This window comes from Streptomyces sp. NBC_00483 (assembly GCF_036013745.1).
Taxonomy (GTDB): domain Bacteria; phylum Actinomycetota; class Actinomycetes; order Streptomycetales; family Streptomycetaceae; genus Streptomyces.
Genome location: NZ_CP107880.1, coordinates 2,395,578 through 2,450,836 on the forward strand (window position 1 = coordinate 2,395,578; position 55,259 = coordinate 2,450,836).

56 protein-coding genes and 6 tRNA genes (2 of these 62 cut by a window edge) are annotated in these 55,259 nt (G+C 70.5%); 22 read left to right on the forward strand and 40 right to left on the reverse strand.

The genetic code is table 11. The features are described from left to right. From OHA73_RS10380 to OHA73_RS10415, 8 genes are all read right to left on the reverse strand, one after another. A protein-coding gene (locus tag OHA73_RS10380) for an SRPBCC family protein (protein WP_266721720.1) crosses the window boundary here: on the reverse strand, nt 1-22 show its beginning. Its footprint begins 449 nt before the window's first position; only the first 22 of its 471 coding nucleotides appear in the window; the start codon lies at nt 20-22; its stop codon lies beyond the left edge, outside the window. A gap of 18 nt (nt 23-40) precedes the next feature. After that, the gene (locus OHA73_RS10385; protein ID WP_327654908.1) at nt 41-2,785 is read right to left on the reverse strand and encodes an exo-rhamnogalacturonan lyase family protein; all 2,745 of its coding nucleotides are present in this window, start codon (nt 2,783-2,785) and stop codon (nt 41-43) included. A gap of 118 nt (nt 2,786-2,903) precedes the next feature. Beyond that, a complete protein-coding gene (locus OHA73_RS10390) occupies nt 2,904-3,509 on the reverse strand; it encodes a hypothetical protein (protein WP_327654909.1) in 606 nt (201 codons plus the stop codon). Further along, nucleotides 3,506-4,378 carry a carbohydrate ABC transporter permease gene (locus OHA73_RS10395; protein WP_267071104.1) on the reverse strand — a complete coding sequence of 291 codons (873 nt, stop codon included), beginning with the start codon at nt 4,376-4,378 and terminating at the stop codon, nt 3,506-3,508. Before OHA73_RS10395 ends, OHA73_RS10390 begins: the two co-directional genes overlap by 4 nt. Then, on the reverse strand, nt 4,375-5,331 hold the full coding sequence (locus OHA73_RS10400; RefSeq protein WP_266721713.1) for a carbohydrate ABC transporter permease: 957 nt from the start codon (nt 5,329-5,331) through the stop codon (nt 4,375-4,377). The genes OHA73_RS10395 and OHA73_RS10400 overlap by 4 nt, the downstream gene beginning before the upstream one ends. 32 nt (nt 5,332-5,363) lie before the next feature. After that, nucleotides 5,364-6,653, reverse strand: coding sequence for an ABC transporter substrate-binding protein (locus tag OHA73_RS10405; protein ID WP_266721711.1), 1,290 nt, complete (start codon nt 6,651-6,653; stop codon nt 5,364-5,366). A gap of 221 nt (nt 6,654-6,874) precedes the next feature. Further along, nucleotides 6,875-6,946, reverse strand: a tRNA-Val gene (locus OHA73_RS10410). A gap of 63 nt (nt 6,947-7,009) precedes the next feature. Next, nucleotides 7,010-7,480, reverse strand: coding sequence for a TIGR02611 family protein (locus OHA73_RS10415; RefSeq protein WP_266721709.1), 471 nt, complete (start codon nt 7,478-7,480; stop codon nt 7,010-7,012). A gap of 190 nt (nt 7,481-7,670) precedes the next feature. Here OHA73_RS10415 and OHA73_RS10420 point away from each other — a divergent pair, with 190 nt between their 5' ends. Both OHA73_RS10420 and OHA73_RS10425 read left to right on the forward strand, forming a co-directional pair. Beyond that, entirely contained in the window at nt 7,671-8,084 is a 414-nt protein-coding gene (locus OHA73_RS10420) for an SsgA family sporulation/cell division regulator (RefSeq protein ID WP_010351314.1), read from the forward strand. Nucleotides 8,085-8,328: 244 nt separating this feature from the next. Next, nucleotides 8,329-8,889, forward strand: a complete 561-nt coding sequence (locus OHA73_RS10425) for a CGNR zinc finger domain-containing protein (protein WP_266721703.1) — start codon at nt 8,329-8,331, stop codon at nt 8,887-8,889. 6 nt (nt 8,890-8,895) lie between these two features. Here the strand turns inward: OHA73_RS10425 and OHA73_RS10430 are convergent, their stop codons facing one another. Further along, nucleotides 8,896-9,114 (reverse strand): hypothetical protein, encoded by a 219-nt coding sequence (locus OHA73_RS10430; RefSeq protein WP_267071102.1) that lies wholly within the window; start codon nt 9,112-9,114, stop codon nt 8,896-8,898. 107 nt (nt 9,115-9,221) lie between these two features. Next, complete coding sequence (locus OHA73_RS10435; RefSeq protein ID WP_267071101.1) at nt 9,222-9,656, reverse strand: hypothetical protein; 435 nt, start codon at nt 9,654-9,656, stop codon at nt 9,222-9,224. A gap of 180 nt (nt 9,657-9,836) precedes the next feature. Between OHA73_RS10435 and OHA73_RS10440 the strand changes: the two genes are divergently transcribed. Continuing rightward, nucleotides 9,837-10,340, forward strand: a complete 504-nt coding sequence (locus OHA73_RS10440; protein ID WP_267071100.1) for a DsbA family protein — start codon at nt 9,837-9,839, stop codon at nt 10,338-10,340. A 15-nt stretch (nt 10,341-10,355) separates the two neighbouring features. On the opposite strand, the gene OHA73_RS10445 is transcribed toward OHA73_RS10440, so the two are convergent. From OHA73_RS10445 to OHA73_RS10455, 3 genes are read right to left on the reverse strand one after another with little or no spacing between them, the layout of a single operon-like run. Next, nucleotides 10,356-11,180: a GNAT family N-acetyltransferase gene (locus OHA73_RS10445; RefSeq protein WP_267071099.1), complete on the reverse strand. Its 825-nt coding sequence runs from the start codon at nt 11,178-11,180 to the stop codon at nt 10,356-10,358. A 43-nt stretch (nt 11,181-11,223) separates the two neighbouring features. Next, nucleotides 11,224-12,045, reverse strand: a complete 822-nt coding sequence (locus OHA73_RS10450) for an aminotransferase class IV (protein WP_267071098.1) — start codon at nt 12,043-12,045, stop codon at nt 11,224-11,226. A 34-nt stretch (nt 12,046-12,079) separates the two neighbouring features. Further along, nucleotides 12,080-13,114, reverse strand: coding sequence for a chorismate-binding protein (locus OHA73_RS10455; RefSeq protein WP_267071097.1), 1,035 nt, complete (start codon nt 13,112-13,114; stop codon nt 12,080-12,082). A 155-nt stretch (nt 13,115-13,269) separates the two neighbouring features. Between OHA73_RS10455 and OHA73_RS10460 the strand changes: the two genes are divergently transcribed. From OHA73_RS10460 to OHA73_RS10480, 5 genes are all read left to right on the forward strand, one after another. Continuing rightward, a tRNA-Gly gene (locus OHA73_RS10460) sits at nt 13,270-13,342 on the forward strand. A 37-nt stretch (nt 13,343-13,379) separates the two neighbouring features. Further along, nucleotides 13,380-13,453, forward strand: a tRNA-Cys gene (locus OHA73_RS10465). 1 nt (nt 13,454) lies between these two features. After that, nucleotides 13,455-13,526, forward strand: a tRNA-Val gene (locus OHA73_RS10470). A 24-nt stretch (nt 13,527-13,550) separates the two neighbouring features. Further along, nucleotides 13,551-13,622: transfer RNA gene (locus OHA73_RS10475), tRNA-Val, on the forward strand. Between the two features lie 19 nt (nt 13,623-13,641). Then, a tRNA-Val gene (locus OHA73_RS10480) sits at nt 13,642-13,716 on the forward strand. A gap of 96 nt (nt 13,717-13,812) precedes the next feature. Here the strand turns inward: OHA73_RS10480 and OHA73_RS10485 are convergent. The 4 genes from OHA73_RS10485 to OHA73_RS10500 form a co-directional block, all read right to left on the reverse strand. Then, a complete protein-coding gene (locus OHA73_RS10485; RefSeq protein ID WP_266721691.1) occupies nt 13,813-14,109 on the reverse strand; it encodes a TFIIB-type zinc ribbon-containing protein in 297 nt (98 codons plus the stop codon). A gap of 69 nt (nt 14,110-14,178) precedes the next feature. After that, on the reverse strand, nt 14,179-15,147 hold the full coding sequence (locus OHA73_RS10490; RefSeq protein WP_266721689.1) for an aminoglycoside phosphotransferase family protein: 969 nt from the start codon (nt 15,145-15,147) through the stop codon (nt 14,179-14,181). A gap of 156 nt (nt 15,148-15,303) precedes the next feature. Beyond that, nucleotides 15,304-15,510, reverse strand: coding sequence for a hypothetical protein (locus OHA73_RS10495; RefSeq protein WP_266721687.1), 207 nt, complete (start codon nt 15,508-15,510; stop codon nt 15,304-15,306). Nucleotides 15,511-15,744: 234 nt separating this feature from the next. Next, the gene (locus OHA73_RS10500; RefSeq protein ID WP_266721685.1) at nt 15,745-16,020 is read right to left on the reverse strand and encodes a hypothetical protein; all 276 of its coding nucleotides are present in this window, start codon (nt 16,018-16,020) and stop codon (nt 15,745-15,747) included. Nucleotides 16,021-16,219: 199 nt separating this feature from the next. Here OHA73_RS10500 and OHA73_RS10505 point away from each other — a divergent pair, with 199 nt between their 5' ends. Next, nucleotides 16,220-17,518 (forward strand): serine/threonine-protein kinase, encoded by a 1,299-nt coding sequence (locus OHA73_RS10505; protein ID WP_327658443.1) that lies wholly within the window; start codon nt 16,220-16,222, stop codon nt 17,516-17,518. A 3-nt stretch (nt 17,519-17,521) separates the two neighbouring features. On the opposite strand, the gene OHA73_RS10510 is transcribed toward OHA73_RS10505, so the two are convergent. The 10 genes from OHA73_RS10510 to OHA73_RS10555 all read right to left on the reverse strand — a co-directional run bounded on the left by OHA73_RS10510 (nt 17,522) and on the right by OHA73_RS10555 (nt 30,899). Beyond that, the gene (locus OHA73_RS10510; protein WP_266721683.1) at nt 17,522-18,355 is read right to left on the reverse strand and encodes a TrmH family RNA methyltransferase; all 834 of its coding nucleotides are present in this window, start codon (nt 18,353-18,355) and stop codon (nt 17,522-17,524) included. A gap of 64 nt (nt 18,356-18,419) precedes the next feature. After that, on the reverse strand, nt 18,420-19,655 hold the full coding sequence (cobA, locus tag OHA73_RS10515; RefSeq protein ID WP_266721681.1) for a uroporphyrinogen-III C-methyltransferase: 1,236 nt from the start codon (nt 19,653-19,655) through the stop codon (nt 18,420-18,422). Nucleotides 19,656-19,863: 208 nt separating this feature from the next. Next, on the reverse strand, nt 19,864-23,829 hold the full coding sequence (gene cobT / locus OHA73_RS10520; RefSeq protein WP_267071096.1) for a nicotinate-nucleotide--dimethylbenzimidazole phosphoribosyltransferase: 3,966 nt from the start codon (nt 23,827-23,829) through the stop codon (nt 19,864-19,866). A gap of 374 nt (nt 23,830-24,203) precedes the next feature. Further along, nucleotides 24,204-25,418, reverse strand: a complete 1,215-nt coding sequence (gene cbiE / locus OHA73_RS10525) for a precorrin-6y C5,15-methyltransferase (decarboxylating) subunit CbiE (RefSeq protein ID WP_266721677.1) — start codon at nt 25,416-25,418, stop codon at nt 24,204-24,206. A gap of 121 nt (nt 25,419-25,539) precedes the next feature. Next, a complete protein-coding gene (locus OHA73_RS10530) occupies nt 25,540-26,178 on the reverse strand; it encodes a GNAT family N-acetyltransferase (protein WP_266721675.1) in 639 nt (212 codons plus the stop codon). 147 nt (nt 26,179-26,325) lie between these two features. Continuing rightward, nucleotides 26,326-27,135 (reverse strand): MetQ/NlpA family ABC transporter substrate-binding protein, encoded by an 810-nt coding sequence (locus OHA73_RS10535; protein ID WP_267071095.1) that lies wholly within the window; start codon nt 27,133-27,135, stop codon nt 26,326-26,328. After that, nucleotides 27,135-27,971 carry a MetQ/NlpA family ABC transporter substrate-binding protein gene (locus tag OHA73_RS10540; protein ID WP_266721671.1) on the reverse strand — a complete coding sequence of 279 codons (837 nt, stop codon included), beginning with the start codon at nt 27,969-27,971 and terminating at the stop codon, nt 27,135-27,137. Before OHA73_RS10540 ends, OHA73_RS10535 begins: the two co-directional genes overlap by 1 nt. Before the next feature lie 77 nt (nt 27,972-28,048). After that, nucleotides 28,049-28,792: a methionine ABC transporter permease gene (locus tag OHA73_RS10545; RefSeq protein WP_266721669.1), complete on the reverse strand. Its 744-nt coding sequence runs from the start codon at nt 28,790-28,792 to the stop codon at nt 28,049-28,051. Further along, nucleotides 28,789-29,829: a methionine ABC transporter ATP-binding protein gene (locus OHA73_RS10550; RefSeq protein ID WP_266721667.1), complete on the reverse strand. Its 1,041-nt coding sequence runs from the start codon at nt 29,827-29,829 to the stop codon at nt 28,789-28,791. The genes OHA73_RS10545 and OHA73_RS10550 overlap by 4 nt, the downstream gene beginning before the upstream one ends. Nucleotides 29,830-30,248: 419 nt before the next feature. Next, complete coding sequence (locus OHA73_RS10555; protein ID WP_266721665.1) at nt 30,249-30,899, reverse strand: HAD-IA family hydrolase; 651 nt, start codon at nt 30,897-30,899, stop codon at nt 30,249-30,251. Nucleotides 30,900-30,970: 71 nt separating this feature from the next. Here OHA73_RS10555 and OHA73_RS10560 point away from each other — a divergent pair, with 71 nt between their 5' ends. Continuing rightward, nucleotides 30,971-31,330: a hypothetical protein gene (locus OHA73_RS10560; RefSeq protein ID WP_327654910.1), complete on the forward strand. Its 360-nt coding sequence runs from the start codon at nt 30,971-30,973 to the stop codon at nt 31,328-31,330. Then, the gene (locus OHA73_RS10565; RefSeq protein ID WP_443063056.1) at nt 31,311-31,772 is read left to right on the forward strand and encodes a hypothetical protein; all 462 of its coding nucleotides are present in this window, start codon (nt 31,311-31,313) and stop codon (nt 31,770-31,772) included. Before OHA73_RS10560 ends, OHA73_RS10565 begins: the two co-directional genes overlap by 20 nt. Nucleotides 31,773-31,775: 3 nt before the next feature. On the opposite strand, the gene OHA73_RS10570 is transcribed toward OHA73_RS10565, so the two are convergent. From OHA73_RS10570 to OHA73_RS10580, 3 genes are all read right to left on the reverse strand, one after another. Then, the gene (locus tag OHA73_RS10570; protein WP_266721661.1) at nt 31,776-32,294 is read right to left on the reverse strand and encodes a GNAT family N-acetyltransferase; all 519 of its coding nucleotides are present in this window, start codon (nt 32,292-32,294) and stop codon (nt 31,776-31,778) included. 40 nt (nt 32,295-32,334) lie between these two features. Beyond that, the gene (locus tag OHA73_RS10575; protein WP_266721659.1) at nt 32,335-32,853 is read right to left on the reverse strand and encodes an RNA polymerase sigma factor; all 519 of its coding nucleotides are present in this window, start codon (nt 32,851-32,853) and stop codon (nt 32,335-32,337) included. A 94-nt stretch (nt 32,854-32,947) separates the two neighbouring features. Next, nucleotides 32,948-34,159 (reverse strand): glycerophosphodiester phosphodiesterase, encoded by a 1,212-nt coding sequence (locus tag OHA73_RS10580; RefSeq protein ID WP_266721657.1) that lies wholly within the window; start codon nt 34,157-34,159, stop codon nt 32,948-32,950. 273 nt (nt 34,160-34,432) lie between these two features. Between OHA73_RS10580 and OHA73_RS10585 the strand changes: the two genes are divergently transcribed. Further along, the gene (locus OHA73_RS10585) at nt 34,433-35,122 is read left to right on the forward strand and encodes a lysophospholipid acyltransferase family protein (RefSeq protein ID WP_266721655.1); all 690 of its coding nucleotides are present in this window, start codon (nt 34,433-34,435) and stop codon (nt 35,120-35,122) included. A gap of 136 nt (nt 35,123-35,258) precedes the next feature. Here the strand turns inward: OHA73_RS10585 and OHA73_RS10590 are convergent, their stop codons facing one another. Continuing rightward, entirely contained in the window at nt 35,259-36,791 is a 1,533-nt protein-coding gene (locus OHA73_RS10590) for an MFS transporter (protein ID WP_266721653.1), read from the reverse strand. Next, on the reverse strand, nt 36,788-37,339 hold the full coding sequence (locus OHA73_RS10595; RefSeq protein WP_266721651.1) for a TetR/AcrR family transcriptional regulator: 552 nt from the start codon (nt 37,337-37,339) through the stop codon (nt 36,788-36,790). Before OHA73_RS10595 ends, OHA73_RS10590 begins: the two co-directional genes overlap by 4 nt. 155 nt (nt 37,340-37,494) lie before the next feature. Here OHA73_RS10595 and OHA73_RS10600 point away from each other — a divergent pair, with 155 nt between their 5' ends. Continuing rightward, entirely contained in the window at nt 37,495-37,764 is a 270-nt protein-coding gene (locus OHA73_RS10600) for a hypothetical protein (protein WP_267071090.1), read from the forward strand. A gap of 90 nt (nt 37,765-37,854) precedes the next feature. Here OHA73_RS10600 and argH read toward each other — a convergent pair whose 3' ends face one another. Then, nucleotides 37,855-39,282 (reverse strand): argininosuccinate lyase, encoded by a 1,428-nt coding sequence (gene argH, locus OHA73_RS10605; RefSeq protein WP_327654911.1) that lies wholly within the window; start codon nt 39,280-39,282, stop codon nt 37,855-37,857. A gap of 176 nt (nt 39,283-39,458) precedes the next feature. On the opposite strand from argH, the gene OHA73_RS10610 reads away from it, so the two are divergent. The 7 genes from OHA73_RS10610 (at nt 39,459) to OHA73_RS10640 (ending at nt 46,296) form a co-directional block, all read left to right on the forward strand. Continuing rightward, nucleotides 39,459-40,046: a pyridoxamine 5'-phosphate oxidase family protein gene (locus OHA73_RS10610; protein ID WP_266721645.1), complete on the forward strand. Its 588-nt coding sequence runs from the start codon at nt 39,459-39,461 to the stop codon at nt 40,044-40,046. A gap of 3 nt (nt 40,047-40,049) precedes the next feature. Then, nucleotides 40,050-40,766: a L,D-transpeptidase family protein gene (locus tag OHA73_RS10615; protein WP_327654912.1), complete on the forward strand. Its 717-nt coding sequence runs from the start codon at nt 40,050-40,052 to the stop codon at nt 40,764-40,766. A gap of 244 nt (nt 40,767-41,010) precedes the next feature. Continuing rightward, complete coding sequence (locus OHA73_RS10620; protein WP_266725600.1) at nt 41,011-41,958, forward strand: bile acid:sodium symporter family protein; 948 nt, start codon at nt 41,011-41,013, stop codon at nt 41,956-41,958. Between the two features lie 115 nt (nt 41,959-42,073). Further along, nucleotides 42,074-42,793 (forward strand): GntR family transcriptional regulator, encoded by a 720-nt coding sequence (locus OHA73_RS10625; protein WP_327654913.1) that lies wholly within the window; start codon nt 42,074-42,076, stop codon nt 42,791-42,793. After that, complete coding sequence (locus tag OHA73_RS10630; protein WP_327654914.1) at nt 42,790-43,812, forward strand: ADP-ribosylglycohydrolase family protein; 1,023 nt, start codon at nt 42,790-42,792, stop codon at nt 43,810-43,812. The genes OHA73_RS10625 and OHA73_RS10630 overlap by 4 nt, the downstream gene beginning before the upstream one ends. Before the next feature lie 46 nt (nt 43,813-43,858). Further along, the gene (locus OHA73_RS10635) at nt 43,859-45,334 is read left to right on the forward strand and encodes a purine-cytosine permease family protein (protein ID WP_327654915.1); all 1,476 of its coding nucleotides are present in this window, start codon (nt 43,859-43,861) and stop codon (nt 45,332-45,334) included. Continuing rightward, nucleotides 45,331-46,296, forward strand: a complete 966-nt coding sequence (locus OHA73_RS10640) for a PfkB family carbohydrate kinase (RefSeq protein ID WP_327654916.1) — start codon at nt 45,331-45,333, stop codon at nt 46,294-46,296. Before OHA73_RS10635 ends, OHA73_RS10640 begins: the two co-directional genes overlap by 4 nt. 85 nt (nt 46,297-46,381) lie before the next feature. On the opposite strand, the gene OHA73_RS10645 is transcribed toward OHA73_RS10640, so the two are convergent. The 6 genes from OHA73_RS10645 to OHA73_RS10670 all read right to left on the reverse strand — a co-directional run bounded on the left by OHA73_RS10645 (nt 46,382) and on the right by OHA73_RS10670 (nt 52,595). After that, nucleotides 46,382-46,942, reverse strand: a complete 561-nt coding sequence (locus OHA73_RS10645; RefSeq protein WP_327654917.1) for an arginine repressor — start codon at nt 46,940-46,942, stop codon at nt 46,382-46,384. Between the two features lie 16 nt (nt 46,943-46,958). Then, nucleotides 46,959-48,158, reverse strand: a complete 1,200-nt coding sequence (locus tag OHA73_RS10650) for an acetylornithine transaminase (protein ID WP_327654918.1) — start codon at nt 48,156-48,158, stop codon at nt 46,959-46,961. After that, nucleotides 48,155-49,099: an acetylglutamate kinase gene (argB, locus tag OHA73_RS10655; RefSeq protein ID WP_327654919.1), complete on the reverse strand. Its 945-nt coding sequence runs from the start codon at nt 49,097-49,099 to the stop codon at nt 48,155-48,157. Before argB ends, OHA73_RS10650 begins: the two co-directional genes overlap by 4 nt. Continuing rightward, nucleotides 49,096-50,247: a bifunctional glutamate N-acetyltransferase/amino-acid acetyltransferase ArgJ gene (argJ, locus tag OHA73_RS10660; RefSeq protein WP_266721630.1), complete on the reverse strand. Its 1,152-nt coding sequence runs from the start codon at nt 50,245-50,247 to the stop codon at nt 49,096-49,098. Before argJ ends, argB begins: the two co-directional genes overlap by 4 nt. Beyond that, nucleotides 50,244-51,272, reverse strand: coding sequence for an N-acetyl-gamma-glutamyl-phosphate reductase (argC, locus tag OHA73_RS10665; RefSeq protein WP_266721628.1), 1,029 nt, complete (start codon nt 51,270-51,272; stop codon nt 50,244-50,246). Before argC ends, argJ begins: the two co-directional genes overlap by 4 nt. Nucleotides 51,273-51,374: 102 nt before the next feature. After that, a complete protein-coding gene (locus OHA73_RS10670) occupies nt 51,375-52,595 on the reverse strand; it encodes a hypothetical protein (RefSeq protein WP_327654920.1) in 1,221 nt (406 codons plus the stop codon). A 138-nt stretch (nt 52,596-52,733) separates the two neighbouring features. Here OHA73_RS10670 and OHA73_RS10675 point away from each other — a divergent pair, with 138 nt between their 5' ends. After that, nucleotides 52,734-53,726, forward strand: a complete 993-nt coding sequence (locus tag OHA73_RS10675) for an aldo/keto reductase (protein ID WP_266721624.1) — start codon at nt 52,734-52,736, stop codon at nt 53,724-53,726. A gap of 4 nt (nt 53,727-53,730) precedes the next feature. Beyond that, the gene (locus tag OHA73_RS10680; protein ID WP_327654921.1) at nt 53,731-54,558 is read left to right on the forward strand and encodes an AAA family ATPase; all 828 of its coding nucleotides are present in this window, start codon (nt 53,731-53,733) and stop codon (nt 54,556-54,558) included. 3 nt (nt 54,559-54,561) lie between these two features. On the opposite strand, the gene OHA73_RS10685 is transcribed toward OHA73_RS10680, so the two are convergent. Beyond that, nucleotides 54,562-55,259, reverse strand: the end of a protein-coding gene (locus tag OHA73_RS10685) for an alpha-L-arabinofuranosidase C-terminal domain-containing protein (RefSeq protein ID WP_327654922.1). The gene runs 1,801 nt beyond the window's last position; only the last 698 of its 2,499 coding nucleotides appear in the window; the start codon falls outside the window, past its right edge; it ends in the stop codon at nt 54,562-54,564.

Sequence of the window (55,259 nt, forward strand, 5' to 3'; positions counted from 1 at the left end):
AGTCGCGACGGCTGCGGTCCATGCCCCGATTCTGCCGGGATCAGGGCATCTTGTCCCCGACAAGCGCCAGGTTCTCGATGGCGGCGAGCCCGTACAGGGCCGTGTCGTTGGTGTAGACCCAGTTCGCCTCGGTGCCTGCGACGAGCGTGACGGGCCCGTCGACCTTCTCGGTCTTCCAGGGCGACGCCTCGGTGTAGCCGTCGCTCTTGAAGAACTTCTCCCAGGCGCGCTTGGCCAGCTTGTCGTCGCCGGTGCGCACGGCGGCGTAGGCGTCGAGCCGGGAGTGGCCCTGGAAGAGGATGAGCGAGCCGAAGTCCGAGCCGTACCGCGCCTTCTGTTCCGCCTTCGTGGCATTGAAGTAGCGGCAGTAGTCGTAGTACGCCTCTTCGAACTTCGGCATGTCGACCTGGTCGATCAGCTCCGCGCACAGCTCGTTGAGGCCGAAGACCGCCGACAGGTGGGAGACGCCGACGACGGCCTTGTCGGCGATCGCGAACTTGCCGGTGTCGAGGTCGTACAGGCCACTGCCCTGCACGAATCCGTTCGGCTGCGCGGCGATCGTCTCCATCGTCGACAGGACTCTCGCCTTGGCCTTCTCCCACTTGGGCCCGCGCCGCTCCCACTCGGTGAGCCAGGCGGAGACGAGGCCGCTCCAGTCGGTGCCGAAGCCGATGGACAGGGCGTGCGGGTCGGGCTTGTAGTCGGTGTCGGTGCGGACCTTGCGGTTCGGGTCGAGCACGAGGAACGTCTCGTCGGAGTCGACGTTGGCGTGCATGAGGTCGCCGACGCGCTCGTCGCCGGTGAGGAAGTAGTAGTAGCGGCGGTACGTGGTGTTGGCGATGCGCTGCTGCTTCGCGGAGTCGGCGTAGTGCTGGACGCCGTGCCGGGTGCCGAGGCCTGCCCACTTGCCGAGGTGGTAGACGTCGACCTCGCCGGTGTGCCGGGTCATGGCCTCGGCGAAGCGGAAGATGTCGGCGCGGCCCGAGCGCAGATACGCGAACCAGAGCCAGATGTCCGGCGACAGCTCGGAGTTGTCCCACGCGTAGCCGCCGACGTCGTAGCGCCACTGGTGGCGCGCCGGATCGTAGGAGTGCATCACATCGCCGTAGTCCCAGAAGCCGTACCAACGGCGCATCTCCACCTGGTCCTTGTAGTAGGTGAAGAGGAAGTCGAGGTGGTCCTCGATCTTGGCCTTGGCGGGGGTGGAGCGGTCGGGCTCGGAGTAGAGGCCGGGTCCGAGGACCTTCGACTTGATCAGCTGCTTGGGCGGGGCGGCCAGCTGCGGCAGCACGCGCACGGCCTCTACCTGCTGGGCGAACGCCTCGGGCTTCGGTGTCGCGTCGTTCGCCCAGAACATCAGCTCGCTGGTGCGGGCGATGCCGTAGGGGGTGCCGAACTCGGGTTCGTAGTCCTCGTACGTGATGTTGAGGCCTTCGAGCTGCTCCGCGTACGTGTCCTGGCCCATGCCGTCGTGGTAGAAGCGCAGGTCCATGGGCTGGGCCTCGGGCGACCAGAGCCAGAGGGTGACCTCGGCCTCGTCGGTCTGCGCGCCTCGGATGTCGAGGCCGGCCGGGTGCTTCTCCCAGAAGTCGCGGAGCCCGAAGGAGAGTCCGCCGCTCGCGCCGCCGACGTAGCCGAATCCGCTGGCCCGGCGGCCACCGCCGGCGCCGATCCAGCCGTGCCCCTTCTTCGTGCGCTTCTTGAGGGTGAATCCGTCCGCGGACAGCTGGGAGAGGGAGTAGTCGCCCCACTCGGGGATGTACTGGAGGCGGGTCGTGACGCGCTGGTCCCAGGTCGAGGGGTCGGGCAGCTTCTCGCCGGCGAACTGCGCCGCCTGCACGGCCGCTCCCGGGTCGCGGCGCAGGCCCGTGATGCCCTGGACCGCCTCCCGCAGCATGCCGGTGCCCTCCCCGCCGATCCGGATGTGCCGGTCGTACGCCTTGTCGCGCATCGGCACGGTGAACCGGACGCCGAGCCCGCGGATGAAGTCCCCGGAGGCCTTGCCGGGCTCCTGGGTGCCGTCGTACGTGATGGTGTGCACCATGCGGAACGATTCGGCGCCCGCGTAGAAGTAGAACCGGATGGAGTACGGGAGCCAACTCCGGCTGCCCTTGCGGTGCTTGCCGTCGATGCGGACGACGGCGCGGACCGGGCCCTCCTGCTCGACCTTCGTCTCCTCGATGACGGACTCGAACCGCTCGTACTTCTGCGTGCCCTGGTCGCCGTCCTCGATCTCGCCTTGGCGCAGGAGGACGAGCCGACCGTCCTTGGCGATCTCGGTGGAGCCGCGGGTGACGGACTTGACCAGGCTCGATCCGCTCTTGCCGAGCTTGGCGACGACGACGCCGGTGTCGACGGTGACGACTCCGCCGCTCGTCGAGACGCTCACCTTCTTGTCGGGCGCCGCGGCGCTCCCTGCCTTCAGCGAGAGCTTCCCGTTTCCGGCGCCGGGGCCGACGGCGTGCGCGGTCCACTTCAGCGAGCCGTCGGGCCACTGGGCGAGCGGCCAGGTCTGGACGGGGACCTGCTTGCCGTCCTCCGTGGTGAGGGCGAACTCCTGCCCCTTCTCGTACGCGCCCTTGGGCCAGGGCACGCCGACGGTGGAGCCGGGGGCCGCGCCGAGCCCGCCGTCCTCCAGCCAGCCGAGCGTGACCGGGTCGGCCTCTGCGGGTGCGGCGGCCGGCGCGGCCTTCGCCTCCTTGCCGCCGAGTGCCCAGCTGAACTGCGCGGCGGCGCCGGCGACCGCGGCGGCCTTGAGGAGGGACCTGCGGGGAATGGGGGACATCGTCGTTCCTTTCCGTGCATGCCAAACGTGCTGTACGAGAAGGGGGTTGATGGGGTGTTACGTATGACGGATTCGCGTTATACGTATGACGGGAATGCGTTCTACGTATAACGCCGGTTCAGCGGGCGCGGCCGCGTTCCTCCACCGCGACCGCCGCCGCGGCGAGGATGCCGAGCACCGGGACCGCGAGCGGCGCGAGGAACTCCGCGCTGAGGATCACGAGCGCGATCCCGCACACCAGGAGCAGGGACCCGCCGGGTGCCCCTACGGTGCGCCGGGCGGCGTCGCCGAGCAGCGACCGCCAGGACCGGCCCGGCTCCCAGACGGCGGCGGCCCGCAGCACGGTCACGGCACCCGCGATGAGCGCGAAGATGCCGACGGCCGCGGCGAGTTGACCACCCGGGAGCCCGGACCGAGCCACCCGCAGGTCGACCCAGACGGCGACCCAGGCGACCACCCCGGCGAGTCCGACGAGCCAGCCGCGGCGCGCCGCGACACGGACGTCGGCCGCGAACTCCCGCCAGCCGCCGCTCTGTTCACCGATCCGGCGCCGCAAATGCCGGGCCCCCGCGGCGAAGGCGGCCGGGGCAGTGACGACGGGCACGGACGCGAGCGCGATCCACACCCCGGTGAGCAGACACTCGGCGAAGACGGAGAACCCGACGCGCCGCCGCGACTCGACGCGCGCGCCGCCGCGTGCGGCGCTCCGGGCCGCGGCCCTCACTTGAGCCCCGACGTGGCCATGCCGTCGATCAGATACCGCTGGAAGGCCATGAAGAAGGCGATCACCGGGATGAGCGCCATCATCGCCATGGCGATCTGACCGCCGTAGTCGGAGATCCCCTGCTGGTCGCGGAACATCATCAGGCCGAGCGAGACGGTGTATTTGGAGGGCTCGTTGAGGTAGATCAGCGGGCCCATGAAGTCGTTCCAGGCGTTGATGAACGTGAAGATCGCGCTGGTGATCAGGGCGGGCCGGCACAGCGGCAGCACGATCGACCAGTAGATCCGCAGATGGCCGCAGCCGTCGAGCCGCGCCGCCTCGTCCAGTTCCCGTGGAAGCCCGCGCATGAACTGCACCATGAGGAAGACGAAGAACGCCTCCGTCGCCAGGAACTTCCCCGCGAGGAGCGGCACGTACGTGTTGATGAGCTCCAGCTTCTGGAACATCACGTACTGCGGGATGAGCAGCACGTGGTACGGCAGCAGCAGTGTGCCGATCATCAGCGCGAAGAGCAGCTTCCGCCCGCGGAAGGGAATCTTCGCGAAGGCGTACGCGGTGAGCGAGCTGGAGATGACGACGCCGACGACGGCCATGCCCGCGTAGAACAGCGAGTTGGTGAAGAACGTGCTGATGGAGATGCCCGCGATGCCGTCGGCGAGGCCCTTGACGTTGTCGAGGATCGGGTCGGCGGGGAAGAGGTCGAGCGAGCCGACGATCTTCTTGCCGGGCTTGAAGGCGGCGCCGATCACCCAGACGACCGGATAGAGGACGACGCAGAGCACGGCGATCGCGAAGACGTGCCAGACGAGGGATCCTGTGCGCTTGCGCGGGTTGGCGCCACTCTTCAACTCGGGTGTCAGCGTGGTCACTTGACGTCCTCCTCGTAGTGCACCCACTTCTTCTGGGACCAGAACAGGACGACGGTGACGAGCGCGACCGCCAGCAGCAGCATCCAGGCCATGGCGGACGCGAAGCCCATCTGCGACTGCTGGAAGCCCTTTTGGTACAGGTAGCAGGTGTAGACGAGGGTGGCGTCGGCCGGTCCGCAGAACGTGTTGGAGACGACGTACGCGGAGCCGAAGATCTGGAACGAGTGGATCGACTCCAGCAGGACGTTGAAGAAGAGCACCGGAGAGATCATCGGCAGGGTGATGTTCCAGAACCGGCGCAGCGGTCCCGCCCCGTCGACGGCGGCGGCCTCGTACAGCTCGCGCGGCACCTGCTTGAGGCCGGCCAGGAAGATGACCATCGGCGCGCCGAACTGCCAGACGGTGAGCGCCACCAGCGAGTAGAGGATCATGTCCGGGTCGCCGATCCAGCCACCGAGGTTCAGGCCGAGGGAGCCGAGCCCCTTGTCGACGACGGCGTTGTCGGAGAACAGCGCCCGCCAGACGAAGCCGACCGAGACGCTGGCGCCGATCAGCGACGGCGCGTAGAACGCGGCCCGGTACAGCCCCTGGCCGCGGCGGCTCTGGTTGAGCAGCAGCGCGACGCCGAGCGCGAGCAGCAGCTTCAACGGGGTGCCGATGACCACGTACTTGAGCGTGACCTGCACGGACTTCTGCCAGCGCGGGTCGTCGAACATGGCCGTGAAGTTGTCGAACCCGATCCACTTCGGCGCCGCGAACAGGTTGTAGTCCGTAAACGCGTAGTAGAGCGAGGCGATCATCGGCCCCGCCGTGAGCAGTAGGAACCCCGCGAGCCACGGCGACATGAACAGATAGCCGGCGAGGTTGTCGCGCCGTCCCCGCCGCTTTTGTGCGACGGGTCGGACAACGTTCACCTCTTCGGCCAGGACTGTGGCGTCCTTGACGAGCGACATGGTGCTGTTTCCCCTCGGAAACGTAGGGGCTGTCAGGCCTGGAAGGCTGCCTCGGCCTCGCTGAAGAACTGCTTCACCGCTGCCGGGACCTTCTGCTTGGCGTTGGCGACGTCACCGGCGATGCGCAGGAACGCGGCCTCGACGACATCCGCGCCCGACGGGTGCGGCGTGATCTTGCCGAGCACGCCGGCCTTCTCGACATCGCTCTCGTACGCGGCGATGCCCTTGTTGGCCTCGGCGACCGCCTTGTCGGTCTCCGCGCCCGGCTTGTACGCCTCGAACTGATCGTCGGTGGCGAGCACACCCATGTCGTAGCCCATGACCTTGCCGACCTCGGGGTCGTGGACCATGAAGTCGATGAACTTGGCGGCCTGCGCCTGGGCCTCGCACTTGGTGGAGATCGACAGCATCAGCGAGCCGAGGTACTGGCCGGTGTCCTTGCCGTCGGTCGTCGGGATCGGCGCGAGCGCGTAGTCGGAGTCGCCCTCGCCCTCGTAGCGCACCGAGAAGTTGTCCCAGGTGAACTCGGCGCCCGCGAGCCCGGCCGAGAGCCCGGACTTCGGCTTGACCTGCTCGATCTTCTTGGGGTCCGCGACGATCCCGGACTTCACGCGCTTGTAGTAGTCCGACCACCACTGCGTCAGATCGTCCTGGGCGAAGCCGAGTTTGCCGTCCTTGAAGAACGCCTTGCCGTTCTGACGGAGATACAGGTCGTAGAGGTACATGACCCCCGCGTAGCCCGTGTCGCCCGCGATCTTCAGCTTGTCCTGGATGGTCTGGAGCGACGTGAAGTACTCGTCCCAGGTCCAGCCGAACTTCGGTTCCACGCCCGCCTTGTCCCAGGCCTTCTTGTCGATGACGAGCGACATGGTGTTGGCGCCTACCGGAACCGCGACCTGCTTGCCTCCGGATACCTGGCCGGCCGTCTCGACGCCGCCGCGGAAGTTCTTCAGGCTCAGATTCCCGGCGTCCACCTGGGACTTGAGGTCGAGCAGAACTCCGCGCTTGTCGTACTTCGCAAGGAAGGCAACGGAGTTGAGGAATACATCCGGAGGATTTCCGCCCGAGGCCTGCGTCTGGAACTTCTCCCAGAATGCTTGGTAATCGGTGAATTCCGGCTTGATTTTGATCTTCGGATTCTTCTTCTCGAAGAGCGCGATCGCCTTCTTGATTTTCACGGCGCGCGGTTCGCCGCCCCACCAGGCGAACCGCAGGGTCGCCGGACCGTCCGCGTTCCCCGCATCTCCTGACCCACCGTCACCACCGCACCCGGCCGCCGTCAGCCCGAGCGCCGCGACCGAAGCCCCGGCCACCTTCAGCACGCCTCTTCGACCAAGATCCCTGTTCATAGGCACAGTTAGCCCCTCCACCCGTGCATTGAATCGTTTTAGGTAAGCGCTTGCCGAGCAAAAGTAGAGACGGGTGGGGGGTGCGTCAACAGTTCGGACAAAGATTTGAGCGGAAGCGCTTCGAACGCCCAGGTCGGCCACGAAAAACGCCGACGGCCCCGGAGACTCGATGTCTCCGGGGCCGTCGGTCCGGGTGGGCGATACTGGGTTCGAACCAGTGACCTCTTCGGTGTGAACGAAGCGCTCTCCCACTGAGCTAATCGCCCGGGCGCAGGAAGAACATTACCCCATGTCAGCGGGTGCCTGGGACCACTCTGCGCCGCCCACGGTCACTGCTTGATGTTCCACGGCATCTCGAGCCCGAACTTCCATACGTAGACCCCGCCGAGCACGGCGATGATCACGACGCCGATCGTGGTCAGGATGATGTTCCGCCGCCGCACCCTCGGGTCGAGCGCGCGCTGCGTCGCCTCCGTGACCTTCCGCTTCGTCCAGCGCAGGACCAGCTGCGCCCAGACGAACTCGGTCGCCCAGATCGCCATGCCGCCGAAGATCACCAGCCAGCCGGGCCCCGGCAGCGGCAGCATGATCACGCCGCCCACGACGACCGCGAGCCCCACGATGAAGACGCCGACCTGCCAGCTCAGATGCAGCGTCCGCCTGGCCTGGATGAACCCCGGCGCCCGCGACCCGAGCGGCTTCTCCTCGGAAGCCGCACCGTCGGCACCGGCCCCGGAGGCCGCATCGGCCGTCTCGGGTGCCTCGGGCTCCTTGGCCCCCTTGTCACTCCCCGTATTCATACGCTCAAACCTACCCGACTCTTTCGCGTCACCGGAATGGGCGTTCTCCCGCAGATAAGACTCGGCCGTACGAGCTACCTAAAGACACTCAAAACACTCAGAGGGGTTTACAACGGCACCGTAGGTGGCATGTCGATTTCGCCGACGTGCGAATCCCCGAGCGCACACTGAGCGAAAGGCCCTGGCGCTTATGAACACCACGGTCAGCTGCGAGCTGCACCTGCGCCTCGTTGTGTCGAGCGAGTCCTCACTGCCCGTTCCCGCAGGTCTGCGGTATGACACGGCCGATCCCTATGCCGTGCACGCCACCTTCCACACCGGAGCCGAGGAGACAGTCGAATGGGTGTTTGCCCGCGACCTCCTCGCCGAAGGCCTTCATCGGCCTACCGGCACCGGAGACGTCCGAGTCTGGCCGTCCCGTAGCCACGGTCAGGGCGTTGTCTGCATCGCCCTGAGCTCTCCCGAGGGCGAGGCTCTGCTCGAGGCCCCGGCGCGGGCCCTGGAGTCGTTCCTCAAGCGAACGGACGCCGCCGTGCCACCCGGCACGGAACACCGCCATTTCGACCTCGACCAGGAGCTGTCGCACATCCTCGCGGAAAACTAGCGCCGCGGAACGAGGAGGCCCGCGCCGGCACCCGGTCGGCGTGAGCAGCGCGAGAGCATGCCGTGCCGTCCACTCGGGGAACGGCACGGCATCACGGTCGGGACAACCGCATACGGCATACAGCTGCGCCGTCGCCGTGGGAGTTTCCACGGTGGCGGCGCAGGTGCGTTCCTGGTGGCCCGCAGGTACTAGGCTCGTGCGGCATCGGCGGGCGGGAGCCCTACCCCAGGCCATGGAGCGAATCGTGCTGATCACCCACGACACCCGGTGCGCGCTCGACACCGTGGTCGATCTGGTGAACACGACACCGGACGGCGAGGCGAAGGCGGACGGGCTCGAGAGTCTGGCCGCGCTGACGGATTTCGTACGAAGGAACGATGTCAGCGATGTCGGCGTGATCGCCGAAAATGATCTCCACTCGGTGCGTGCGGTGCGTGACCGCTTCTCGGCCGTGTTCGCGGCGAGTGACCAGCGGGCGGCGGCGGCAGTGATCAACGAGCTGGTCGCGGAGGCGGGCACCACTCCCCGCCTCACGGACCACGACGGCTACGACTGGCACATGCACTACTTCGCGCCCGGCGCCTCCGTCGCCGACCACCTGGCGGCCGACTGCGGGATGGCCCTGGCGTTCTTCGTGGTCGCCGGGGAGCAGGAGCGGCTGCGGCGCTGCGAGGCGCCCGACTGCCGGTTCGCGTTCGTCGACCTGTCCCGCAACCGTTCGCGCCGCTACTGCGACAGCCGTACGTGCGGGAACCGGCTGCACGTCGCGGCGTACCGGGCGCGCCGCAAGGAAGCCACGGGCTGAATCCGTTCACAGCAGGAGCAGGTCGTGCAGCGCGGCCATCAGGAGCAGGCTACCGATCACCCCCAGGAAGATCATCAGCGGGGGTTGGGAGAGCGCGAAGAGGCAGCCTCGCGGGCTCTCGGCCCGCTTCTCGGTTCGTACGGGCACGGGCGGCGCGGGCTCGCTGTGGGGCGCCTGCCCCTGGTCGGCGTCCAGCTGGTCGGGCAGCTGCGGTGTGTCCAGCATCTCGTCGTGATGATGGCGCACTTATCGGGTGGCGGGCACTCAACCGACCACTTTCGAGGGGTAGTTGGCGGGAACCCGTGACAGCGGGCCGCCGGCGCCGGTTGGCGTCAGATGCCGTGCTTCTTGAGGATCGCCTCGATGTCGCTGAAGTCCTCCGAGGGCTCGGCCTTCGTCGGCTTCGCCTGCTTCGGCTGCGCCGCGGGCGTGGGGCGCCGGCTCTCGCCGAGCGAGGGCGCGGACGCCGCGGGGGCGATGGCGGCCTCGCGCTCCTTGGCGGGGCGGCCGGAGCGGCGCCGCTCGACGGCCCGCGTCCCCATGAACATCAGCCAGGCGGCGCCGAGCACACCGAAGCCGGCCCAGGCGGTCGGGCTGAACGCCGTGTCCACGGCCCACTCCACCGCGCCCGTCATCACCAGGCCCAGTGGTACGAGGGCGTAGGCGACGGTGCGAGCGGCTTTGAGGAACCGCTTTCGGAAGGCGAGAACCCCGGCGATGCCCAGGCCCGCCACGGCAACGGCGGAACACACGGTCTCGGCAATCATCCGGTCCTCCCGAGTTCGGACATCGTGGGGCGCTTCCCCCTCCTCCCATCCTGCACCGCCTTGGGGTCCGCGGGCCACGCCCGGGGCCCACCTCGGCCACATCTGGGGGACATCTCGGGGTCGGGGCTCCTCCGCAGGTCCAGGTTGGGCCCGGCGGACGGTCCTGGAAGACTGGCACCCATGAACGCCCCGAACCCCATCCTTGACGTGTGGTGCGAGCTGCAGTGCCCCGACTGCCGCTCGGCCCTGGACGACCTCCGCGCGCTGCGCGAGCGCTACGGCGACCGCGTCGAGCTGCGCCTGCGGCACTTCCCGCTCGAGAAGCACAAGCACTCCTTCGCCGGTGCGCAGGCCGCCGAGGAGGCGTTCGCGCAGGGCAAGGGGTGGCCGTACGTGGAGGCCGTGCTCGGGCGGGTCGAGGAGTTCGACCGCAAGGGCGAGGCGTTCCTCGTCGAGGTGGCGGGCGAACTCGGCCTGGACGCCGAGGAGTTCGACACCGCGCTCGTCGACGGCCGGCACATCCTGATCGTCGACGCCGACCAGGCCGAGGGCAAGGTCATCGGCGTGACCGGCACGCCCACGTACGAGATCGGCGGGGAGCTGCTGCACGGCGGCAAGAGCCAGGAGGGGCTGCGCGAGCGGATCGAGGCGATCGCGGACCGGCTGCTCGCCGAGCAGGCCTGACCCTCACAGCGGCTGTCACAGCAGCTGCTTGTAGAGGTAGTGGCCGGTCGGCTCGTAGCCGAGCGAGTCGTACAGGCACTGCGCGGTCGCGTTGCGCGCGAAGACGTTGAGGCCGATCCGGGTGGCGCCCGCGGCGATCGAGTCGGCCTCGGCGAGCAGCATCAGCGAGCGCCCGTGGCCACGCCCCCGGTGCTCGGCCGACACCTCGACGTCGAAGACGAACGCCCCGTCGGGGCGCTGCGCCACCCACAGCGTTCCGACCCGCTCGGAGTCGTGCTCCAGCACGCTGAGCAGGACGTCCGGGGTGGCGACGCCCTCCGGGAGCAGTGCGGCGTGATCGCGCTCCGCCTTCTGACGCGCCTCCTCCTCGGTGGCGCCGCGTTCGACCCAGGTGCGCGCGTACCCCGTCTTGGTGTGCGCGAGCCACGGCCCGTACTCGGCCTCCGTCATGCGCCGCCCCACGCTGCCTCCGGGCAGGGCGGGCGGCTGTTCGGGCAGGGCCTTCGCCATGTTGCGGTTGCGCTCCACGTAGCCGAGGGCGCCCGCGAGGCGGAGCATGCCCTGCGCGTCGGCGGGGACGGCCACCTCGACGCGGCGGCAGTTCCAGGAGCGGGCGACCTCCTCGGCGGCGAGCGCGGCGACGGTGGCACGCCCGCGCCCCCGGTCCTTCTCGTCGATCCGCAGGTCCAGGACCTGGGCGACGGACGGGCCGAAGACCGGGTGCGTGGCGAGGTGCAGGGTGCCGACGGGGCGGCTGTTCACGCATACCGCGTAGTGGCGGGAGCGCGAGCCGTCGGGGGTTCGCTGGAGCGGCTCGGTCGGCCGCAGGGTCGTGGTCATCACGGGTGTTGTACCCATCCGCACCCCCGAAGCGGCAAGGGCTTTACGGGTCCAGGCGCTCTGCTGCCCGCTCTTCCCACACGCGCATCGCCTTGACCGTGACGGGGCCAGGGGCGTCGGACAGGTTCCGGTCGTCGACGCGGTGCACGGCCTGGATGTCGCGCAGCGTCGACGTCAGGAACACTTCGTCGGCCTCCGCGAGCACGGACAGCGGCAGGTCCGTCTCCTTGGCGCCGGTCCATTCGACGGCGAGGGCGCGCGTGATGCCGGCCAGCGGGCCCGCGGCGAGCGGCGGCGTGTGGATCTCGCCGTCCAGGACGACGAAGACGTTGGAGCCCGTGCCCTCGCACAGCTGCCCCACCGTGTTCGCGAACAGGGCCTCGGACGCGCCGTGTTCGTGGGCGCGGGCCAGGGCGACGACGTTCTCCGCGTACGAGGTGGTCTTCAGGCCCGCGAGGGCGCCGCGCTCGTTGCGGGTCCAGGGGACGGTGATCACGGAGGTGGTGTCGGGGCGCCGCTTGACCTCGCCGAGGGCGACGACGAGCGTGGCGCCATGGTCGCCGCGGTCGGAGCCGAGCGGCGAGAGGCCGCCGGTGTAGGTGATGCGCAGCCGGCCGAGGGCCATCGGGTTGGCCTCGAGGACGGCGGCGCAGGCGCGGCGCACCTCGTCGAGGTCGGGCTCGGGCAGGCCGAGCCCGCGGGCCGAGCGGGCGAGCCGGTCGAGGTGGCGGGTGAGCGCGAACGGCTTGCCTTCGGCAGCCTTCACCGTCTCGAAGATGCCGTCGCCCACGGTGAGCCCGTGATCGAAGACGGAGACGCGCGCCTCCTCGGTGTCCTGCAGCCGACCGTCGAGCCAGATCTTCACTACGTTCCCTCCAACTTGCCCGGACCGCTGTTCTTCATGAGTCCGTGTACCTTCCCGACGCTACCTCCAGCAGCCGCGCCGCCTTCAGCTCGGTCTCCCGCCACTCGCGCTCCGGGTCCGAGCCCCAGGTGATCCCGGCCCCGGTACCGAAGCGCAGGAAGTCGCCGTCCGGGCCGCGGTCGATCCAGAACGTACGGATCCCGACGGCCAGTTCCCCACTCCCCCGGTCCGCGTCCACCCAGCCGATGCCCCCGCAGTAGGGGCCGCGCGGCGCCGTCTCCAGCTCGTCGATGATCCGCAGTGCGCTGGACTTCGGGGCGCCGGTGACGGAGCCGGGCGGGAACGCGGCGTCGAGCAGTTCCGGCCAGCCGGCCGCCTCGGGCAGCTCGCCGCGCACGGTGGAGACGAGGTGGACGAGGCCCGGGTGCTTCTCGACCACACACAGTTCGGGCACGGTCACGCTGCCGGTGGCGCAGACGACCCCCAGGTCGTTGCGGACCAGGTCGACGATCATCACGTTCTCGGCGTGGTCCTTGTCGAGGAGGTCCGCCTCGGTGCGCCCGGTCCCCTTGATCGGCCCGGACTCGACCAACCGGCCGTCCCTGCGCAGGAACAGCTCGGGCGAGGCCGTCGCGACCTCCACGCCGTGGTCCGGAAGCCGGATGGTGCCCGCGTACGGCGCCGGGTTCCCGCGCGCGAGGAGGGCGGTGAGGGCGTCCACATCGGCGCCCGGGGATATCGGCGCGGACAGCACGCGGCAGAGGTTGGCCTGGTAGACCTCACCGGTCTCGATGTGCGCGCGGATGCGCCGCACACCGTCCGTGTACGCGGCGTGGTCGAGCGACGACGTCCAGTCCGTAGCCGCAGGTCCGGGCCAGGAGCCGGGCCGCGGCGCGGGCACCGCTTCCTCGCGCACGTGTCCGAAGCGGGCGCAGACGAGGCGGCCCTCGAAATCGGCGCAGACGGCCCAGAAGCCGGTGGAGTCGAGGGCCGCGGGATCGCTGGTGACGTCGCGCAGATCGGTCGCGACGAGCCCGCCGAAGCGGGCCAGAGCAGGGAGGTCGTGCACACCTTCGAGTCTATGGCTGATGACGACGGGCCCACCTGAGCAGGACCTTCGTCGGTCGCACCGCAGCACGCTGCGCAAACGCGTTTTGGACCTCCCCCAGGAATCCGCTAGAGTTCAACACGTCGCCGGGACGCGCAAGCGGACCGGAAAGACACGCGAACGTAGCTCAGTTGGTAGAGCGCAACCTTGCCAAGGTTGAGGTCGCCGGTTCGAACCCGGTCGTTCGCTCAGGATGTGGGGGATCTTCCCGAACCCCTACGCTCCTGGTGGAGTGGCCGAGAGGCGAGGCAACGGCCTGCAAAGCCGTCTACACGGGTTCAAATCCCGTCTCCACCTCCAAGCGCGATTAGCTCAGCGGGAGAGCGCTTCCCTGACACGGAAGAGGTCACTGGTTCAATCCCAGTATCGCGCACTGAGGCCGCAAGGCTTCCATCCCGGACGATTAGCTCAGCGGGAGAGCGCTTCCCTGACACGGAAGAGGTCACTGGTTCAATCCCAGTATCGTCCACTGCCCCCTGTGGGTTCCCGCGCGATTAGCTCAGCGGGAGAGCGCTTCCCTGACACGGAAGAGGTCACTGGTTCAATCCCAGTATCGCGCACCAGCAAGAAGCCCCCGGTCCTCGTGGCCGGGGGCTTCTTCGTGCGAACGGCTCTGGGGCGAGCGGGGCGGCTCTTCTTGCGAAGAGCCGCTCAGCGCCTCAGGAGGAGAACAGCATCCGGCCGAAACCACGGTTGTGGTGACCGTGATGGCCGTGGTGCCCACCGTGGTGACCGCCGTGCTGCGGAGCTCCCCACGCCGGGGCCGCCGGGGCCGGGTAGCCCTGCGGGGCGGGCGGGGGCGGCGGGGCCTGCTGCTGCCACTGCGACTCCATGCGGGTCAGCGACTCCAGCTCGCCGTAGTCCAGGAATATCCCGCGGCACCCGCTGCACTGCTCGATCTGGACGCCATTGCGGTTGTACGTGTGCATCGGTGCGTGACACTTCGGACACTGCATGCTCGGCTCAACTCCTCGCCGTTCGGTGCTGCTTCGCCGGAACACTTCCCGGCTTCCGTCCCCCGCACCCTACTTGGCCGGTTCGTCCTCGAACTGCGGCGGCACCGACGCCATTCGGGCGCACGCGTCGATGACCGATTCCTCCACCTCGTCGAGCGCGCGGCCCGCGTCCGTGGCCTTCGCGACGGCGAGCGCGGCGGTCTGCACGGTGAGGGCGCGGGCCGGTACGTCCAGGGCGGGCCAGGGGTCGGGGACGCCCAGTTCCTTTGCGCCGCCTGTGCGTTGGTAGGCGCCGAGGAAGCGGGTCCAGTCCTCGGCGGAGAGCAGACCGCAGGCGAACCAGGCGGCGGGGCGGGCCAAGTCCCAGGCGGGGTCGCCGATTCCGAGGTCGTCGACGTCGATCAGCGTCCATGCGTCGCTGTCGGCGGAGTCGTCCGAGTCGGCGGGGTGGCGGACCAGCTGGCCGAGGTGCAGATCGCCGTGGCAGAGGGTGCTCGCGTGCGCGTACGGGGCTTCGGCGCGGGCCCAGGGCGGCAGGGTGCGCCAGGCGTCGAGAATCGGCCGTGCGGCCCGGTGATCGGGGGCCGAGGCCCGGAGGCGGGCCACGGCACTGGCCGCCTTGAGCGGGCCACGCATGGGCGGCAGCGCGGGCGGGAGTTCGTGCGCCGGCGTGCAGTGCAGGCGGGCGAGAAGGGCACCCACGGCCTCCCAGGGGGCGTCTTCCGGGTGATCCGGGTCCACGGGGGTGCCGTGCGGCCAGAACGTGACGAGCCGGTCGTCCAGGGCGGTCGCCGCCGGGCGCAGCGGGCGCAGCAGCACGCCGGACAGGGCCGGGTGGTCGGCCACGGCCAGACGCAGGTCCAGCTCGGCCGGGTCGGTGTCGGGGGCGTGCGCCTTGGCGACGGTGTCGCCGTGCCGGACCACCGTGGCGTCGGGGCGGTCGGCGAGGGTCGTGGCGCCGCAGACGCAGGCGATCCCCGACGGATGGGCCGCACCCCGGGCCTCGGCCCTCAGCGCGGGAACGATGAGCGTGGTCACGGCCGCAGCCTACGGGTGCGGCGGGCACAAAATAATGCTGCGCGCAGCTCCCCAGCTGCGCGCAGCATTTGTGCCGTCCGCCGCACCCCCGTCCCCACGGGGTTTCATGGCCGGATGTCCCCGCCCGGACCGCTCATCCGGGCCTGGGAGCGCCGCTCAGCGCCCCAGCATCACGCCCACGGACGACGCCTGTGTGACCATCGCGTCCCAGCCGCCGAATACGACGACGAGAAGGGCCGCTAGAGGGAGAACCATGGCCGCGGCCACCAGCGGATGCCGGCGCTCGGTCGCGGGGCCACCGAAAAGACCCGCCCTGCGGGCCGCTGTGCGGAACGCTGTCGTCCGCGGTGCTGTGTCCGCCATGGTCCTCTCCCCGGTCGAAATCTTGAGTTCTTGCTTCGTGAATTGCGTCTTGAGTTCTTGAATCTTTGGCAAGCGGCGAGTGCCTGACCTCGGGGGACGAGTGCTGCACCCGCCGCTTGACCTCAAATCTATGAGCGGCGGGCGCCCGAGACGTCATGCCCTCGTACCGATTGCCGGGCCTCCCCGAGGATGACCACCTCCGGTCGGCGTACTCCCCTGGGTGGAGACGAGGACCTAGGCCTCGGGGTCATCCCCCAGGGGGCGGCCGATGCGGGCCTCACGCTCGGCGGGCTCCTCGCGCGGGACCGGGTGTTCTACCAGGGCGAGCACCCTGGTGGCCATGAAGCGCGCGGTGCGCACCACGGATCCGGATCGGGTGACTTCGCTCACTTCCACCACCCCTCTGCGCACCGCCGTCTCCACCCTGCGGCCCGCCCGGCCGGCCGTCACCTCGTACGTACGCGTCGTGTCCCCGGCATCCACGACTATCTCGACCCGGTCACCCTTCATGGGTCCAATCCCCCTTTAACGCCGCCCTGTTGGCCCGCGGGCCCGCGGCAAGCCGCCCCGCTCCCGCGCGCCCTGACCACCCTTCAAGTTTCCCACCGGGCACTGACAATCGAATCGGCCGCGAGGGCGCGGCCTTTGCGCGCCGCCGTGCGCGAAAACGTAAGCTGTGGCTCGTCAGACGGACCGGGCAGCAGCGGGGATGAACATGGCGATGATGCGCCTCAGGCGCGAGGACCCGCGCGTCGTCGGCTCGTTCAGGCTTCACAGACGCCTCGGGGCCGGCGGGATGGGCGTGGTCTATCTCGGGTCCGACCGGCGTGGCCAGCGGGTCGCGCTCAAGGTGATCAGGCCGGATCTTGCGGAGGACCAGGAGTTCAGGTCGCGGTTCGCTCGCGAGGTGTCCGCCGCTCGGCGGATCCGCGGCGGCTGTACGGCCCGGCTCGTCGCCGCCGATCTGGAGGCGGAGCGGCCGTGGTTCGCGACGCAGTACGTGCCGGGTCCCTCGCTGCACGACAAGGTCGCCGAGGAGGGCCCGCTGGCCGCATCGGACGTGGCCGCCGTGGGCGCCGCGCTGTCGGAGGGGCTCGTCGCCGTTCATGAGGCGGGCGTGGTCCACCGGGATCTCAAGCCGTCGAACATCCTGCTGTCCCCGAAGGGGCCGCGGATCATCGACTTCGGTATCGCGTGGGCGACCGGCGCCTCGACGCTGACGCACGTGGGCACCGCCGTCGGCTCCCCCGGCTTCCTCGCGCCCGAGCAGGTGCGGGGCGCCACCGTGACCCCCGCGACCGATGTGTTCGCCCTGGGGGCCACGCTCGCGTACACGGCCATGGGCGACTCGCCCTTCGGGCACGGCAGTTCCGAGGTCATGCTCTACCGGGTGGTGCACGAGGAGGCGCAGCTGGCCGGGGTGCCGGACGCGCTCGCGCCGCTGCTGCGCGCGTGCCTCGCGAAGGACCCGGAGGAGCGGCCCAGCACGCTGCAACTGTCGCTGCGGCTCAAGGAGATCGCGGCCCGTGAGGCGCAGGGCATCGTCGCGGAGCCGCGCCCGCCCGCGCCGCGCACCGCCGAGCAGGACCGTCCGACCGGACGGCTCTCCGACACCCACGAGGGGCAGCGCACCCAGCGGCGTACGCAGCCGGGGACTCCGACGTCGCGCCCCAGCAACGGCAGGAGCAACCACGGGTCGGCGCCCGGCCGGAACACGAACAGCCGCTCCGGCAACAGCAGGTCGGGGCCGCGCAGCGGTGCGGGGCGCCCGGCGCCGCGGACGAACGGCACGGGCAGCGGCAAGAAGCTGCGCCCCGCGAATCCGCGGCTGCTGCGGCAGCGACTCTTCGTGTTCGTCGTCGTGACGCTGCTCGTGGCGCTGGCGATCGCGGCGGCGCAGGGCTGCCAGGGGCCGACGCGCGGCCTCGGTGACAGCGACGTACAGAAGACGACGTCCGCGCGGGCGCTGCCGCTTCCGGACAGCGCGCAGAGCCCTTCCGAAGGCTGACCGTCAGAGTTCGGGGCGGCCCGTCGCCACCGCGTAGAACGCGACGGCGGCCGCCGCGCCCACGTTGAGCGAGTCGACTCCGTGGGCCATCGGGATGCGGACCCATTCGTCCGCCGCCATCAGGGCCTTGGTCGACAGGCCGTCGCCCTCCGCGCCGAGCATCAGCGCGACGCGGTCCATGCGGTGCGGCGCCACCTCGTCCAGGGACTTGGCCTGCTCGGCCGGGGTCAGCGCGAGGAGTTCGAAGCCGGCGTCGCGGACCGTCTCCAGGGACTTCGGCCAGGCGTCCAGACGCGCGTACGGCACCGAGAAGACGGCGCCCATGGAGACCTTCACGGAGCGGCGGTAGAGCGGGTCGGCGCAGTCCGGGGAGAGCAGGACCGCGTCCATGCCGAGCGCGGCGGCGCTGCGGAAGATCGCGCCGATGTTGGTGTGGTCGTTGACCGACTCCATGACGACCACGCGGCGAGCGGTGGTGAGCAGTTCATCCGCTGTGGGGAGCGGCTTGCGCTGCATGGACGCGAGGGCGCCGCGGTGCACGTGGTAGCCGGTGACCTGCTCGGCGAGGTCCGGCGCGACCGCGTAGACCGGGGCCGGGACCTCGTCGATGACGTCGCGCATGACGTCGACCCACTTCGCGGACAGCAGCATCGAGCGCATCTCATACCCGGCGAGCTTGGCGCGCCGGATGACCTTCTCGCCCTCGGCGATGAACAGGCCCTCGGCCGGTTCGCGTTTGCGACGCAGTTCTACGTCGGTCAGGCCCGTGTAGTCGGACAGGCGCGGGTCGTCGGGGTCATCGATGGTGATGAGCCCTCGGGATTCAGCTTCAGCCACGGGTCGATACTGCCTTGTTCTGGGTGTGGTGCCAACGGCTCGGAACGAGTTGTGTTACCGCTGGTTACTTCTGTTGCTTGTGCGGGTTCTCGTTCACCACGTCGCCGATCACGATGACGGCCGGGGGCCTGACCCCTTCGGAGACGACCTTTTCGCCGACCGTCGCGAGGGTGGCGTCGACGCGGCGCTGGGCCGCCGTCGTGCCTTCTTGCACGAGGGCGACGGGGGTCTCCGGGGCCTTGCCGTACGAGACGAGGGCCTCGGCGATCTTTGCGATCTTGTCGACTCCCATGAGGATCACGAGCGTGCCGGTCAGCTTCGCCATCGCCGCCCAGTCGACCAGGGAACGCTCGTCGTCCGGCGCCACGTGGCCGCTGACGACGGTGAACTCGTGGGCGACGCCGCGGTGGGTGACCGGGATGCCGACGGCGCCGGGGACCGAGATCGAGCTGGAAATGCCGGGGACGACCGTGACCGGGATGCCCTCGGCGGCCAGCGCCTGGGCCTCCTCCATGCCGCGGCCGAAGACGAACGGGTCGCCGCCCTTGAGGCGGACCACGGCCTTGCCCTGCTTGGCGTGGTCGATGAGGGCCTGGTTGATGGCCTCCTGGACCATCTGGCGGCCGTACGGGATCTTCGCGGCGTCGATCACCTCGACGTGCGGCGGGAGTTCGTCGAGGAGGTCGCGCGGGCCGAGGCGGTCGGCGATCACGACGTCGGCCTCGGCGAGGAGGCGGCGGCCGCGCACCGTGATCAGGTCCGGGTCGCCGGGGCCGCCGCCGACCAGGGCCACGCCAGGCTTGTGGTCGCGCTGCACTGCGACGGTGCCGTCGTGGAGGGCCTCGACGATCGCGTCGCGGACCGCGGCGGTGCGGCGGGGGTCGCGGTCCGCGGCCGAGGTCGTCAGGACGGCGACGGTCACGCCGTCCGCGCGGCCCGTCGCCGGGGTCCAGGCGGTCGCCTCGTCGGCGTCGTCGGAGCGGACGCACCAGGTGCGGGTCTCCTCCGCCTCCTGCGAGGCCGCGTCGTTCGTCGGGCGGTCGCTGGTGGCGACCAGGGCGTACCAGGTGTCGGCGAGGTCGCCCCGCTCGTAGCGGCGCCGGGTCCAGGTGATCTCACCGGCGTCCGCCATCGCCTCGACCGAAGGGGTCGCGGAGGGGGAGATCAGGGTGATGTGCGCGCCCGCGGCGATCAGGGCGGGGAGCCTGCGCTGGGCCACCTGGCCGCCGCCCAGGACGACGACTCGGCGGCCGGTGAGGCGGAGGCCTACGGGGTAGGCGGGGTGGTCGGCGGCGGGCATGCGGTGTCCTCTGGCGTGCGGCGGGTTTGGTGTGAGCGTACGTCGTGGGCGTGACGGGGAGGTTTCCCCCACCCCGCCCCTTCCCGAAAGTCCTGCCGGACAGGCCGCCTCAATCGCCGGCGGGGCTTGATGATCAAGCCCCGCCGGCGATTGAGGCGAGGGGGTCCGGGGGCGTAGCCCCCGGTTTCGGGAAGGGGCGGGGTGGGGGCTACTTCTCTGTGACCCCGGCCGAGTCGAACGTGGCGACCTCGTGCATGGCGCGGGCCGCGCTCTGGACGATCGGGAGGGCCAGGAGGGCGCCCGTGCCCTCGCCGAGGCGGAGGTCGAGGTCGACCAGGGGGCGCAGGCCCAGCTTGTTCAGGGCCGCTACGTGGCCGGGCTCGGCGCTGCGGTGGCCCGCGATGCACGCGGCGAGCACCTCGGGGGCGATGGCGCGGGCGACCAGGGCGGCCGCGCCGGCGCTGACACCGTCGAGGATGACCGGGGTGCGCAGGGACGCGCCGCCGAGGAGGAGGCCGACCATGGCCGCGTGCTCCAGGCCGCCGACCGCCGCGAGGACACCGAGCGGGTCGGCCGGGTCGGGCTTGTGCAGGTCCAGCGCGCGGCGCACGACCTCGACCTTGCGGGCGTGCGTCTCGTCGTTGATACCGGTTCCGCGGCCGGTGACCTCGGAGGGGTCGACCTCGGTGTAGACCGAGATGAGGGCCGCGGACGCCGTCGTGTTCGCGATGCCCATCTCGCCGGTGAGCAGCGCCTTGTTGCCGGCGGCCACGAGGTCGCGGGCCGTCTCGATGCCGACCTCGATGGCCTCCTTGACCTCTTCGCGGGTCAGGGCGGGACCGGTCGTCATGTCGGCGGTGCCGGCACGCACCTTGCGGGGCAACAGGCCCGGTGTGGCCGGGAGTTCACCGGCCACGCCGACGTCGATCACGCAGACCTCGGCGCCGACCTGGCTCGCGAACGCGTTGCAGACCGCGCCGCCGCCCAGGAAGTTGGCGACCATCTGGCCGGTGACCTCCTGCGGCCACGGGGTGACGCCCTGGGCGTGCACACCGTGGTCGCCCGCGAAGATCGCGACGGCCGCGGGCTCCGGGATCGGCGGCGGGCACACGCGGGACAGGCCGGACAGCTGGGCGGAGATGATCTCCAGCATGCCGAGTGCGCCCGGCGGCTTCGTCATCCGCTTCTGCCGCTCCCACGCCTCGCCGAGCGCCTTGGCGTCCAGCGGGCGGATGTTGGAGACGGTCTCCGCGAGCAGGTCGTGCGGGTCCTCGCCGGGCAGGGCGCGGCGGCCGTACGTCTCCTCGTGCACGACCCACGACAGCGGGCGGCGCTTGGACCAGCCGGCCTGCATCAGCTCCGGCTCCTCCGGGAACTCGTCGACGTAGCCGACGCAGAGGTAGGCCACGACCTCCAGGTGCTCCGGCAGGCCGAGGGAGCGGACCATCTCGCGCTCGTCGAAGAAGCTGACCCAGCCGACGCCGAGGCCCTCGGCGCGGGCCGCGAGCCACAGGTTCTCGACCGCGAGCGCGGAGGAGTACGGGGCCATCTGCGGCTGCGTGTGACGGCCCAGCGTGTGGCGGCCGCCGCGGGTCGGGTCGGCGGTGACGACGATGTTCACCGGGGTGTCGAGGATGGCCTCGATCTTCAGTTCCTTGAACTGCTTCGCGCGGCCCTTGGGCAGGGACTTGGCGTACGCGTCCTTCTGGCGCATCGCCAGTTCGTGCATCGCGCGGCGGGTGTCCGCCGAGCGGATGACCACGAAGTCCCAGGGCTGCGAGTGGCCCACGGACGGCGCCGTGTGGGCCGCCTCCAGGACGCGCAGCAGCACCTCGTGCGGGATCGGGTCGCTGCGGAAGCCGTTGCGGATGTCGCGGCGCTCGCGCATGACGCGCAGGACGGCTTCGCGCTCGGCGTCGTCGTAGGCGGGAGCGGCGGGGTGCGGCTCGGCGGCCTCGGGCTCCGGCGCCAGGTGTTCGGGCTCGCCCGTCAGTTCGGCGGGCGCGACGGTCTGCTCCGCGGGGTCCTCGGGGTGGGCGGACTCGGGCAGCGGGATCGCGCCGGAGTCGCCTTCGCGCGGAGCGGGAACGCTCGCGGCCCCCTCCGGGGGGATCTCGGCGGACTCGGGGCCCTGCGCCGTGCCGGTGTGTGCGACGACGGGCTCCGCGATGAGCGCGGGGGCGGCCGCCTCGTCGCCCGTGGGTGCCTGTTCGGCGGACTGCTGATTGGCCATGGCGTGCGGGTCCTGCGGATCGATAACGGCCTGGGGGGTGGCTGTGGCCTGCGGCTGGGCAATGCTCTGCTGGCCGGGGACGGCCTGCTGGTCGGCCACAGCGTGGTGGTCGGCGGAGACCTGCTGGTCGGCAATCGCCGACTGGTCACCGGCGGCCCGACCAGCGGCAGCCTGATCGGCGGCGGCCTGCGGGTCGATCACGACTGCGTGGCCGCCCACGGCTTGCTGGGCGGCGGAGACCTGCTCGTCGCCCACCGCCGACTGGTCGCCGACGGCCTGCTGTCCGGCAGTGGCCGGCTCGGCGGGCTGCGATTCAGCCTGGCCGTGCAGGTCCTGCGAGTCGGTCACGACATCGTGGGCGCCCGGGGCTTCCTCGGCCAGGGATTCCTGGTCGGCAGGGGCCTGTTGGTCCGCCGCACCCTGCGGGTCTCCGACGGCATGCTGCCCAGTGGCGGTCTGGTGGTCGACCACGTCCCACTGGCCCGCAGCGTCCTGTTGGTCGACCGCGCCCGGCGTACCGGGAGCAGGCTGCTCGCCGGTGACGCCGTGCTGACCGATCGCATCCTGCTGACCGGCGTCGCCCTGCTCACCGACGCCCGGCTGCTGCTCGGCCGTGCCCTGCGAGCCGGCCACGCCTTCCGGACCGGTGCCCGCCTGCCGGCCCACGACAGCCTGCTGGCCGACGGCGCCCTGTTCGGCAGCAGCGTACTGGGCGGCAACGTCCTGCTGGGCGGCCCCGCCCGCGTGCTCGGCAGCGGCGTGCGGTTCCGCGGCACCCTGCTCAGCAGCATGCTGCGCGGCAGCGCTCTGCTGACCGGTGCCGGTCTCCTGCGCGCCGGCGCCCTGCTGATCGGCCATGGCCTCGTGCTCGGCACCAGCCTGCGGGCCGGGTTCGCCCGGCTGCTGCCCGGCGGCGTCCTGCGGCCCCACGGCACCCTGCTGACCGGCTGCTGCCTGGCGGCCGGTCGCGTCCTGCTGACCGGCTGCCACCGCCTGCGCTCCGGCGCCCTGCTGATCGGCCCCGACCTCATGCGCGGCAGCGGCCTGCTGGTCGGCGATGCCCTGTTGGCCGGACGCGGCGTACGCGGCGTACTGCTCGTCCACATCGGCCTGCTGCTGAGCGACGACCTGCTCACCGACGCCGGCGTACTGCTCCGCCACACCCTGCTCGGCGGCGACGCCCTCCTGCTCCTCCGGGAGCGGCGGGACCACCATCGCCTGCGGCGGGGTGGGGGCCAGGTGCGGGGTCGTGGGGACGATGCCGTCCACCGGGACGAACTGGCCGAGCGTCTGGTCCGCGGCGGGCTGCTGGGCGTACCCGTGCGGGGCGTAGTCCTGCTGCTGCGGGTAGTCGTAGCCGCCCTGGCCCTGCTCGTGCGCGGCGTACGGGGCCTGGCCCGCATACGCGCCGACCGGCATCGACTCGGCGCCGACCTGGGCGAACTCCTGGGCGTGCGCGGGCGTTTCGGGCTGCGCGTACTGCGGAGCGACCGTTTCTGCGGGGGTTGCCTGCTGCTGCGCCTGGGCCGGCTGCCACGGGGCCGCGCCCTGCGGCGGGATGTCCAGGTACTCCGGGCCGGTGGTGGGCGGGCCCGACTGGCGGGTCGGCATCGGGTTCTGCTGGGCGGGGCCGCGGTCGGCGAGCGAGCGGACGGGGCTGCCGTTGGTGTCCGGGACGGCCGGTCCCATGTGCAGCGGACGACGGGGCTGGGACTGGGCCTGGGGCTGGGCGTACTGCTGGCCCTGTCCCTGGCTGTGGTCCGTGGCCTGCTGTCCCCAGGCGCCCTGCGAACCGGGCATCAGGAGGATCTCGTCGTCCTCGGCCGTGGCGTCTGCGGGATCGAGGTAGGTGTACGCGCCGGGTGCGGGAACGCCCGGCGGCTCCGCCGTGCCTGCGTCCTCCGGCAGCCCTTCGCCCGGAACTTGACCGGTGTCGGTCATGCCTACCCCTCGCCCATCGAATGAGAACTTCCTGGCCGCCCCCGGCCGTCCGCCGGAACTGCGAGCACCTTCATGCATCACTGTTTCGCTGTCCGGGGCGACGCTTCGACCGCCCGTCAACAAGAACGAGCGCACGCGCCGCGCGGCACGAACCGCTCCGGACAACAGGCATTGTCCCGGTCGGACCGCGGCCACGGAACGTAGTTCGACCATGGCCTTCTGTGGACTGCGCCACGTTGCGCGTCCTCCGGTCGCTGCCGTACCACACGCACCTCAAAAGTGGTGCGTTTTCGGGACATTGGCGTACGAAGAGCCGAACGTCCCGGTGCGGTACAACGATCGGCCAGCCTACCGCGCGCGGCGCGGCGCCCGGGTCACGGGTGGCGGACGGGAAGCCGCCCCGAGAGGAGGAACCCCACGGTCCGCTCCTTCTCCGTCCAGGCGCGAGTGTCCAGTTCGACGGATTGCAGGAGGGCGCACTCGACGTCGTATCCGTGCTCCGTCAGGTCCCTGCCGATGAGTTCGGCGGCATCGCGTGTCGCGGCGTGCGTGACGATGCGGGCGGGGCGCCGGTCCGCGACGGCCGAGACGACGGCCGCTCCCCCGCCGCCGACGCGGACGACGTCGGGCTCCGGGAGGTCTTCGAGGACGTGCGGTGCGGTGCCGTGGACGATCTGGACCTGGATGCCGAAGCGGCGGGCGACGGCGAGGGTGCGGGCGCAGGCGTCGGCGTCCCGGTCGACGGCGATGACGGCGGCGCCGAACCGGCCGGCCTCCGTCGTGAACGCCCCGCTGCCGCAGCCGATGTCCCACACGAGGTCGCCCGCGCGCGGGCCCAGGCGGGCGAGTTGGGCGGCGCGCAGCTGTTCGGTCTCGCCCTCGCCGAACGGTCCCGCGTACTCCTCGGCGGGCAGCGCCCAGCCGCGCGGTCCCGCGTCGGGGTCGCCGCCTGCCAGCCAGTTGCCGCTCGTGGGGGCGCCGGTGACCGGTCCCCCGATGACGATGACGACATTGGGGTCGCGCCACGCGTGGTCGGCGGCCTTGTCGGAGGTGACGACGGTGACCTGTTCGCGGTCGGTGCCGAGTTCCTCGCAGATGACGAAGGTGCGATGGACGCCCTCAAGGAGCAGGCCCAGTTCGGCGGGGCCGGCGCCCGGTGAGGTGAGGACGGCGACCTTCGTGTGGGCGCGGCACACATTCACCGCGCGTCGCAGGGTGCGGCGGTGTGCGACGACCACCTGTGCGTCGTCCCATGGCATGCCCGCGCGGGCGAACGCCTGGGCGACCGAGGACACGGCGGGCACGACCTCGACCTCGAGGCCGTACTGGGGCGCGCGCAGGGTGCGTACGACGCCGAAGAAGCCGGGGTCGCCGTCCGCGAGCACGACGGCCGTGCCGCGGTGGCCCGCGATGCGGCGGGCGGCGAGGGCCACGCTGCCGAGCCGGACGCGCTCGGCGCGCTCGGGCACCTCGGGCAGCGCCAGGTGGTGCGCGGCGCCCGCCACGAGCGTGGCCGCGCCGAGTGCTGAGCGGGCCGCGTCCGTCAGCGGCGAACCGTCCCAGCCGATCACCGTGACCCGGTCGGCCATCGTCGTCAGTCTCCTGGGTGTGCTCGGGTACGTACGTGCCCATACGGCACGGAGGTCGGGGGTGCCGCCGGGATCGGGGCACCGTGAGCGTACCTGCCCGGACTGTCCATCGCCCGTGAGGTCAGTTCCAGTCCGAGAAGGCGGTGAAACCCCCGGCCTCCGCCAGTTGCTCGGTGACGCCCTCGAGGTCCTCGGGCAGCAGGCTCCACACGATGAAGTCCGTACGGGCCTCGGCCAGGCCGCCGTCCTCGGTGCGCGTACGCGCTATGCACGCGTTGCGCAGTACGCCCTCGCTGATGCAGCCGATCTTCTGGGCGACCTGCTGGGCCGCGGTGTTGTCGGCGGCGGTGCGCAGTTCGATGCGCTCCAGGTGCTGGTTGCGGAAGAGCCACTGGGCCGTGGCGAGCGCGGCCTCGGACGCGTAGCCCTCGCCGCGCGCCCAGGGAGCGACGATGTACGAGAGCTCGGTGGACCGCACGTGCCAGTTGGTGTGGGTGAGCCGGATGGTGCCGACGAGCCGCTGGGTGAGGAACTCGGTGACGGCGAGGTCGAGTCCGGCGCCGCGCGCCCGCCGCCTCGGCACGCCCTCGGCGATCCAGCGGCGGGCACCCTCCTCCGTGAACGGCTGCGGCACCGAGGTCCAGGCGGTGACCAGCTCGTCGTTCATCATCTCCGTGAGCGCGGGTACGTCGTCCTCGTCGAGCGGACGCAGCACCAAGCGCTCCGTGCTGATGGAGATCTCGGGGAAGGTGTTCGTCATGCGCCGCTCCGTAACCTTCGTTGGCCTTCTACCTTCGCGTCGGGCCTCGTGAAGTGCCCAGCATGCAGCATGAAGGCACGTAACTGCACATGGGGGCCGCCCCTGTTGCCAGGAGCGGCCCCCATGGAAGGGCGTCGATCGGGTCCCTCAGACGGGGAGCACCGAACCCTTGTACTTGGTCTCGATGAACTTCTTGACCTCGGGTGAAGTCAGCAGCTTCGCCAGCTTCTTGACCCGCGGGTCGTCCTCGTCGCCCTTCTTGACGGCGAGAATGTTGTTGTACGGGTTGTCCTGGACCGACTCCAGAAGGATGGCGTCCTTCTTGGGGTTCAGTCCCGCGTCCATCGCGAAGTTGTTGTTGACCGCGGCCACGTCGACGTCGTCCAACGAGCGGGGCAACTGGGCCGCTTCGAGCTCCTTGAACTTCAGGCCCTTGGGGTTCTTCGCGACATCCTTGGGCGTCGCGTTCAGGCCGGCGCCCTTCTTGAGCCCGATCACGCCCTGGGAGGCGAGGAGTTCGAGCGCCCTGCCTTCATTGGTGATGTCGTTCGGCAGCGCGACGGTCGCCCCGTCGCGCAGCTTCGTGACGTCCTTCGTCTTCTTGGAGAAGAAGCCGAGCGGCGGCAGATAGACCTGGGTGACCGGCGTGAGCGTCGTGCCCTTGGACTTGTTGAAGTCCTTCAAGTACGGCGTGTGCTGGAACAGGTTGGCGTCGAGCTCGCCCTGCTGGAGCGCGGTGTTCGGCAGGACGTAGTCCGTGAACTCCTTGATCTCCAGGTCGAGTCCGGCCTTCTTGGCCAGCTTCTTCTGTACGTACGTGAGGACTTCACCGGCCGGGGTCGGGGTGGCCCCGACGACCAGCTTCTCGCTCGCGTCCGCCTTGTCGCTGCCGCAGGCCGTGAGGCCGAGGACGAGTGCCCCGGCGATCACGGCGGCGGGAATCGTATACGTACGCATCAGAAGGAGGGGAGCACCGAGCCCTTGTACTTGGTCTCGATGAACTTCTTCACCTCGGGCGACGTCAGGAGCTTCGCGAGCTTCTTGACGCGCGGGTCGTCCTGGTTGCCGTCCTTGATGGCGAGCACGTTGTTGTACTCGTTGTTCTTCGTGGACTCCAGGGCGAGGGCGTCCTTGCCCGGGTTGAGGTCGGCACCGATCGCGTAGTTGCCGTTGATCACCGCGGCGTCGACGTCCTTGAGGGAGCGCGGGGTCTGCGCCGCCTCGACCTCCTTGAACTGGAGGTCCTTCGGGTTCTTCGCGATGTCCTGCGGGGTCGCGGTGGACTCCGAACCCTTCTTGAGGGTGATCAGGTCATTGGCGGCGAGGAAGCGCAGGGCGCGGCTCTCGTTGTCGGCGTCGTTCGGGAGGGCGACGGTGCCGCCCTTCTTGATGCCGTCGATCTTCTTGGCCTTCTGGGAGTAGAGGCCGAGCGGCTCCAGGTGAACGGTGGCGACCGACTTGAGGTGCGTGCCGTTCTTCTTGTTGAAGTCTTCCAGGTAGGGCGTGGTCTGGAAGTAGTTGGCGTCGACCGAACCGTCCTCGGTGGCGTTGTTCGGCGTGACGTAGTCGGTGAACTCCTTGACCTCGAGCTTGAGGCCTGCCTTCTTCGCCAGGTTCTTCTTGATGTAGTTCAGAATCTCGGCGTGCGGGACGGGAGTCGCGGCGACGACCAGCGGGTCGGAGGCCTTGGCCTTGGAGCCTGCATCGTCGTTGCCGGATCCACAGGCCGTCAGACCCAGGGTGAGGGCGCCGGTGGCGAGGACAGCTGCGGTGATCTTGGTGGTGTTACGCACGAAAAGTGCCTTTCTCCATGGGTGGTGCACCCCGCCGGGTGAGGCGGGAGTCAGCTCTGTCGTAAAGAAGCTCGGGTTCAGCGGGTCTCGGCGTCCGCGGCGGCCGGGCCGCCGGGCAGGAAGCCGAGGAGCGCGCGGAAGCGGACCGGGTCGCCGCCCTTGCCCGCGCGGCGGTGCAGCACGCGCGCGCCGCTGTCGCCCGCGAACTGGATGAGCGAGATGACGACGGCGAGGATCGCCACCGTGATCCACATCAGGTTGGCCTCGAAGCGCTGGTAGCCGTAGCGGATCGCGATGTCGCCGAGGCCGCCCGCGCCGACGGTGCCGGCCATGGCCGAGTAGCCGATGAGCGCGACGATCGTCGTGGTGGTCGCCGAGATCAGCGAGGGCAGCGACTCGGGCACGAGGACCTTGCGTACGACGGTCCAGGTGTTGCCGCCCATCGACTGCACGGCCTCGATCAGGCCACCGTCGACCTCGCGCACGGACGTCTCGACGAGCCGCGCGAAGAACGGGATGGCGCCGATGGCGAGCGGCACGATGGCGGCCTCGCGGCCGATGGTGGTGCCGACGACCGCGCGCGTGAAGCCCATCAGGGCGACCATCAGGATGATGAAGGGCATCGAGCGGACGATGTTCACGACCTGCCCGATGACCTTGTTCACCAACGCGTTCTGCAGCAGTCCGCCGCGGTCCGTGAGGACGAGGAGCACGCCGAGCGGCAGGCCGACGATGATCGCGATCAGCGTGGACCAGCCGACCATGTAGAAGGTGTCCCAACACGCCTGGGACAGCAGCGGCTGCATCTCCGACCAGGTCACTTGGTGACACCTTCCTTCAGCAGAGCGGCGGGCGCGGTGCCCTGGACGTCGACCTGGAGGCCCTGTTCGCGCAGGAAGCCGATCGGCACGACGTTGTCGTCGTAGCGGCCGGGCAGTTCGATGCGCATGCGGCCGACCTGCTTGCCCGCGACGGTGTCCATCGCGGCGCCGAGGATCGAGATGTCGACGTTGTAGGTGCGGGAGAGCTGCGAGATGACCGGCTGGGTCGTCGACTCGCCGTGGAAGGTGACGTCGATGACGGTGCGGTCGTCGCCGGAGGCCTCGCCGCTGACCGGGAAGAGCGCGGAGGCGAGTTCGGAGCCGGGCGTCGCGAGGAGCTCGCTGACGGTGCCGGACTCGACGATCTGCCCGCGCTCCATGAGGGCGGCGGAGTCGCAGACGGTCTTGACGACGTCCATCTCGTGCGTGATGAGCAGCACGGTGAGGCCGAGCTGTCGGTTGAGGTCGCGCAGGAGCTGGAGGATCGAGCGGGTGGTCTCCGGGTCGAGGGCGCTGGTCGCCTCGTCGGAGAGCAGCACCTTCGGGTCGCCGGCGAGCGCGCGGGCGATGCCGACGCGCTGCTTCTGGCCGCCGGAGAGCTGGGCCGGGTAGGACTTGGCCTTGTCGGCGAGGCCGACCAGGTCGAGCAGTTCCAGCGCCTTGGTGGAACGTTCCTTCCCTGACTTGCCGAGGATCTCCAGCGGCAGCTCGATGTTGTCCTGCACGGTGCGCGAGGACAGCAGGTTGAAGTGCTGGAAGACCATGCCGATACGGCTGCGCGCCTCGCGCAGTTCCTTGCCTGCGCGCGAGCCGCGGCCGACGAGGGCGGTGAGGTCCTGTCCTGCGACGGTCACGGTGCCGGAGGTCGGACGCTCCAGCAGGTTCACGCAGCGGATCAGCGAGGACTTGCCGGCGCCGGACTGTCCGATGACGCCGTACACCTCGCCTTCGCGCACGTGCAGATCGACGCCGTCGAGGGCGGTGACCTCTCGGCCGCGCGAGCGGTAGACCTTGGTGAGGCCCTTGGTGGTGATCACGTGGGTTTCCGTAGCTGTCGAGTGCGCGGCACGGGTGGCGCCGGGCACGGGGCATTCGTTCGGGAACTTGGCTTGAGTTTCCGGGCGCGCGACAGGTCTCACAGAGGCGGCTGAACCGGTGCGGAGAAGCTGTGCACGGGGCGGACCCGGTCACGTAGGGGGACGGTTTCTCCCTGCGGAGTCACTCCCTACGGAACGGGGCGCGCGGGTCTCGCTTCGGGGCGCGAGAACAGGCGTGATGGGGGCCCTCAGAAGGCGCACATTCGACACATACAAGCAGCACCGGGCGTCATGGTCGCCTCGGTCGCAAGGGTGCGGCTGCTCGTCGTGGTCATGTCGGCAAGTAAAGCAGACGTGAGGACGCGAGAGACCCCTGCCGTCCGCTATTCGGACAGCAGGGGCCGGTGTTCCAGGTGGGGTCAGAGTTCGGCGGAGATCTCCACGCCCGCGTCCGTGACCTGCGCGGACACCGCGGAGAGGTCCTTCACCACGACGTCGGCGGAGAGCTCGTCCGCCTCGTGCGTTGTGGTCAACGCCACGGTCTTCATGCCGCCGACGCGGCCGGCGGTGAGACCGGCCGGGGCGTCCTCGAAGACGACGCAGCGCTCCGGGTCCACGCCCAGCTTTCCTGCGGCGAGCAGGAACGGCTCGGGGTTGGGCTTGCCGTGCGTGATGTCGTCCGCGGCGATCAGCAGCGGCGTCCTGATCCCGACGGCCGCGAGGCGGGCCTCGGCGAGGCGGCGGGTGGCGGAGGTGACGACGGCCCAGCGCTCGTCGGGGAGCGAGGTGAGCAGGTCGAGCGTGCCGGGCAGGACGTGGGTGCCGCCGTTGGGCACGTCCTCGACCTCGAGCTCCTCGATGCGGGCGACGGCGCCCGGGACCTTCTCGGCGGGCAGCAGGTCGGCCGCGATCTCGGCGGCGGGGCGGCCGTGCAGCTCGACGGCGGCGAAGGCCTCGGCGGTGATCCCGTACTCCTCGGCCCAGCGGGTCCAGCAGCGGTACACCGACTCCATCGACGAGAGCAGGGTTCCGTCGTTGTCGAACAGCAGGGCGTCAGCGGTGATCTTCATATGTCCCGAGGGTACGGGTCACCCCGGGGTCGAGCGCATCGGGTCTTTTGGCCCGTAATAGGCTCACGGCCATGCTTGATGTCCTGACCCTGGTGACGGGTCTCGCCGCGATGGCGCTCGCGGCCTGGTGCGGTTTCGCCGCGTATCGCGACCAGCCGACCAAGGACTGGCACTTCATCGGCATGGCCGTGGTGTCGGTGCTCGCGCTGGCGCAGCTGGTGGTCGGGATCGTGCAGCTCGCACGGGGCGAGAAGCCGGACCAGGGCACGACGATCTTCGTCGCGTATCTCATTGGGGCATTCGCGTGCGTTCCGGCCGCGGGCTTCATGTCGCTCGCCGAGCGGACCCGCTGGGGTTCGGTGACGGTCGCCGCGGGCGGCGTGGTGCTCGCCGTCCTCGAGGTGCGGCTCTTTGACATCTGGGGAGGCTGAGGTGGCTGTGACCGCTGAAGAGAAGGACACCAAGCGGAGCCGCCTCATCAGCGGACCCGGCATGCTGCTCGTGTGGCTCTACGGCGTGATGGTCGTCGGGGCCGTGTCGCGCTCGGCGGTGCAGATCTCCACCGAGTTCGACAAGGCGCCGCTGGCGTACTCGCTGTCGGCGGTGGCGGGGCTCGTGTACGCCTTCATCACGTACTCGCTGGTGCGTGGCGGGGACAAGGCTCGGCGGGCCGCATTCGTGTGCTGCGCCCTGGAGTTGGCGGGCGTGCTGATCGTCGGTACGTGGACGCTGGTGGAGCCGTCCGCGTTCCCGGACGCGACCGTGTGGTCGGACTTCGGGATGGGCTATCTGTTCATCCCGGTGCTGCTGCCGCTGAGCGCGATGTACTGGCTGCGCAAGGGTGTGCTGCAGCGGCAGCAGCCGGAGGGCTGACCCTCAGGCGCTCGCCACGAACGCGTTCGCCGCGGCGCCCGCGGTCTCGGTGTCCTTGGCCAGCGTGACCACGGTGAGGCGGTCGTCGACCCGCTGCGTGGACACGGCCGCGTAGCCGTGCTGGCGGTACAGGCGCAGATTGTGGTCGCTGCGGTGACCGGTGAACAGCTGGAAGCGCTTGGCCGTGCCCGTCGCCCCCAACTTCGCCTCCACGGAGGCGAGCAGCCGGCCGCCCAGGCCGTGCCGTTGCATGCGCGGGTGGACGATCAGCTTGTTGATGTGCGCCGTGCCGTCGGCGTCGACCGTGCCGCGCACGGACGCCACCACCTCGTCGCCGAGGCGCGCCACGAGCACGGTGCCGCTGCCGAGTTCGGCCCTGATCGAGGTCAGGGACTGTGTGAGCGGCTCGATCGAGTAGTCCCCGTAGAGCTGTGCCTCGCTCTGGTAGCAGAGGTACTGCAGCTTGAGGATCTGTTCGGCATCCGTTTCGGTCGCCGCAGAGATGGTCACGCTCATGCCCATGTGTGCATGCCTCCCGCTCACCTGTTCCGCCGGTTGTCCTTCACCCTTTTCCCCGGCGAGCCGTGAGCGCAACCTCGGTGGGCAGGATTCTGCGCAGGCATCCCAGACATCTGGAACGTTCCGGCCCAAGGCTGCCCTGTGAGATACCCAACTCGCCCGCGATCTCACGGTAAGTGAGGTCTTGCGGGGACAGCAGCGCGTCGATGAGGCGCCGACAGCGGCCGGGCAGCCGGCGCACCGCACTGCGCAGCGCCCGGTCGCGTTCGCGGGCGAGCGCGCGGCATTCGGGGTCGACGGCGGCCGGATCGGCTGCGGGCCGCAGGCCGTACGGAAGTTCGCGCAGTTCCGTACTCCGTTGGAGGCGGGCCTCGGCGCGGACCGCCTCGCGGAGCCAGGCGGCGGGGTCGGCCGGTGCGCCCTGGGTGCCGAGGTGTTCCAGGAGGCGGACCCAGACGGCCTGTTCGAGGTCGCCCGGGTCGCCGGCCGCGCCCGGGAGTTCGGCGCGGACCTCGGCCGCGAGGAGGGGGCGCAGAGGCTCGATCACGGTGTCGTACGTCATGTACGGCGGGACGGGGCCGCCCCGGCGGCCGGTTGCCGGGGCGGCCGGGTCTCACTCCAACCGGCGCCCGGGGGTCACCCGTTGACGCCGGGGGTCACCCGTTGACGAAGTCCTCGCGGGCGAGGAGCGCCGTGTCGCAGTTGTCCGAGAAGACGCCGTCGATACCGGTCTCGTAGTACGCCTTGAAGGCGCCGAACGCGTCGCCGTACGCGTTGGGGTCGGTGCCCTTCTTGAAGTCGGCCGGCAGGAAGGTGTTCTCGTTGCGCATCGTGTACGGGTGCAGGACGAGGCCCGCCTTGTGCGCGTCCCTGACCAGGGTCGTGGGCTGGGTCAGCTTGCCCGACGAGTCCTTCGGGATGATCAGGTCGAGCGTCGGGCCGATGCCGTTCGCGTACTTCGCGATCTCCGCGAGCCCCTTGGGCGTGATCAGGTCGGCGACGGTGCGCGGGTCGCCGGTGTCCACGAAGTCGTACGGGCGCGAGTTCGCCGTGGACAGGAGGACGGCGAGCGGGTTGTCGACCAGCTTGTTCATGCGCTGGATGCTCGTCGGCTCGAAGGACTGGATGATGACGGGCGAGTTGCGCCTGTTCAGCTTGTGCGCCCGCAGCACCTTCGCGACGCGCTCCTCCAGGGCGAGGTTCTGCTTGCGGAAGTAGGTGGGGTGCTTGAGCTCCGGGTAGATCCACACCTCGCGGCCGAGCTTCTTGCTCTGCTCGGCGCGCCAGCGCAGGACCTCCTCGAAGGTGGGGATCTCCCAGCGGCCGTCGTAGAGCGTGTTGTGCTGGCGGGTGCCCGGGATGCGCTCCTTGGCCCGCAGCGTCTTCAGTTCGGCGAGCGTGAAGTCCTCGGTGAACCAGCCGGTGGTGGCCACCCCGTCGAGGCTCTTCGTCGTCTTGCGGTCGGCGAACTCGGGGTGGGCCGACACATTGGTCGTGCCCCCGATTTCCGGTTCGTGACGGCATACGAGATGCCCGTCCTTGGTCGGGCAGAGGTCGCCGGCCTCGATGATGTGCGCGCCCATGTCGAGCGCCAGCTGGTACGAGCCGAGGGTGTGCTCCGGCCGGTAGCCACTGGTGCCGCGGTGCGCGATGACCGTGGGCACGGGGAGGCCCGCGAGACCCTTGTTCATGTTATTCGCGCCACTTTCTCTGTCGGCGGCTCTCGCCGTTCCGGACGCTCCGAGTGCCGTGACTCCCGCGCCGAGGACCGCGGCGCCGAGCAGCGAACGACGGCCGAGCGCCGCGATGCCGCGCGGCTGCTGCTCCCCCTGTGCGGCCTGTGACTTTTCGTTCCCCTTGTTCCCCATGAAGAACTCCTCCCACCAAGTACTGCCTTGCACCTGTCAAAGCGAGACCGATCGTAGGCGTGGGGAAGTGACGAGTGGGAGACCCTGGACGGAACGTCAGGGTGATGCGGCATGGCGTCCGGGCGTTACCGGGGCATCAACGGGGCGCAAACTTCGGTCAACTCCACGTATCCAGTCGGTGAACCCGATGTGCAACGGGTACTCGTCCGCGAGTATCGTCCTCACCTGCACAGACTCCTCAGTCCAAACCAGGTACCCATCCCTGCTCATTCCTTGACATCGGAGGGCTCGTTGTCCCGCTTCGCGCTCATCAAGGCAGTGCTCGGTCCGATCATGCGCCTGATGTTCCGCCTGCGTGTGGAAGGCGCAGAGAAGATCCCGGGGAGCGGTCCCGTCATTCTGGCGGGCAACCACCTGACGTTCATCGACTCGATGCTGCTGCCGCTCGTCTGTGACCGGCAGGTCTTCTTCATCGGCAAGGACGAGTACGTCACCGGCAAGTCCCTCAAGGGCCGCCTCATGGCGTGGTTCTTCACCGGGGTCGGCATGATCCCGGTCGACCGCGACGGGGCGAACGGCGGTGTGGCCGCGCTGATGACCGGCCGCCGGATCCTGGAGGAGGGCAACATCTTCGGGATCTACCCCGAGGGCACGCGCTCCCCCGACGGACGCCTGTACCGCGGCCGGACCGGTATCGCCCGTCTGACGTTGATGACGGGTGCGCCCGTCGTCCCCTTCGCCATGATCGGCACGGACAAGTTGCAGCCCGGGGGTGCGGGGATTCCGCGGCCGGGGAAGGTGACCGTGCGGTTCGGCGAGCCGATGGAGTTCTCCCGCTACGACGGGATGGGGCGTGACCGGTACGTCCTGCGGGCCGTGACGGACTCGGTCATGACCGAAGTGATGCGGCTGTCCGGCCAGGAGTACGTAGACATGTACGCCTCGAAGGCCAAGGCGGCGTAGTCCTTTTTACGGGTGTGTGGACCCGGTCGACCGGAGCTTTCCGGTCGACCGGGTCTTTTGCTGCGGCACCGGCCTCCGCTCGCGGGGCTCCGCCCCGGACCCCGCTGCTCAATCGCCGCAGGGGCTTGAAATCCGGTTACTGTTCCAGGCGTTGGCCGCGCAGGAGGAACCATGCCGCCACCGACGTCGCCAGCAGGACCGCCGCGCCGATGCCCGCCGCCACCTGGAGGCCGTCTACGAAGGCGGACTGTGCGCCGTTGAGGAGGGCCTCGCCCTGGGCCGCCGGGAGGCCGGCCGACGCCTCGACCGCCCCGCCGAGCGAGTCGTGCGCCGCCACCGCGACGTCCTCCGGCGTACCCGCCGGAACCGTGAACCCCGAGTAGACGCCGGTCACGATCGAGCCGAGCAGCGCGATACCGAGCGCCGTACCGAGTTCGTACGCCGTCTCGGACACCGCCGACGCCGCACCCGCCTGCTCCTTGGGCACGCTGGACAGGATCACGTCGGCCGTCACCGTGAACGAGAAGCCCGCGCCGACACCGACGACGAGCAGCACCACGCCCAGCAGCGGATACCCGGTCGACTGGCTCAGCGTGGTGAGCGCGGCGAGGGCCAGGCCCACCGCCGCGAGCCCGCCCGCGACCACGGAACGTACCGAGAAGCGCCGCGCCACCGTACCGGCGACCAGACCGGCCGCCACCGCTCCCACCGCGGCGGGGAGTTCGGCGAGCCCCGCCTCGAACGGCGCACGCCCCTGCACCAGTTGCAGGAACTGGGAGAGGAAGAAGACCAGGCCCGCGAGCCCGAGGATCGTCAGCAGGTCGGCCAGGACCGCGCCCGAGAAGCCACGGTTGCGGAACAGGTGCATGTTCAACAGCGGCGCCTGGAGCGTGAGTTGACGGCGTACGAACCACACGAGCGCCGCCACGCCGACCACCGCCGACGCGCCCACACCGAGGCCGAAGCCGTGCGCGGCCGCCTCCTTCACCGCGTAGACGACGCCGATCATGCCGACGAGGGACAGCACCACGCTCAGCAGGTCCCACGGACCGGGCACCGGGTTCTTCGACTCGGGAATGAGCTTCGCGCCGACGATCACCAGGATCGCCATCACCGGCAGGTTGATCAGGAAGACCGAGCCCCACCAGAAGTGCTCGAGCAGGAACCCGCCGACGACAGGACCGACCGCCGCGCCCGCCGAGGCCATGGCACCCCAGATGCCGATGGCCAGCGAACGCTCGCGCGGGTCGTGGAAGATGTTGCGGATCAGCGCCAGCGTGGACGGCATCAGGGTCGCGCCCGCGACACCCAGCAGGGCGCGCGCCAGGATCATCATCTCGGGCGTCGTCGCGTACGCGTTGAGCACCGAGACCGCACCGAAGGCGACCGCTCCCACAAGGAGCAGCTTCTTGCGGCCGATGCGGTCGCCGAGGCTGCCCATCGACACCAGCAGTCCGGCGATGACGAACGAGTAGACGTCACCGATCCAGAGCAGCTGCGTGCCGGAGGGCTTCAGGTCCTCGCTGATGTACGGGGTCGCGAGGCCGAGGACGGTCGCGTCCACGGCGACGAGCAGCACGGCCAGCACGAGGACGGAGAGGGCGAGCCACCGCGCGGGACGGGACTCCACCACCTCCGCCGCAGGGGTGCGCTGTGGTGTGCTGGTCATGGTTCCACTCTCCGAAGTGCGCCGCCGAGCAGCAGCTCGACGATCATGAATTGGAAGTCCTTCGCCGCGACGCGGCCGTCCTGTACGGCCCAGGCGCCGCTGCCGATGAGGCCGTAGAGCGCCTCGGTCAGCCAGGCGGGGGTCAGATCGATCCGGAACTCGCCCGTCTCCTGTCCGCGTCGGAACAGCGCCTCTATGCGGGAGTCCAGGTGGGCCCAGCCCTCGTGCTGCTGCTCCCCCTCGAAGAGCTGGTTCTCCGTGACGAGGAAGGCGAGGAGCGGCGCCGACGGCTCGACCTCGCGGATGAGGCGCCGCAACGCGTCCGCGGCCGGCCCCTCGTCGAGCCGGGCACGGTCGAGCGCCGACTCGCACTCGGCGATGCCGAGCGCCTCCAGCGCGCGGACCAGCGCGTCCCGGCCCGCGAACTGGCGGTGCAGCGTCGCGCGGCTGATGCCGGCGGCCCGCGCCACCTCGTCCATGGTGGCCGTGGACCTGCGGGTCAGCAGGGCGGCAGCGCTGTGCAGTACCTGAGCGCGATCGACTGTCATGAGACAAGAGTACTTCATATGAGACATGAATGTCTCATCGATTCGAGAGGCGGCCATGCGGGGGGAGGCCGTCACGCCTGGCCGGTACTCCAGTAGCCGGTGCCCTGACGCAGTGTTACGACTGTCGGGACGTCCGACTCTCTGGAGGTACCGGCATGGGGTGCTGCATCTTCGCGGCGATGGCCGCCATCGGGCCACGGGTGGCCCTGGTCATCACGTGGCTGTTCACCAACCTCGTGGACCGCGCCTTCAGTGGCGTTCTGCTGCCGCTCATCGGCCTGGTCCTGCTGCCGTGGACGACCTTGGGGTACGTCCTCGCGTACGCCCCCGTGGTCGGTGTCGGCGGGATCGGCTGGGTGGTCATCGTCTTCGGTCTGCTGCTCGACCTGTCGAGCTACGGAGGCGGGGCGCGGGCGCGCCGCTGACGCCCCGCCCGGGCACATACGCGTACACGCCGAAGGGCCCGGTTCGTCCACGGATGGACGAACCGGGCCCTTCTCGGTGCCCGCGGGGGCCTACTTCTTCGCGTCTGCCCAGGTGCGCTGCACCGTCAGGTCCTGCTTGACCTCGGCGAGCTGGACGGCGACCGCGCTCGGCGCCGTGCCACCGCGGCCCGAGCGGGAGGCCAGGGCGCCCGGAACGTTGAGCACCGAGCGGACCTCGGGCTTGAGGTGCTCGGAGATCTTGGCGAACTGCTCGTCGGTGAGGCCGTCGAGCTCTTTGCCCTCCGCCTCGGCGACCTTGACGCACTCGCCCGCGACATCGTGCGCGACACGGAACGGCACGCCCTGCTTCACGAGCCACTCGGCGATGTCCGTGGCGAGCGAGAAGCCGGCCGGGGCCAGCTCCTCCATGCGCTCCCGGTTGACCGTGAGCGTGGCCAGCATGCCGGTGAACGCCGGGAGCAGGAGAGCCAACTGGTCGCAGGAGTCGAAGACCGGCTCCTTGTCCTCCTGGAGGTCACGGTTGTACGCGAGCGGGAGCGCCTTGAGCGTCGCCATCAGGCCCGTGAGGTTGCCGATGAGGCGGCCCGACTTGCCGCGCGCCAGCTCCGCGATGTCCGGGTTCTTCTTCTGCGGCATGATCGACGAGCCGGTGGAGAAGGCGTCGTGGAGCGTGACGAAGGAGAACTCCTTCGTGTTCCACAGGATGATCTCCTCGGCGATCCGCGAGAGGTTCACGCCGATCATCGCGGTGATGAAGGTGAACTCGGCGACGAAGTCACGAGAGGCCGTGCCGTCGATGGAGTTGGCGGAGCTGCCGTGCTCGAAGCCGAGGTCCCGCGCCACCGCCTCCGGGTCGAGGCCGAGGCTGCTGCCCGCCAGGGCGCCGGAGCCGTACGGCGAGACGGCCGTCCGCTCGTCCCACTGGCGCAGCCGCTCCGCGTCCCGGGACAGGGACTGGACGTGCGCCAGGACGTGGTGGGCGAAGAGCACCGGCTGGGCGTGCTGGAGGTGCGTACGACCCGGCATCGCGACGTCGGAGTGCGCCTCCGCGAGGCCGACGAGGGCCTCCTGGAGGTCGGCGATCAGGCCGCCGATGGCGCGGGCCTCGTCGCGCAGGTACATCCGGAAGAGCGTCGCCACCTGGTCGTTGCGCGAGCGGCCCGCGCGCAGCTTGCCGCCGAGGTCCGGGCCGAGGCGCTCGAGGAGGCCGCGCTCGAGGGCGGTGTGCACGTCCTCGTCGGCGATCGTGCCGACGAAGGAGCCGTCCGCGACGTCCGTCTCCAGCTCGTCGAGGCCGGCGATCATGCGGGTCAGCTCGTCCTCGGTGAGCAGTCCCGCCTTGTTGAGCACGCGCGCGTGGGCACGGGAGCCCGCGATGTCGTACGGGGCGAGGCGCCAGTCGAAGTGGACGGAGGCGGAGAGTTTCGCCAGGGCCTCGGCCGGGCCGTCGGCGAACCGGCCGCCCCAGAGGCGGACATCGCCGGTGTTGCTGCTCACGTGCTCTGCTCCTCGGGCCGGTGAATCTGAATGCCGGTGCGTTTGTCGTTGTGCATGATTATGCAGGGTCCTGCATGATTCGTCAATCGTGCCCCGGACTGCCGGTGCGGAGCCGGCGGACATCTCGCCGTACGGAACCTTCTACGAAGGAAGCGTGCACCGGGCATCATCCCGGTATGGGAAAAAGTCATGAGCGCATAGACGGCCGGCTGCGCACGTTCATCGAGGACCAGCCGGTCTTCTTCACCGCGACCGCCCCGCTCTCCGACGACGGTACGGTCAACCTCTCCCCCAAGGGCCTCAAGGGCTCGTTCGCCGTGCTCGACGAACGGACCGTCGGCTACCTGGACTTCGCCGGTTCCAACGCGGAGACCATCGCCCACCTGCGCGAGAACGGCCGGATCACGCTGATGTGGTGCGCGTTCCAGGGACCGCCCAACATCGTCCGGGTGCACGGCCGCGGCGAGCCCGTGTTCCGCGACGACCCCCGCTTCGCCGAGCTGCTCGGCCACTTCCCCGACATCGACCCGACCCGCAACGGGCTGCGCGCGATCATCGTCGTGCACGCCGAACACATCCGCGACACCTGCGGCTACGCCGTGCCCTTCATGACGTACGACGAGGACCGCGACCTGCACGGCAGGCGCTTCGAGCGCGAGGACGACGCGGGGCTCGACGCGTACTTCCAGAAGAAGGAGTACATCGCGAAGAGCCTGGACGGACTGCCCGGGCTGCCATTGCCGCTGCCGCCCGCTACGTTCTGACCCATGCGCCCTATTCGAGCAGGTATCGCCACCGCCGTCGCCGCCTGCGCCGCCCTCGGTGCGGCCCCCAATGCCTCCGCCTCCGCCGCCGACCCGCTGCCCGCCCGCATGGCTGACACGGGCGGCGGCCGCCAGCTGATCACCGCGCAGGCACCCCGCACGTCCTCGACCACCGGCACCGTCACCTGGTGGGACCGGGGCGCGAACGGCCGCTGGGTGAAGGCCGGTTCGGCGCCCGCGCGGTTCGGGGCGAAGGGGCTCGTGGCGGGGAGCAAGCGCAAGCAGGGCACCAACACGACGCCGACCGGCCTCTACGACCTGCCCTTCGCGTTCGGCGTCAAGGCGGCACCCGAGGGGAGCAGGACGACGTACCGGCGCGTGCACCGCGACTCCTGGTGGTGCCAGGACAACGCCTCCCGCTCGTACAACCGCTGGACCGAGCCGCGCCCCCGCGACTGCCGCGCCGCCGAGTCCGAGCGCCTCGCCGACTACGCGACGCAGTACGCGCACGCGCTCGTGGTCGGCTTCAACTACTACCGTCCCGTGCACGGCCGCGGAGCCGGAATCTTCCTGCACGTCAACGGGCGCGGGGCCACGGCCGGTTGCGTGTCCGTACCAAAGGACGCCATGCGCCGGATCCTGACCTGGGCGCACCCCGAGCGGTCCCCGCACATCGCGATCGGGACGGCGGGCGGGGCGACGGCAATCACCCGGTACTGAGACGGCAATCCCCCGGTACTGAGACCTCAATCATCCGGTACTGATACGTATACGGACATGGGCACCTATGCCGGCACCGGCTCTCGTGTAGGGACCACATAACGAGACGGGGTTGCGCGGATTCGCCGCCGAGGCGTTGCATCGCCCGGTGCGAAGCGAATCCGAACAGACGTCCCCCGACTCCCCCGCAGCGGAGACCGCCGACGAGGCCACGACCGAGGCCGGGACCGCGGCCGGGACAGCCGTGGAGAGCGGGGCCACCGACCGCGCCGCCCGGCTCGCGGTCACCGTCTTCCCCGTGCTCGTCCTCGTCGCGGGCGCCTGGGGGCTCGCCTCCCCCGGCACGTTCGCCGGCTGGGGCACCAACGTGCCCTACCTGCTGGGCGTCGTGATGTTCTGCATGGGCCTCACCATGACCCTCACGGACTTCAAGGGCGTCGCGCAGCGGCCGTGGGCCGTGGGACTCGGGCTCGTCGCGCACTACGTGATCATGCCGGGGCTCGGCTGGGCGATCGCCCACGCGCTCGGCCTGTCCCCGCAGTTGGCGGCCGGTGTCATCCTCGTCGGCTGCGCGCCCAGCGGCACCGCGTCCAACGTCGTGACGTATCTGGCGCGCGGCGACGTCGCCCTTTCGGTGTCCGTGGCGACCGTCTCCACCGTGCTCGCGCCGCTGATCACGCCGCCGCTGACGCTGCTGCTCGCGGGCGCGTACCTGCCGGTGGACGCCGGCTCGATGATGACGGACATCCTGAAGACCGTGCTGCTCCCGGTGATCGCGGGCCTGGTCGTGCGGCTCGTGCTCGGCCGGTACGTCGACCGGCTGCTCAAGGTGCTGCCGTGGCTGTCCGCGCTGACCATCGCCGTGATCGTGGCCGTGGTGGTGGCGGGAAGCGCCGACGCCATCAAGTCGGCCGCCGCCCTCGTCATGGTCGCGGTGGTGCTGCACAACGGCCTCGGCCTCGCGCTCGGCTACGGCGCGGGAAAGCTCGGCCGACTCGGCAAGCCCGCGTCGCGCGCCATGGCCTTCGAGGTCGGCATGCAGAACTCGGGCCTCGCGGCCTCCCTGGCCACCGCCCACTTCAGCCCGCTGGCCGCGCTGCCCGCCGCCGTGTTCTCGGTCTGGCACAACGTGTCGGGCGCGCTGGTCGCGGCGTGGATGTCGTACCGGGCGAGGGCCGCCGAGAAGAAGTAGGCCCCCGGCACCGGAGCGCATCGAAGAAGCCGACCAAGTCGACACCGGCCAGGTATCCGAAAAGATGACTGGACAGGTGTAGACAGGTCGGCTTCTTCGTGTCTACCTTCTAGACATGCCTGGACAGGTTCACAAGCATCACCGCGTCGCCCACGTCCTCGCCGAGGAGATCCGTACGGGCGTCCACGCCGACGGCAGCAAGCTGCCCGGTGAGCACGCACTCCGGGAGCGCTTCGGGGTCAGCCGGACGACCGTGCGGCAGGCTCTCGGCATCCTTGGCGAACAGGGACTCATCGAGACGCACGCCGGCATCGGGTCGATCGTCACGTTCGACGGCGCCCCGCTCGACCAGCATCTCGGCTGGACCAGGGCGCTGGCCGCCCAGGGCACCGAGCTGACGACGCAGACCCTGCGCTTCGAGCGGATACAGGACACGGCGCTCGCCGCCGAACTCGGCCTGGAGAGCCCGGAGTTCATCGCCCTCGACCGCGTACGCCGGCTGTCCGACGGGCACGGTGTCTCGCTGGAGTTCAGCCGGGTGCCCGCCGTCGGGCCGCTGGCCGATCTGGTCGAGCGCGGGCTCGACGGCGGCTCCCTGGACCAGACGCTCGCCGCGGCGGGCCGGGTCCGCGACTCCAGTGACGCGCACATCGCCGTCGCCGGACTCGACGACGCCGACGCCGCGGCCCTGCGCCGCTCCCCCGGTGATTCCTTCCTCCGCGTCGCCCAGGTGCTCCGCGACGCGGACGGGGGCGTGGTCGAGCAGGTCACGAGCCTGCTCGACCCGTCCCGGTTCCAATTGCACGTACGTACCGGCCGAGGAGGCCAACCGTGAGTACCACCCCCGATCCCGCCCTCTTCGACCGCGCCGCCGGTGCCTTCTACGGGCTCGCGCTCGGCGACGCGCTCGGCATGCCGACCCAGGTCATGTCGCGAGAGGACGTCGTCCGCGTCTACGGCACGCTGAGCGGCTTCGAGCCCGCCCAGCCCGACAATCCGGTCAGTGCCGGGATGCCCGCCGGGTCCGTCACGGACGACACCGACCAGGCCGTCATCGTGGCGCGGCTGATCGTGGAGGGCGGCGGGCACGTCGACCCGCTGCGGTTCGCCGAGGAACTCCTGTCCTGGGAGCGGGAGATGAAGGCCAAGGGGTCGTTCGACCTGCTGGGTCCCTCGACCAAGGCGGCGCTCGACGCCGTGGACCGGGGCGCCGACCCCAAGGAGGCCGGAAAGTACGGCACGACGAACGGCTCCGCCATGCGCGTCGCGCCGGTCGGCATCGCCTACTCCTACGGCCCCGACGACACCGAGCCCTTCCTGGACCGGGTCGTCGAGTCCTGCCAGGTCACGCACGACACGAACATCGGTATCGCGGGCGCGGCGGCCGTCGCCGCGGCCGTCTCCACCGGTGTCGCGGGCGGCACCCTCGATGACGTCTTCGACGCCGCGATCGCCGCCTCCGAGGCCGGTGCGCGGCGCGGGCACTGGGTCGCGGGCGCCAGCATCTCGGCGCGGATCTCCTCGGTGCGCGAGCTGGTCGCGGGCCTCGACGAGACCGCGGCGCTCGACCGTGTCGTCGCGCTCATCGGCACCAGCGTCGCCAGCCAGGAGTCGGTCCCGGCGGCGTTCGCGGTGCTCGCGCTGACCGACGGCGACCCGTGGCGGTCCACGCTCCTCGCGGCGAACCTCGGCGGCGACAGCGACACGATCGCCGCGATCGCCGGCGCGATCGCCGGTTCCCTGCACGGCCTCACCGCCCTGCCCGCCGACGCCGTACGCACCCTGCGCGAGGTCAACGGGCTCGATCTGGAGCCGCTGACCAGGCAGCTGCTCACCTACCGGACCAACCGCTGACGGACCTCACCCCGTCCGCACCGAGCAAGAGCAAGGAGGTTCCGCCATGGCCGATTCAACGAAGAACGACCGCGTCGGCACCGTGGAGACCCGGGGGATCGAACCGGTCCCCGACAGCGAGCGGCACGGCCACGCGAGCCAGATGTTCTGGACGTGGTTCGCCGCCAACATCTCGATCCTCGGGCTGCCGCTCGGCGCGACGCTCGTCGCCTTCCGCGGCCTGAACATCTGGCAGGCCGTGATCGTCGCGGTCGTCGGCTCGGTGGGTTCCTTCGCGCTGGTCGGCGCTCTCAGCCTGGCCGGCAAGAAGGGCGGCGCGCCCGCCCTGACCCTGTCGCGCGCGGTGTTCGGCCAGCGCGGCAACCACGGGCCCACGCTGATCAGCTGGCTCAGCCGGGTCGGCTGGGAGACGATCACCACGACCACGGCGGCGTACGCGCTGCTCGCTCTGCTCAACACGCTCTTCGGGTTCGGCCAGGGCACCGTCCTCACCCTGATCTGTCTGCTGGTCTTCATCGCCTGCACCCTGCTGATCAGTGGGCTCGGGCACGCCACGATCATGTGGATCAACAAGTGGGCGACGGTGGCCTTCGGGATCCTGAACCTGGTCGTGATGGGCTTCCTCGTCGCGACCGTCGACTGGTCGAAGGTCCTCGACGCCCCGGCCGGACCGCTCAGCGGTGTCATCGGGGGCATCGGCTTCATCGCCGCGGGCACCGGCATCGGCTGGGCCAACGCCGGTGCGGACTACGCCCGTTACCTGCCGCGGTCCATCCCGGGCGGGCGGCTCGTGCAGGCCTCCGCGTTCGGCGCGGGCATCCCGCTGGTGCTGCTGATCTCGCTGGGCTCGCTGCTCACGGCGGGCGATCCGACGCTCGCGACCTCGTCCGACCCGGTCGCGGCGATCAACGCGATGCTGCCGTCGTGGATGGCCGTGCCGTATCTGATCGCGGCGTTCGGCGGGCTGCTGATGTCCAATCACCTGTCCACGTACTCGGCCGGGTTGACGATGATCACGCTCGGTCTGCGGGTGCCGCGGGCCTGGGCGGTCTGCGTGGATGTCGCCCTGATGTTCCTCGGCGGCGTCTACTTCATGCTGATCGCGGGCGACTTCTACGGCCCGTTCAGTACGTTCCTGACGCTGCTCGCCGTGCCGATCTCGGCATGGATCGGGGTCATCGTCGTCGACATGGCCCGGGGCCGGAGTTACGACACCGAGGCCGTGATGAACACCGGCCGCACCAGCCGCTACTGGTACACCGGCGGTTTCCATCTGCCCGCCGTCGTCGCGTGGGTGGTGGCGATCGTGGCCGGGCTGCTGTTCACCACGGCCTCGACCAGCGCGGACGACGTGTGGTTCAAGGGCCCGCTGGCCGGGTCCTGGCTCGGCACCAACGGGCTCGGCTGGCTCGTCGCGATCGTCGTGGGCGGTGTGCTGTACGCGCTGCTCGGGCGCCGCACGAAGGTGACCCTCGACTCCACCGACACCGATTCCGCCGCTTTCAAGGAGGCCACACGATGACCGCCGACTCCCGTGTCGTTCTCGCCGGGAACGTCATCGCCGATCTCGTCATCGACGTACCCGCCCTCCCGGAGCGGGGTGGCGATGTCATCGGTACGCGTACGGAGCTGTACGCGGGCGGCGGCTTCAACACGCTCACGGCGGCGCGGCGGCTGGGCGCGGGAGCGGTGTATGCGGGGCTTCACGGCACCGGTCCCTATGGGGAGTTGGTGCGCTCCGCGCTCGCCGCGGAGGGCATCGGGACGGTGCTTGCGGCGCGGACGGACGGCGATACCGGGTTCTGTGTCGCGCTCGTCGACGGGGGCGGTGAGCGGACGTTCGTGACCAGTTTCGGCGTCGACGCGCGGATGACGCCGGACGAGGCGGCGGCGATCGGCGGAGCCGTGCGCGGCGGTGACCTGGTGCAGGTGTCCGGGTACGGGCTTGTCATGGAGGTCAACGGGCCGTTGCTCGCGCAGATGGTGGCGGGTCTCCCCGATGACGTACGGGTCTGTTTCGATCCGGCGCCGCTGGTGGCGGACATTCCGGCCGCGGTCCTCGAACCGGTTCTTGCCCGGACGGACTGGCTGAGCTGCAATGCGCGCGAGGCCGGGATCCTGGCCGGGGGTGCCGATCCGCGGGAGGCGGCGGCCGCCTTGCGGGGGCGGTTGCGGGATGGGGCGGGGGTGTTGGTGCGGGCCGACAAGGACGGGTGTTGGTTGGCTGCGCCGGGGGCGGGGGACGTGGTGCATGTGCCCGGGTTCCCTGTTGATGCCGTGGACAGCAATGGGGCCGGGGATGCGCATGTGGGGGCGTTCCTGGCGCTGCTTGGGCGGGGCGTCGACGCGGTGGACGCTGCGCGGGGGGCCAATGCGGCGGCGGCGTTGGCGGTGACGCGGCGGGGGCCGGCGACCGGGCCCACTGTGGAGGAGCTGGTGGGGTTTCTTGGGGAGGGCCCGGCGCGGGAGTTGGGGCTGGGCTGAGGGTTTACTCTCCCCCAACCCGCCCCTTCCCGAAGACCGGGGCTCCGCCCCGGACCCCGCGCCTCAAACGCCGGCGGGGCTGGGATCAGTGGTCGTTCTGGGCCACGCGGAGCATGTGGTCTGCCAGGGATTGGCCGCCTGCCGGGTCGCGGCTGATCAGCATCACCGTGTCGTCGCCCGCGATCGTGCCGAGGATGACGTGGAGTTCGGCCTGGTCGATGGCCGAGGCCAGGAACTGGGCCGCGCCCGGTGGGGTGCGGAGCACCACCAGGTTCGCCGAGGCCTCCGCCGAGATGAGCAGCTCGCCGGCCAGGCGGCGCATCCGCTCCTCCTTGGCCGATTCGCCGAGCGGGGCCTGCGGGGTGCGGAAGCCGCCCTCGCTGGGCACGGCGTAGATCAGCTCACCACCGGTGTTCCGGATCTTGACCGCGCCCAGCTCGTCCAGGTCGCGGGAGAGCGTCGCCTGCGTGACCGTGAGCCCGTCGTCGGACAGCAGCTTCGCCAACTGGCTCTGGGAGCGCACGGGTTGGCGGTTGAGGATGTCCACTATCCGGCGGTGCCGCGCGGCGCGGGTCTGCGGTACGGCCGACACCGCGTGCGCCAGGTTCGTGGCCGCGGATACGTCTCTCTCCGCTTTGCTGCTCATCGTCGTCCCATTCTCCTCAGGATCGCCCTTCCGCGTCGGCCGATGCCGTGTCCAGTACGGCGGGCAGCGCCGCGAGGAACGCGTCCGCCTCGGCGTCGCTCAGGTTCAGCGGCGGCATGAGCCGGACGACGTCGGGTGCGGGCGCGTTCACCAGGAAGCCCGCGTCCTGGGCCGCCTGCTGCACCTGCGGTGCGCGCGGCCCGGTGAGCACGATACCCAGCAGCAGGCCCTCGCCCCTGACATGGCCGACCAGCGGGTGGCCGAGGGCCTCGACGCCGGACTTGATGCGCTCGCCGACCGCCTTGGTGTTCTCCAGGAGGCCCTCGCCCGCGATGGTGTCGAGGACCGCGAGGCCTGCCGCGCAGGCGACCGGGTTGCCGCCGAACGTCGTGCCGTGCTGGCCGGGCTTGAGGAGCTTCGCCGTCTCGCCGAAGGCCACCGTCGCGCCGAGCGGAAGCCCGCCGCCGAGCCCCTTGGCGAGCGTGACGACGTCGGGCTCGATGCCCTCATCCGCCTGGTACGCGAACCAGTGCCCGGTCCTGCCGACGCCGGTCTGCACCTCGTCGAGCACGAGCAGGGTGCCGGTGGCCCGGGTGATCTCGCGGGCCGCCTTGAGGTAGCCGGCGGGCGGCACCACGACGCCGTTCTCCCCCTGGATCGGTTCGATGATGACGAAGGCTGTGTCCTCCGTGACGGCCGCCTTGAGCGCTTCCACGTCTCCGTACGGGACGTGTGTGACGTCGCCGGGGAGGGGGGTGAAGCCGTCCTGCTTGCCGGCCTGGCCGGTCAGCGAGAGGGAGCCCATGGTGCGGCCGTGGAAGCCGCCGGTCGTGGCGACCATGTGCGTCCGGCCCGTGAGCCGGCCGATCTTGAACGCGCCCTCGTTGGCCTCGGCGCCCGAGTTGCAGAAGAAGACCGCGCCGTCCCGGCCGAAGAGCTGGAGGAGGCGCTCGGCGAGCGCGACGGGCGGCTCGGCGACGAAGAGGTTCGAGACGTGGCCGAGGGAGGCGATCTGCGTGGAGACCGCTTCGACGATCGCCGGGTGGGCGTGGCCGAGCGCGTTGACCGCGATGCCGCCGACGAAGTCCAGGTACTCCTTGCCGTCGGCGTCCCACAGCTTGGCGCCCGCGCCCTTGACCAGCGGCAGCCTCGGAGTGCCGTAGTTGTTCATCAGGGCGCCCTGCCAGCGCTCCGTCAACTCCTGGTTATCAGTCACGAGTTGTCCTCCCCCTTGTTGTCGCCCTCTTTGTCGGCGATGACCATCGTGCCGATGCCTTCGTCGGTGAAGATCTCCAGCAGGATCGAGTGCTGGACCCGCCCGTCGATGACGCGGGCGGTGTGCACGCCGTTGCGCACGGCGTGCAGGCAGCCCTCCATCTTCGGGACCATGCCGCTCGCCAGCTCCGGGAGCAGCTTCTCGAGTTCGGTGGCGGTGAGCCGGCTGATGACCTCGTCGGAGTGGGGCCAGTCCTCGTAGAGGCCCTCGACGTCGGTCAGCACCATCAGCGTCTCGGCGTCCAGCGCAGCAGCGAGTGCCGCAGCCGCCGTATCAGCATTGACGTTGTAGACATGCGAATCGTCCTGGGAACGGGCGATCGAGGAGACGACCGGGATCCGGCCGTCGGCGAGCAGGGCCTCGATGGCGCCGGTGTCGATCTCGGTGATCTCGCCGACCCGGCCGATGTCGACCAGCTCGCCCTCGATGCGGGGCTGGTGCTTGGTGGCGGTGATGGTGTGCGCGTCCTCGCCGGTGATGCCGACGGCGAGCGGTCCGTGCTGGTTGAGCAGACCGACCAGCTCGCGCTGCACCTGCCCGGCGAGCACCATCCGTACGACGTCCATGGCGTCCTCGGTGGTGACCCGGAGGCCCGCCTTGAACTCGCTGACGATGCCGTGCCGGTCCAGCGCCCTGCTGATCTGCGGGCCGCCGCCGTGCACCACGACGGGCTTGAGCCCCGCGTGGTGCAGGAAGACGACGTCCTGCGCGAACGCGGCCTTCAGCTCCTCGTCGATCATGGCGTTGCCGCCGAACTTGATGACGACGGTCTTGCCGTGGTGCCGGGTCAGCCAGGGCAGCGCCTCGATGAGCGTCTGGGCCTTGGGGAGCGCGGTGTGCTTCCGCGCTCCGGTCGACTTGGTCTCTTTCGTCTCGCTCATGAGGAGTACGCGCTGTTCTCGTGGACGTAGTCGGCTGTCAGGTCGTTGGTCCAGATCGTCGCGGTCTCGGTGCCCGCGGCGAGGTCGGCGGTGACGACGACCTCCCGGTAGCGCATGTCGACCTTGTCGCGGTCCTCGCCGACGCCGCCGTTCTTGCAGACCCACACGCCGTTGATCGCGACGTTCAGCTCGTCCGGCTCGAAGGTGGCCTTCGTGGTGCCGATCGCGGAAAGGACCCGGCCCCAGTTGGGGTCCTCGCCGTGGATGGCGCACTTGAGGAGGTTGTTCCGGGCGATGGAGCGGCCCACCTCGACGGCCTCGTCCTCGCTCGCGGCGTTGATCACCTCGACCTTGATGTCCTTGCTGGCGCCCTCGGCGTCACCGATGAGCTGCCGGCCGAGGTCGTCGCAGACGAGGCGGACGGCCTGGGCGAACTCCTCGTACTCCGGGGTGACTTCGGCGGCTCCGGAGGCGAGCAGCAGCACCGTGTCGTTCGTCGACATGCAGCCGTCGGAGTCGACCCGGTCGAAGGTGACACGGGTGGCGTCACGCAGCGCCTTGTCCAGGACCTCGCTGTCGAGGGCGGCGTCCGTGGTGAGGACGACCAGCATGGTGGCGAGGCCGGGGGCCAGCATGCCGGCGCCCTTCGCCATGCCGCCGACGGTCCAGCCCTCGCCCTGGTGCACCGCCGTCTTGTGCACGGAGTCAGTGGTCTTGATGGCGATGGCGGCCTTCTCGCCGCCGTGCTCGGAGAGCTGGGCCGCGGCCTTGTCCACGCCGGGCAGCACCTTGTCCATGGGCAGCAGCTCGCCGATGAGGCCCGTCGACGCGACGGCGACCTCTCCCGCGTTCACCTCGAGGACCTCGGCGACCTTCTCGGCCGTCGCGTGCGTGTCCTGGAAGCCCTTGGGTCCCGTGCAGGCGTTGGCGCCACCGGAGTTGAGGACGACTGCGGAGACGAGGCCGCCCTTGAGGACCTGCTCGGACCAGAGGACCGGGGCGGCCTTGACGCGGTTGGAGGTGAAGACGCCCGCGGCCGCCAGGCGGGGGCCGCGGTTGACCACGAGGGCCAGGTCCGGGTTCCCGCTGTTCTTGATTCCGGCGGCGATGCCCGCGGCCTGGAATCCCTTGGCTGCCGTCACACTCACGGCGCGACTCCGATCGTCGAGAGCCCGGTGGTCTCGTCGAGACCGAGGGCGATGTTCATGGATTGGATGGCACCGCCGGCGGTGCCCTTGGTCAGGTTGTCGATCGCGCTGATGACGATGACGCGGCCCGCGGCTTCGTCGTACGCGACCTGGATCTGCGCCGCGTTCGACCCGTACACGGCGGCCGTCTGCGGCCACTGGCCCTCGGGCAGCAGATTGACGAACGGCTCCTCGCCGTACGCCTTCTCGTACGCGGCCCGCACCTGCTCGGAGGTGACGCCGGGCTTCGCCTTGGCGCTGCACGTGGCGAGGATGCCGCGGGGCATCGGCGCGAGCGTCGGCGTGAAGGAGACGGAGACCCGCTCCCCCGCCGCGGCGCTGAAGTTCTGGATCATCTCGGGGGTGTGCCGGTGACCGCCGCCCACCCCGTACGGCGACATGTTCCCCATGACCTCGCTGCCGAGCAGGTGCGGCTTGGCCGCCTTGCCCGCGCCGGAGGTGCCGGAGGAGGCGACGATCACGGCCTCGCTCTCCACGAGCCCCGCCGCGTACGCGGGGACGAGAGCGAGGGAGACGGCCGTCGGGTAGCAACCGGGCACCGCGATGCGCTTGGACCCCTCCAGCACGGCGCGGCCACCCGGCAGTTCGGGAAGGCCGTACGGCCACGTGCCGGCGTGCGGCGAGCCGTAGAACGTCTCCCAGTCGGCGGCGTCCTTCAGCCGGAAGTCGGCGCCCATGTCGACGACGAGGACGTCCGGACCGAGCTGCTCGGCGACGGCGGCGGACTGCCCGTGCGGCAGCGCCAGGAAGACGACGTCGTGCCCCGCGAGCACCTCCGTCGTGGTCTCCTGGAGGACTCGGTCGGCGAGCGGGAAGAGGTGGGGCTGGAGCGCGCCCAGGCGCTGCCCCGCGTTCGAGTTGCCCGTCAGGGCGCCGATCTCCACCTCCGGGTGGGCGAGCAGCAGGCGCAGCACTTCGCCGCCCGCATATCCACTCGCTCCCGCCACTGCTGCGCGTACCGCCATGGAACCCTCCTCTTGGATGGCATGACTATACGTCGCTGTGCACGTTTATGCAACGAGTGGTGTGATCGCCCCCTGGCGGCCGTGGGAGCCGAAGCCTGCGGCTCAGCCGCGCTCCAGGCGTACGACGACGGGCGCGCCGAACGGGTCGCCGCTCTGCATGACCTCCACCTTTCCGGCGCCGATCCATTCGTCGGTGCCCGGGATCCGGTGGATCTCCTTCAGCCACAGCATCTGGTTCGAGGCCTTGCGGGCGCCGGTCGACAGGGGCAGCCGCTCGCGTTTGATCTTCACGCAGCGGTTGTCGTCGGTCAGGTACCAGTTGCCGTCGAGGAAGAGGCCGCCCTTTTCCTGGCCGACCGGGATCCGCAGCTCGCACTGGCCGGGGGCCGGGTCCTGGTCGGCCCACTTCGCGCCGTCCCAGCGCAGCCGGATGTACTGGTCCTCCGGTTCCGGATCGACCTCGCCGTGGTTGAAGGAGTTGGTGCCGTACGCGCGCACCTGCCCGTCTTCGAGTGCGAAGACCTTGTTCAGGCCCGCTACGGGTTCGGGCGGGATCGGCTCCTCGAAGCGGGCCCGGGGCGTGTCCACCGGCTTCCAGGACGTGCCGTCCCAGTGCGTGGAGGCGGGCTGGTCGTACGGCTCGCCGTGCACGGTCCCGGTGCCGGGTCCGGTGGAGCGGCTGCCGACCGCCCAGACGTCGTCGGGGCCCGCGACGGCCAGGTCGCCCACCTTGTACGGGAGCCGGGTCGTGGTCCAGCGCGTGCCGTCCCAGTGGGCGGCGGTCTGCTCGCCGGTGAGCGTCCAGATGTCGTCGGGGGACGTGGCGTCGAGGTTGCCCGCCGCTCCGGGCGGCGGGTTCGACACCGGGGACCAGCGGGTGCCGTCCCACTGTGCCCACTTGGCCGCCGCCGCGTCCGCCTGTGGAACGCCTTCCTGGCGCGGCATCGACCGCATCCACAGGGCCTTGTCGCCGACCTCTTCGAGCATGGGCGGGTAGCCCTCACCGTCGCCGAGCGCGTCGGGCAGGGGCTCGCGGCTCCATCGCTCGCCGTCGTAGTGCAGGAGCAGGGACGCGTAGTTGCCGTCGTTCTCGGCACCGGTCGCCCAGATGTCGTCCTCGGCGAGGACCGCGACGTCGGTCAGCTCACCGTTGAAGTCCGCGATGTGCTCGAACTTCCAGGAGAGTTCCGCCTTTTGGGTCTTCGACGGGGAGGGCGCCTTCGCCTGCCCGCCGGGCGTCCCGCACCCCGCGACGGCCAGCAAGGAGGCCACGAAAGCGGCGCACACCGCCGTCCCTCTGCACCGGATCCGCGCTGCGCTCACGACCACTCCCCCTAGTCACTCGCCGGTGTGCCCGGCGCGCGCAGCGTACCCGGAGGCGCAGCGCTTGCCCTGGAGTGCGCTCCAGGTCATACCGTCGAGCGCATCCGGCACCGGCACCACCACAGGAGGCAGCACCCCATGTCGAACCTTCCCACTCGCCGCCTGGGCGCGCTCACCGTCTCCGCGCAGGGCCTCGGCTGCATGGGCATGAGCCACGGCTTCGGCCCGTCCGACGACGAGCAGTCGATCGGCACGATCCACCGCGCCCTCGACCTCGGTGTCACCCTGCTCGACACCTCGGACTTCTACGGAACCGGGCACAACGAGGAGCTGATCGGCCGCGCCCTCGCCGCGCCGGGCCGCCGCGAACAGGCCGTCCTCGCCACGAAGTTCGGCTTCGCCAACAAGCTCGGGGAGCCCGTCGAGATCCGCGGCGACGCCGCGTACGTACGCCAGGCCTGCGAGGCCTCGTTGCGCCGGCTCGGCGTCGACCACATCGACCTGTACTACCTGCACCGCGTCGACCAAAACGTGCCCATCGAGGAGACCGTGGGCGCCATGGCGGAGCTGGTGAAGGAGGGCAAGGTGCGCCACCTCGGCCTCTCGGAGGCGGGCGCGGACACGCTGCGCAAGGCGTACGCGACGCATCCCATCGCGGCGCTGCAAAGCGAGTTCTCGCTGTGGACGCGCGACCTGGAGGCGGAGATCCTGCCGGTGTGCCGGGAGCTGGGCATCGGGCTCGTGCCGTTCTCGCCGCTGGGGCGCGGCTTCCTCACCGGCGCCTACAAGTCGACGGAGCAGTTCAAGGAGGGCGATGTGCGCCGCTCCCAGCCGCGCTTCACGGACGGGAACCTGGAGCGCAATCTCGCGATCGTCGCGCGCCTGGAGGAGTTGGCGGCCCAGAAGGGCGTCACGGCGGGCCAGTTGGCGCTCGCCTGGGTGCAGCACCAGGGCGACGACGTGGTGCCGATCCCCGGCACGCGCCGCCAGAAGTACCTGGAGGAGAACGTGGCGGCGGCGACACTGGAGCTGTCGGCGGACGAGCTGGCCGCGATCGACGCGGCGGCCCCGGCGGGCGAGGTGGCCGGTGACCGCTACGACGCGGGCAGCATGAAGTTCGTGAACGGCTGAGCGCGTGACGCACGTCCTGTGGCTGGGCGGCGCGCCCGGCGCCGGCAAGTCGACGGTCGCCGAGCGCCTCGCGCGACGGCACGGCCTGCGCAGATATCACGCCGATACGCGCACGTGGGCGCACCGCGACCGGGCGCTCGCGGCGCACGACGAGGCGGCCGTCCGCTTCGAGACGCTGCCGCCCGACGAGCGCTGGGCGAGACCCGTGGACGAGCTCCTCGCGATGTCACTGCACCGCGACCGCGGCCCGATGGTCGTCGACGACGTACGGGCGCTGCCCCCGGCCCCACTGACGGTGGCCGAGGGCACGACGATCACGCCCGGTGTCGCCCGGGCCCTCCCCGGCCGGGCCGCACTGTGGCTGCTGCCGACCCCCGAGCTGCTCGAAAAGCGGCTTGCGGAACGGGAGTTGGGGCCCGGCCCGCTGGCCCTGTACCGCCGCCTGGCCCAGGAGATCGCGGAAGAGGTACGGGAGTCCGGCGCGCCCTTCCTGAGCGTCGACGGCAGCGCGGACACCACGGAGGAGGTCGCCCGGCTCTGGGCCGGCCCGCTCGCCGAGGGGCCGCACGCGGGGGCGGCCGATGAGCGCCGCACCCTGCTCCGTGAGGCCAACGAGGCTGTGGTCGCCCAGATCGCCGGGTACTTCGGCCGCCCCTGGGCGGACGGGGAACCCGGCGACAGGGAGGTCGCGTTCTCCTGCGAGTGCGGGGACGCGTCCTGTACGGCGAGGGTGACGCGCGCGGCGACGGGGCTCCCGGCAGCTCCCCTCCTGGCCGCCGGGCACCGCGCGCGTCCCTTCACCTCGGGATCGGGAGGGCTCAGCCCTTCTTGATCCTCAGGAGCCCTTCTTGATCCTCAGGAACGTCACCGAGTTCCCCGGAAACGTGTACGTGAACCTGTCGCTGACGCCGTCGAAGGTCGACGTCACCGGCTTCACGGGCCGGTCGGTCGCCGTGTTCTCGGCGTCGGGCGCCGCGGTCAGCGTCGTCACCGCCGCCGAGTCCGCGACGTCGGCGCCGCCGAGGTCGACCTTCGTACGGGCTGCGGAGTCCTGCGCGTTGACGACCTTGACGATCAGGTCGCCGGTCTTCTTGTCCTTGGTCACGACCTGGCGGAACGGCTCGGCCGGCTTGTCGTCCTTGAAGGAGCCCCACTCCTGGCCGTCGAGGTACAGCGTCACCTGGCGGCCGCGCACCTTGATGTCGACGTCGTAGGCGCGGCCGGTCTCGATGGATCCGGCCTTGGACATGAGCGTCGACTTGCCGCCGTTCACGGCCTGTTCGACGGCCGACTGGGTGTTGTTCCAGCCGCCCAGGTTCCACCAGTAGTAGTTCCCGGTGTCCTTGACGCCGAAGGCGACGAGGAAGCCCTCCTTGCCGGACTTCTTGGTGGCCTTCACATGCAGGTCGTAGTTCTGCCAGCCCGGGTCGCCCGCCGTGACCAGGGTGTTCTCCGCGGTCTCGTCGGACTGCACGTACTGCCCGTCCTGGACGCCCCAACTCCCGCTTCCGGTACCGGTCCACCCGGCGGCGT

Excerpts from the sequence above, each read along its gene's own strand:
- OHA73_RS10385 (WP_327654908.1), bottom strand. The coding sequence starts at position 2,785 with ATGTCCCCCATTCCCCGCAGGTCCCTCCTCAAGGCCGCCGCGGTCGCC.
- OHA73_RS10400 (WP_266721713.1), bottom strand. The coding sequence starts at position 5,331 with ATGTCGCTCGTCAAGGACGCCACAGTCCTGGCCGAAGAGGTGAACGTT.
- OHA73_RS10415 (WP_266721709.1), bottom strand. The coding sequence starts at position 7,480 with ATGAATACGGGGAGTGACAAGGGGGCCAAGGAGCCCGAGGCACCCGAG.
- OHA73_RS10420 (WP_010351314.1), top strand. The coding sequence starts at position 7,671 with ATGAACACCACGGTCAGCTGCGAGCTGCACCTGCGCCTCGTTGTGTCG.
- OHA73_RS10430 (WP_267071102.1), bottom strand. The coding sequence starts at position 9,114 with ATGCTGGACACACCGCAGCTGCCCGACCAGCTGGACGCCGACCAGGGG.
- OHA73_RS10435 (WP_267071101.1), bottom strand. The coding sequence starts at position 9,656 with ATGATTGCCGAGACCGTGTGTTCCGCCGTTGCCGTGGCGGGCCTGGGC.
- OHA73_RS10440 (WP_267071100.1), top strand. The coding sequence starts at position 9,837 with ATGAACGCCCCGAACCCCATCCTTGACGTGTGGTGCGAGCTGCAGTGC.
- OHA73_RS10445 (WP_267071099.1), bottom strand. The coding sequence starts at position 11,180 with ATGACCACGACCCTGCGGCCGACCGAGCCGCTCCAGCGAACCCCCGAC.
- OHA73_RS10485 (WP_266721691.1), bottom strand. The coding sequence starts at position 14,109 with ATGCAGTGTCCGAAGTGTCACGCACCGATGCACACGTACAACCGCAAT.
- OHA73_RS10495 (WP_266721687.1), bottom strand. The coding sequence starts at position 15,510 with ATGGCGGACACAGCACCGCGGACGACAGCGTTCCGCACAGCGGCCCGC.
- OHA73_RS10500 (WP_266721685.1), bottom strand. The coding sequence starts at position 16,020 with ATGAAGGGTGACCGGGTCGAGATAGTCGTGGATGCCGGGGACACGACG.
- OHA73_RS10505 (WP_327658443.1), top strand. The coding sequence starts at position 16,220 with ATGAACATGGCGATGATGCGCCTCAGGCGCGAGGACCCGCGCGTCGTC.
- cobA (WP_266721681.1), bottom strand. The coding sequence starts at position 19,655 with ATGCCCGCCGCCGACCACCCCGCCTACCCCGTAGGCCTCCGCCTCACC.
- cobT (WP_267071096.1), bottom strand. The coding sequence starts at position 23,829 with ATGACCGACACCGGTCAAGTTCCGGGCGAAGGGCTGCCGGAGGACGCA.
- cbiE (WP_266721677.1), bottom strand. The coding sequence starts at position 25,418 with ATGGCCGACCGGGTCACGGTGATCGGCTGGGACGGTTCGCCGCTGACG.
- OHA73_RS10530 (WP_266721675.1), bottom strand. The coding sequence starts at position 26,178 with ATGACGAACACCTTCCCCGAGATCTCCATCAGCACGGAGCGCTTGGTG.
- OHA73_RS10535 (WP_267071095.1), bottom strand. The coding sequence starts at position 27,135 with ATGCGTACGTATACGATTCCCGCCGCCGTGATCGCCGGGGCACTCGTC.
- OHA73_RS10555 (WP_266721665.1), bottom strand. The coding sequence starts at position 30,899 with ATGAAGATCACCGCTGACGCCCTGCTGTTCGACAACGACGGAACCCTG.
- OHA73_RS10560 (WP_327654910.1), top strand. The coding sequence starts at position 30,971 with ATGCTTGATGTCCTGACCCTGGTGACGGGTCTCGCCGCGATGGCGCTC.
- OHA73_RS10570 (WP_266721661.1), bottom strand. The coding sequence starts at position 32,294 with ATGGGCATGAGCGTGACCATCTCTGCGGCGACCGAAACGGATGCCGAA.
- OHA73_RS10575 (WP_266721659.1), bottom strand. The coding sequence starts at position 32,853 with ATGACGTACGACACCGTGATCGAGCCTCTGCGCCCCCTCCTCGCGGCC.
- OHA73_RS10580 (WP_266721657.1), bottom strand. The coding sequence starts at position 34,159 with ATGGGGAACAAGGGGAACGAAAAGTCACAGGCCGCACAGGGGGAGCAG.
- OHA73_RS10590 (WP_266721653.1), bottom strand. The coding sequence starts at position 36,791 with ATGACCAGCACACCACAGCGCACCCCTGCGGCGGAGGTGGTGGAGTCC.
- OHA73_RS10595 (WP_266721651.1), bottom strand. The coding sequence starts at position 37,339 with ATGACAGTCGATCGCGCTCAGGTACTGCACAGCGCTGCCGCCCTGCTG.
- OHA73_RS10600 (WP_267071090.1), top strand. The coding sequence starts at position 37,495 with ATGGGGTGCTGCATCTTCGCGGCGATGGCCGCCATCGGGCCACGGGTG.
- OHA73_RS10610 (WP_266721645.1), top strand. The coding sequence starts at position 39,459 with ATGGGAAAAAGTCATGAGCGCATAGACGGCCGGCTGCGCACGTTCATC.
- OHA73_RS10615 (WP_327654912.1), top strand. The coding sequence starts at position 40,050 with ATGCGCCCTATTCGAGCAGGTATCGCCACCGCCGTCGCCGCCTGCGCC.
- OHA73_RS10625 (WP_327654913.1), top strand. The coding sequence starts at position 42,074 with ATGCCTGGACAGGTTCACAAGCATCACCGCGTCGCCCACGTCCTCGCC.
- OHA73_RS10635 (WP_327654915.1), top strand. The coding sequence starts at position 43,859 with ATGGCCGATTCAACGAAGAACGACCGCGTCGGCACCGTGGAGACCCGG.
- OHA73_RS10640 (WP_327654916.1), top strand. The coding sequence starts at position 45,331 with ATGACCGCCGACTCCCGTGTCGTTCTCGCCGGGAACGTCATCGCCGAT.
- OHA73_RS10645 (WP_327654917.1), bottom strand. The coding sequence starts at position 46,942 with ATGAGCAGCAAAGCGGAGAGAGACGTATCCGCGGCCACGAACCTGGCG.
- argB (WP_327654919.1), bottom strand. The coding sequence starts at position 49,099 with ATGAGCGAGACGAAAGAGACCAAGTCGACCGGAGCGCGGAAGCACACC.
- argC (WP_266721628.1), bottom strand. The coding sequence starts at position 51,272 with ATGGCGGTACGCGCAGCAGTGGCGGGAGCGAGTGGATATGCGGGCGGC.
- OHA73_RS10675 (WP_266721624.1), top strand. The coding sequence starts at position 52,734 with ATGTCGAACCTTCCCACTCGCCGCCTGGGCGCGCTCACCGTCTCCGCG.